Source organism: Arthrobacter sp. fls2-241-R2A-172 (assembly GCF_030208885.1).
Lineage (GTDB): Bacteria > Actinomycetota > Actinomycetes > Actinomycetales > Micrococcaceae > Arthrobacter.
Genome location: NZ_JARVTB010000004.1, coordinates 401156 through 457100, shown reverse-complemented (window position 1 = coordinate 457100; position 55945 = coordinate 401156). Strand labels below are relative to the sequence as shown.

Genomic DNA, 55945 nt, shown 5'->3' with positions numbered 1-55945 from the left:
GAGGCGTAGGGCCGGCGTCCGGAGTGCTCGTAAAGGTCTGCCGAACCGGTCAGGCGGGACGCGAATTCACCCAAGGTGGAGGGCTCACCGCGCCAGAAATCGCGGACGGTATCGCGGTACTTGCCGTTCCATTCGGTCCACTGAGGCGGGAAGTTACCCACCTGGTAGCCGCCGGGGCCGACATCCCACGGCTCGGCAATGAGCTTCACCTGGGAAACAACCGGGTCCTGCTGGATGAGTTCGAAGAACGTGGAGAGCTTGTCCACATCGTAGAACTCACGAGCAAGGGTGGACGCGAGGTCGAAGCGGAAGCCATCAACGTGCATTTCGGTGACCCAGTAGCGGAGTGAGTCCATCAACAACTGGAGGGAGTGCGGGCTGCGAACGTTGAGCGAGTTTCCGGTGCCCGTGTAGTCCATGTAGTACTTTTGGTCGTCCTCCACCAGCCGGTAGTACGCGGAGTTGTCGATGCCCTTGAAGGAGAGGGTGGGTCCCAAGTGGTTACCTTCGGCCGTGTGGTTGTACACGACGTCAAGAATCACTTCGATGCCTGCGCTGTGCAGTGCGCGGACCATGGCTTTGAAGTCCTGGACCTGCTGCCCGGTATCGCCCTTGGAGCTGTAGCTGTTGTGGGGCGCGAAGAACCCGATGGTGTTGTAGCCCCAGTAGTTACTCAGGCCTTTGTCCTGCAGGATGCCGTCATTGACGAACTGGTGCACGGGCATGAGCTCGATCGCTGTGATACCGAGCTTCTGCAGGTGTGAAATCACGGCAGGGTGGGCAACGCCCGCGTACGTGCCGCGCTGCTCTTCGGGCACCTCCGGATGGGTCTGCGTCAGGCCCTTGACGTGTGCCTCATAAATGACCGACTTGTGGTACGGGATCCGCGGGAGCTTGTCGCCGTCCCAGTCGAAGAACGGGTTGATCACCACACCGAGCATCATGTGCGCGGCGGAGTCCTCGTCATTCCGGGACTCCGGGTCACCCATGTTGTAGGAAAACAATGAGGGGTCCCAATCGATCTGCCGGTGGACAGCCTTGGCATAGGGATCCAGGAGCAACTTGTTGGGGTTGAACCGTTGACCGGCGTCGGGGTCGTAGGGCCCGTGCACGCGGTAGCCGTACTTCTGCCCGGGTTGAACCTGCGGCAGGTAACAGTGCCATACATAACCATCAACCTCGGTGACATCTACGCGGACTTCCCCGCCGTCGTCGTCGAAGAGGCACAACTCCACTTTTTCGGCCTTCTCGCTAAACAGCGCGAAGTTGGTGCCGGTGCCGTCAAAGGTGGCACCCAGCGGATAAGCCGATCCGGGCCAGACTTCCATGCGTTCTCCTCTTGATGATGCGAACAACTGTTGCAAGACTACAGAGAACCCCGACAACGACAGTAACCTTAGGGTCTTGTGTGGTCGTATTCCGCGCTGAGCGAACCAATGACGGCTGGAACGGCCTTCATGATTGCTGAGGCTGTAATGGGTCCACCGTCAAAAATGGCAGATGCGTTGGCTCCTGCCCTGCCATGGACGCTCGCCGCAACGGCTGCCACAGCAGCCCAACGGTCCGCTTGCTCCAAGCCCAAGACGGCATAGGCGCCGTCGTCGTCCCTGACCTCTTCGGCGGACTGCGCCACCAGGGCACCCAAAACGCCGGCCAAGACATCACCGCTCCCGGCGGTTGCCATCCACGCCGTGCCCTCCGATTGACTGAAGACAACGCCCGACGGCGAGGCCACCAGTGTGGTGGCACCCTTCAGCAGCACCGTGGCGCCGGTCAGTTCGGCGGCCAGCCGTACGAAATGCAGTGGGCGTGCTTCCACGTCGTCGCGGGTCACTGCGATCTCACCCATGGCCGGAAGTGAATCGAGCAGGGAGGCCAGCTCCCCCGCGTGCGGTGTCAGGATCCAGTGTGGCGGACAACGGTCCGGCAGGACGCCCAGCGCTCCGGCATCAACCACCACGGGCAATCCGGCTTCCATGGCTTTCTTCGCCGCTTCCCCGGCGCGCCGCAGTTGTTCATCCCCATCCACCCCTGGCCCCAGCACCCAGGCCTGGACGCGACCAGGATCGCCGGACTCCCACAAGGCCTCAGGGGTCAGGGCCAGCACAGCCTTCGCTGCGGCTTCTGGGCCCAAATACCGCACCATCCCCACTCCGGCAAGTGCTGCAGCGTGGACACTCAGGACGGCGGCACCGGCGAACCGCGCAGAACCTGCCACCACCCCAAGGACACCCCGTGAGTACTTGTGCGCGCGGCGATCCGGTGTCGGAAGCAGGGGTCCGAGGTCGCCGGCAGTGAGGCGTCGCAGCTCCGGGCTCACGGAACCAAGCCCGGATTCGATACCGATTGGCACCAGTTCAACCCGACCCGCACAGCCCTCCCCCGGGTCAGTCATCAGGCCGGCCTTGATGCCGCCGAAAGTGACCGTCACGTCCGCATCCAGCACGGGCCAGTGGACTTCCCCTGTGCCGGCGTCCAGTCCGCTGGGAAGGTCGCAGGCTACTACCAGGGAGGGGCGCAGTTCCTGCAAGGCGGCAACCAGCTCGGCTGCAGCCCCACGCAAACCTCCACGGGCCCCCGTACCAAGCAGGGCATCGATGATTGCATCGTCGCCGGCGCACATGACGGCGAGTTCTTCGGCGTTCCCGGGCTCCAGGCGCAGGGTCCGACCACCGGCGGCGGTAAATGCAGCCAGTGCCCCGGGATGGACTTCCGGGGCGGCGAGGACCGCCGTCGTGCGCATTCCGCGACGGGCAAGGAAGGCTGCGGCGAAAAGACCGTCTCCACCGTTGTTTCCCTTGCCTGCAAGGACCGTGACGCTGGCGCCGCTCAGCTTGCGTTTCCTTTTGACCTGCCGGACTACCTCTTGCGCCAGCCCGTAGGCTGCCCGCTGCATAAGAACAGCGCCCTCACCGGAGTCCAGGAGCGGTTTTTCCGCATCCCTGATCTGTTGTCCGGTGAAGGCGCTGATCATTGCTTTGTTACGTCCGTTCAGCCTTCGGCGAGGACAGTCGCCGTAGCGATGCCGCCGTCGTGGCTGATGGACAAGTGCCAGCGCTTGACGCCTTTGGCCTCAGCCACGGCAAGTACCGTGCCCTTGACCTGAACGGTAGGCCCGTTTTCGTCCAGCCCGATCCAGCAGTCCTGCCAGTTCATTCCCGCAGGCGCGCCGAGCACTTTGGCCACGGCTTCCTTGGCCGCGAACCGGGCAGCCAAAGAGCGGGTGTTGAGCTCGCGTTCCGCGGGAACAAACAACCGGTCCCGGAGGCCGGGGGTCCGCTCCAGCTGCTTGCCGAACCGTTCGATGTCTACGACGTCTACGCCAATGCCAACAATCATGCCGTTATTCTACGGTCACGCTCTTGGCGAGGTTACGCGGCTGGTCGACGTCGTAACCCTTGGCACCGGCAAGTTCAGCGGCAAAGATCTGCAGCGGAACCGTGGTGAGCAGCGGCATCAAGAGGGTGGGCGTCTCAGGAACGTAGAACACCTGCTCTGCGTAGTCCTTGACCGACTCGTCGCCTTCCTCGGCAATCACCAGGGTGCGGGCGCCACGTGCGCGGACTTCCTGGATGTTGCTGACGACCTTGGAGTGCAGGGAGTCTCGGCCACGCGGGGACGGCACCACGACGAAGACCGGCTGGCCGTCGTCGATCAGGGCGATCGGGCCGTGCTTGAGCTCGCCGGCTGCGAAGCCCTCTGCGTGGATGTACGCAATTTCCTTGAGCTTCAAGGCACCTTCGAGGGCTACCGGGTAGCCGACGTGGCGGCCCAGGAACAAGACGGACTTTTCGTCCTTCATGCTGCGGGCGAGCTCGCGGAGGGGGCCTGCGTTGTCCAGGATGTGCTGGATCTTGGCCGGGATCTTGGACAGGTCCGCGAGGACGTCCTTGATCTGGCCGGAGAAGATGTTGCCGCGCAGCTGGGCCAGGTACAGGCCCAACAGGTAAGCGGCAGTGATCTGCGCCAGGAACGCCTTGGTGGACGCGACGGCGATCTCCGGGCCTGCGTGCGTGTAGAGCACGGCGTCGGATTCACGCGGGATGGTGGAACCGTTGGTGTTGCAGATGGAGATGGTCTTTGCGCCCTGTTCGCGGGCGTAGCGGACGGCCATCAGCGTATCCATGGTTTCGCCGGACTGGCTGATGGAGACCACCAGCGTGTTGGAATCGACGATCGGGTCGCGGTAACGGAACTCGTGTGCGAGCTCCACTTCCGTGGGGATGCGGCACCAGTTCTCGATCGCGTACTTGGCAACCAGGCCGGCGTAGGCCGCGGTGCCGCAAGCGAGGACGATGATCTTGTTGACCTGCTTAAGCAGCTCCGGGTCGATGCGGAGCTCATCCAGGGTCAGCTTGCCGTCAAGGTCCGAACGTCCCAGGAGGGTCTGCGCTACGGCGTCAGGCTGGTCGTGGATTTCCTTCTCCATGAAGGAGTTGAACCCACCCTTTTCTGCCGATGCCGGGTCCCAGTCAACGTGGTATTCCTTGCCTTCGGCCGGCGCGCCGAAGAAGTCGGTAATCTCCACCGAATCAGCCGAGATGGTGACGATCTGGTCCTGGCCCAGTTCCACGGCACGGCGGGTGTAGTCGATGAAGCCGGAAACGTCGGAGCCGAGGAAGTTCTCCCCCTCGCCCAGGCCTACGACCAGCGGGGAGTTGCGGCGGGCGGCCACGACGACGTCGGGCTGGTCCGCGTGGACGGCCAGGAGGGTGAAGGCACCCTCAAGGCGCTGGCAGGCGAGGCGCATGGCCTCGGTGAGGCTGCCGCCGTCGTTGAGTTGGGTACGGAAGATGTCGCCGATGAGCGCAGCCGCTACTTCGGTGTCGGTTTCCGATTCGAAGGTGACGCCCTTGCCGAGGAGCTCCTGCTTGAGCTCGGCGAAGTTTTCAATGATGCCGTTGTGAATCACGGCCAAGCGGCCGCCGTCGGAGAGGTGCGGGTGCGCGTTACGGTCGGTTGGTCCGCCGTGCGTCGCCCAGCGGGTGTGACCGATGCCGGTCAGGGACTCCGGGATGGGGTTTGCTTCGAGCTCGCCAATCAGGTTGCTCAGTTTTCCGGACTTCTTACGGGACGAGATGGTGCCGTCAGCCACCACTGCGACGCCGGCGGAGTCATAGCCGCGGTACTCAAGACGACGCAGCCCCTCCACAACGACGTCCAGGGCGCTGTGACCAGCTGCCTTACGGGACGAATTGCCAACATAGCCTACGATTCCACACATGGGCTCAAGCTTAGCGGCTCATGCAAACAACTGATGTGGGACGTCCCAGCTCTTAGGCTATATGACGAGAGCCAAGTCACTCGCAATTCACCCTACCGTCGTCGCGCATTTCCTGATCCGCCCCGCGGAGGGCAGAATCATGAGCGTGACTTTGCAACGCACCGAAGCTAATGGCGACGGCGCTTCCCCGTTTGTTGAGCTGGACCGCCAGACCTGGTCCAGGCTTGCAGCACAGATGGAGCAGCCCCTCAACGAAGAGGACATATTCCGTCTCCGGGGCCTCGGCGACCCCCTCGACATGAAGGAAGTCCGGGAGGTTTACCTCCCCCTTTCGCGGCTCCTCCACCTGTACGTGCAGGCCTCCCACCAACTCCACGCCGCCACCACCACGTTCCTGGGCGAGCAGACACAGCGCACCCCCTTCGTCATCGGCGTCGCAGGTTCCGTTGCCGTAGGCAAGTCGACCATCGCCCGCGTGCTCCGGGAAATGCTCAGGCGCTGGCCCGGTACGCCCAATGTGGAACTCATCACCACTGACGGCTTCCTCTACCCCCTGGCTGAGCTAAAACGGCGCCACCTGCTCGAACGCAAGGGTTTCCCCGAGTCCTACGACCGCCGCGGGCTCCTCCGCTTCGTTTCGGAGGTCAAGGGAGGTGCGGAGGAAGTCCGCGCGCCCTGGTACTCGCACGTCACGTACGACATCGTGCCCGGTAAGGAAGTCGTGGTCCGGCGTCCCGATGTCCTGATCGTCGAAGGCCTGAACGTCCTTGCACCGGCGCGCCCCCGCATGGACGGCAAACAGGGATTGGCCGTCAGCGATTTCTTCGACTTCTCCATCTATGTGGACGCCAAAACCTCATACATCGAGGAATGGTACGTGGACCGTTTCCGCAAGCTCCGCAGTACGGCTTTCGCGCAGCCCGAATCCTATTTCCACCGTTACGCCACGCTCTCCGACGACGACGCCGAATCGACGGCCCGCGGCATCTGGAAGCGAATCAACGAGCCGAACCTTGAGGAGAACGTGCTGCCTACCCGTGGAAGGGCCCAACTGGTGCTCACCAAGGATGCAGACCACTCAATCCGCCGTATGCTCCTCCGGAAAGTCTAAGCCGTTGGCTACCCCACAACCAAGCCGCAGGGCCTTCACAGGCCTGCTAACGGCCGGCGCCGGGATGCTCGCACTGTCAGCCTGCACGCCGGATAACGCTACACCCCCCACCGCCGTGGCCGATGCCTCCACTGGATCTCCGAGCCCCACCGTGACGGCCACGTCCGCGTCGCCTGCCGTCGCCCCCACCGACGTCGCGGCAACTCCGCTACCCAGCGCCACGCCGTCGAGCGCTGCCGCCCCACGCTTCTCCCTCACCGACCCCACCAGCCCCTGGGTGGTGGTGAACAAGCACCGGCCGCTGAACCCGCAGAACTTCGTTCCCGCGGATCTCGTGCAACCCAACATCCGGCTCGCCGTCAGCGGCGAAGCGTCATTGGTCAACAGCACGACGGCGGCTGCCGCAGAGAAGATGTTCGGCGCCGCAGCCGCGGAGGGCGTCATCATGACGTTGGCATCGGGATACCGCTCCTATACCACCCAGGTAGCCACCTACAACGGCTATGTCGCCAGCACGGGGCAAGCAGCCGCCGACCGCGCATCCGCCCGCCCCGGACACTCCGAACACCAAACAGGCTGGGCCTTCGACATCGGCGACGGTGGGGGCGCCTGCAGCTTCCAGCCGTGTTTCGCTGAACAGCCCGCCGCCGTGTGGGCCAAAGCCAACGCAAGCAAATTCGGCTTCGTGGTCAGGTACCCGTGGATGTTCCACGAAACCACCGGCTACTTCTACGAGTCCTGGCACCTGCGTTACGTCGGCGTGGAAGCGGCAACGGATATGGCGGCACGCGGTATCGCCACCTTGGAGGAGTACTTCGGGCTCGAAGCGGCGCCGGACTACCTCTGAGCGTTTGTGTTTTAAAGAAGAATGGCCCGCTCCCCGATGAATCAGGGAGCGGGCCATTTCGTTTCTTAGACAGCCAATTCGCTGGAAGCGCCCAATCGTTCGCGGACAACAGCTGCAAGACCCGTACAGATCCGCTCAGCAGTTTCCATGTCGGCGGCCTCCACCATAACGCGCACCAGGGCTTCGGTACCGGACGGGCGAAGCAGCACGCGGCCGGTTTCACCCAATGCGAGTTCCGCAGCGGCAACCGCAGCAGCAACGCCTTCATCGGTACCTGCACGGGCCTTGTCCACGCCCTTGACGTTGATCATGAGCTGCGGGAGCTTGGTCATCGCGGTGGCCAGTTCCTTGAGGCTGCGGCCGGTCAGTGCCACCTGCGCTGCAAGCTGGAGGCCGGTCAGGACACCGTCGCCCGTAGTTGCGTAATCGGAGAAGATCACGTGACCGGACTGCTCGCCACCGAGGTTGTAGCCGCCGTCGCGCATTCCTTCAAGCACGTAGCGGTCGCCCACTGCCGTTTCGAGGATGGTGATTCCGGCTTCGCGGAGGGCGATTTTGAGGCCAAGGTTGCTCATGACTGTGGCTACCAGGACGTTGTCCTTGAGCTTCCCTGAGTCCTTGAGGGCAAGGGCCAGGATCGCCATGATCTGGTCACCGTCCACCTCGTTGCCTTCGTGGTCCACTGCCAGGCAGCGGTCGGCGTCGCCGTCGTGCGCAATGCCGAGGTCAGCTCCGTGCTTTACAACAGCTTCCTTCAGCGGGCCCAGGTGAGTGGAACCGACGCCCTCGTTGATGTTCAGGCCGTCCGGCTCAGCACCAATCACCACAACATCAGCACCAGCGTCCTTGAACACCTGCGGTGAGCACCCGCTGGCTGCACCGTGGGCGCAGTCGAGAACGACCTTCAAGCCGTCAAGGCGCTTGGGCAGGGTTCCAAGGAGGTGGACGATGTAACGGTCTTCGGCGTCGGAGAACCGCTGGATGCGTCCGACGTCGGCACCCACCGGGCGCTGCGGCTCTTGGCCCAGCTGTGCCTCGATGGCGTCCTCGACGTCGTCGGGGAGCTTCTGGCCGCCACGGGCGAAGAACTTGATCCCGTTGTCGGGCGCGGGATTGTGGGAGGCCGAGAGCATCACCCCAAAGTCAGCGTCCAGGTCTGCAACCAGGTAAGCGGCGGCGGGGGTCGGCAGGACACCGGCGTCGTAGACGTCGATGCCGGAGCTGGAAAGCCCTGCTTCGACGGCCGCGGCGAGGAACTCACCGCTCGCCCTGGGGTCCCTGGCGACGACGGCGCGGGGCCGCTTGCCGTTGGTTGCGCGGTCATGGCCGAGTACGACGGCGGCGGCCTGGGCAAGCTGCATAGCCAGCTCAGCGGTAAGCAATCCGTTCGCGAGACCGCGCACGCCATCTGTTCCAAATAATCTAGACATCGGCTCAAGTTTAGACGACGACGGGACACCATCAGTTCAGGGACGCATCGGAGAGTCACACTGGAACCCCAATCCAGGCGCCTGCGGGCCGCCTTAAACGGCGAAAGCCCGCCCCGCCACAGTGGCGGAACGGGCTTTCGTGCAGCGAATTAACGCTTGGAGTACTGCTGAGCCTTACGTGCCTTCTTGAGACCAGCCTTCTTGCGCTCGATGACGCGGGCGTCACGGCTCAAGTAACCGGCCTTCTTGAGGGTTGCGCGGTTGTTGTCGACGTCGATCTCGTTCAGCGAGCGAGCAACACCGAGACGCAGCGCACCGGCCTGGCCGGAGATGCCACCACCGTGGATACGGGCGATGACGTCGTAGGCGCCTTCGAGATCAAGGATCTTGAAGGGCTCGTTGACGTCCTGCTGGTGCAGCTTGTTCGGGAAGTAGTTGTCCAGCGTGCGGCCGTTGATGGTCCACTTGCCGGAGCCCGGTACGACGCGAACGCGTGCAACGGCTTCCTTGCGGCGGCCAACAGCTGCGCCGGCAACGGTCAGTGCCGGGCGCTCCTTCTTGGGAGCATCTTCAGCAGCGTTGCTGCTTTCAGAGGTGTAGCTGGTGAGGGTTTCCTCGGCCTCGACGGCTTCGGCGGTCAGTTCTTCGTTCTGAGCCACGGTTCTCCTTGTAATGAAAAGTTGGTTGGTGGCCAGGACTACTGGGCGACCTGGGTGATTTCGAAAGTCTTCGGCTGCTGTGCAGCGTGGGGGTGCTCAGCGCCACGGTAGACCTTGAGCTTGCCCAGCTGCTGAGCTGCGAGGGAGTTCTTGGGGAGCATGCCCTTGATGGCCTTCTCAACAGCGCGAACCGGGTTGGATTCCAACAGTTCGGCGTAGTTGACGGAGGTCAGGCCGCCCGGGTAACCGGAGTGGCGGTATGCGCGCTTCTGCTCCAGCTTGGCGCCGGTGAGGGCGACCTTTTCAGCGTTGATGATGATGACGAAGTCGCCCATGTCCATGTGGGACGCAAAGGTCGGCTTGTGCTTTCCGCGCAGCAGTGTTGCGGTCTGGCTGGCAAGACGACCAAGGACAACGTCGGTGGCGTCAATGACGTGCCACTGGCGGTTGATATCGCCGGGCTTCGGGGTGTACGTACGCACGGTTTTGCCTCGTTCTTGTTCTGGCGTTCATGTTTTAGGCGACACGCAATAAGGCGTGTACCTACTATGTATGCGCTACCGGAGCAGAGGTGAGGGCTCTATGTACCAGTCATCCCAGGATCTCGAAATGCCTCAGGAGTTAGCGACCCTGCAACTGGATCCCCCATAAGGCATGTGTCATCGAGATAGGACACGCACAACGACTCTAAACAATACCTTCAACGGGGCGCCCGGGTCAAAATGGGGTTACCGCACATGGGGGTACCTGTGTTAATGAGGGGGAAACACGTGACCGATGGACTTGCCTTGCCGCTCCTGCTGGCCCTGCCCGGCCTGCTGTTGAGCCCGCTGGCCGAGTCCCTCATCCACGCCTGGCTGCCGCGGCTTGGCGGACTCCCCTCCCCCAGGGTCCGGATCACGACGGCGGCCGTCACCGCCTTGCTGTTTGGCTTGCTCGCGTGGCGGTTCGGCTTTTCTGCCGAATTGCCGGCTTTCCTTTTTCTGGCGCTTTGTGGGGTGCAACTTTCCCGCATTGATTTCACGCTGCATTTGCTGCCGAATCCGCTGGTTCTGCTCCTGCTTGGTGGTGGCGTGGGTCTTCTCGCGACCGCCGCAACGCTGGCTCCTGCGTGGAGCGAGCTGCTCCGTGCCCTGGCCGGTGGGGCCATCTTGTTCGCCGGCTACCTGATTCTGGGACTTTTTTCGCCCGGGAGCATCGGAATGGGCGACGTAAAGCTCGCAGCTCCCCTTGGCCTGTACTTGGGTTACTTGGGTTGGGCGCAGGTACTCTACGGCGGACTGCTGGGATTCGTGGTGGGCGGGTTGCTCACGGTGCTGATGTTACGCCTGCGACGCGGGGAAAAACCGAGGGAGACAGCTCACGGGCCAGCCATGGTCATCGCCGCCCTGGCCGTTGCCGTGGTCATGGTTTAGCCCTGCCTGAGTACGCACTAACCAAGGCTGACTACTCCTTCGCAATTAATAAGGCCACTGTCAAAACCAAGTAATTTGGGCCCCTCGCACCCCCAAAACTGAGTACTTCCCAGCTCGGGCGCGCCCAGCCAAGTAGAGCCCCTACCAGGAAATCGAGTACGGCTACGCATTGTCGCGACGGCCACCCAGGGTGAATTCTTATGTCATCGAATTCCGAACCGCTAAAGGAAACATGGGGGTAGTTCGGAACTCGAAGCAAATTCCGATAATTTGCTGGACCTATAACCCATTTTGCGTTCAATTTTTCTGGGAAGGATTTTCCAATGTCTACTTTTATGTTCACCATCACTTCGTACATCGCCGGCGTCAAGGACCGCTTCACCAAGGAGGAGAAGGGAGCCACGATGGTTGAATACGGCATCATGGTCGCCGCCATCGCCGTCGTGGTCGGCGCCGCAGCGTTCGCGCTGGGTGGCCGGGTTTCGGCCCTGTTCGCCGGCCTCATCCCGTAGCGAGTCAGGCGGCGGTCGGTCGTGAGACTGCAAAGTCATCACGACCGGCCGACGCCATTTAAGGCATCGTTCTTTCTGGCTCTGGGAGAAAACAATGAAAGCGAGAACCACGGAAAAAGGAGCAGTTGCCGTTGAAATGGCAATTGTCCTGCCCCTACTGCTGCTGATCCTTCTTGGCATCATGGAGTTTGGCCGCGCTTACAACGTCCAGGTGTCCCTCACCGAAGCGGCTCGTGAGGGTGCCCGGTATGCGGCGGTTCATTACAAAGAGGGCAGCCTCAATGTCACCGGCACGGCGCTGGCTGCGGCCCCGGGGCTCAACGGCCTGGGTGTGACTGTCACCAACAACGCCGCAAGCTGCGCACCCGGTTCAAACGTCACGGTGACCACCCGTGTTTCGCTTCGTTCGATGTCCGGTTTCCTGGACTCGGGCTTCTTTGGAGCTCCGGGCATCTTCCCGATCACTATGACAGGAGTGGGGGTCATGCGATGCGGCGGATAACGTGTTCGCCGGCAGATGCCCTTACAGCCGGCAAAGCCCAATGCGAGGACAAGGCGCGGGGTGCCGTCTCTGTGCTGGTTGCACTGATGATGGTGGTCCTTCTCGGTTTTGCTGCCCTTGCAGTGGATGTTGGTGCCGTCTATGCCGAGAAGGCCCAGCTCCAAAATGGGGCCGACGCAGCTGCCTTGGCTATCGCTACTGACTGTGCGGAAGGCACATGCGGAAGCAGCGCCGCCACCGGGAGCCAGTTCGCCAACAGCAACGCGAACGACAACTCCAGCGGTGCCGTGGTCACATTCCCGGCCGCTACCAGAGTCCGCGTGGTAACCAATGCCAGGGATGCGCGAACCGGTGCCAACAGTTTCTCGCTAATGTTTGCACGGGTGCTGGGCTTCCAAACTGCCCAGGTAGGTGCCACGGCCGAAGCCACATGGGGTTCGCCAACAAGCGCCACAACGCTCCCCTGGACCGCCAGCGAGTGCGTCTTCAAAAAGTACCTCTCACCCGCACAACTGGCATCCCTGAATTCGACTGGAAACTTCTCGGGTGACCCTATCCCGACACATGTGACCCTTCGGTACGACACGAATGCACCGGCCGTAGGGGGCTGCGTTGCACAGAACGGCTATCAGCCAGGAGGCTTTGGCTGGTTGGAGACCAACTCCGGGTGTTCGACTGACATCAGCATCAGCGCCGTCGTGATCGGTCAACCGGGAAACCACTTCCCGAATGGAAGTACCTGCAATTCCGTCCTGGCGCACATCATGGACGCGCCCGCGCTGATACCGCTCTTCAAAACGGCTGCTCAAAACGGCAGCAAGACCAAATACACGTTAGTTGGTTTCGCCGCATTCCAGGTCACAGGCTACAAATTCGACGGCGGCCAAAAGCTGGACCCGGCGGCGCCCAGCTGCACCAACAATTGTCGAGCCATCCAAGGCTACTTCTCCCGTTTCGTATCTCTCGACGAGGGTTCTCAAGCAACGGGTGGCATTCCGAACTACGGAGCATCTGTTGTGACACTCACCAAGTAGGCGCCCAAGAGTGCCTGCTAATAACCACGCAAGAACCCGAAAGGAGCTACAAAGTGAAAACACGCCTACTGGGAGGCATAGCTGCACTGCTTCTGGCAGTCATTGGCACAGTCCTACTGGTCACCTACGTTCAGGGAGCCGACAAACGTGCACAAGAGGGGCTCGATCCCGTAAGTGTCCTGGTGGTGAAGGAACGCATTCCTGCCGGCACCAAAGCGGAAGAGCTTCAGTCCAAGGTAAAAACCGAAACTTTGCCTCAATCAGCAGTCGCGCCCGGGTCAATAAGCGCTCTCGCCGATCAAACAGGCAAGGTCACCGCCGCTGACATGCAGCCCGGCGAACAACTCCTGGGAATGAAGCTGGTGAGTCCAAAGGATCTGGCACCTGGCACCGTGCCGGTCCCGGAAGGGCTGCAGGAGTCCACTTTCGTCCTTTCGCCCGAGCGCATCCTCGGGGGCCGTATCGAGGCCGGCGACACCGTCACGGTGTACGCATCTTTCAAAGTGGATGACGCCGTAGCGGCTGGGGCCAATCTTCCGGCCAATGTGACGGGCTGGAAGAACTTCACCAAGCTGCTTTACCACGATGTCCTGGTTACTGCAGTTCAACAAGCCGCCCCGGACGCTGAGAAGTCAGCGGGCACCGAAAAGGCGGTGGCACTGCCAAACGGATCCGCTTATGTAACTGTCGCCCTCAGCGACGCCAACGCTTCAAAGATGGTCTTTGGTGCGGAGTTCGGAACCTTATGGCTCTCGAAGCAAACTGAGAAGACCGCCAAGAGCGATCCCCCAACCACCACCTTTGGAGGGCTGCTCCAATGAGCCGATTCGTAGCCATCACCGCCGTCAGGGACTTTGAAGCCCGCGTCCGCCAGGCCGTCACAGGGGCCCTTCACGGCGACCTGCAAACCCTGTCCCCTTCTATTCTCCAGGCTGGTACGGACGAACTCTTCAAGCAAATGACTGGTGCTCCCCCCGAGGTGATGATCCTTGGCCCGGGCGTAAATCCGGACGATGCATTCAAGCTGGCCACAGTCGTCGACCTACAGTACCCGGAAATCAGCCTGCTGATGGTGGCAGAGCCGAGTGCGGACATCGTCTTGAAAGCCATGCATGCTGGCGTCAGGGATGTCGTAGCCCCGGACGCCGAAGTCAACGAGCTTCGCATCCTCCTGGAGCGTGCATGCCTGGCGTCCGCCAGTCGGCGGCGAGGAATGCAGCCCGCTGCGGACCCGGCTCAAGAAAAGGGGCGGGTGATAGCCGTCATGTCGCCCAAGGGCGGCGTGGGAAAAACAACCGTCGCCACCAATCTGGCCATAGGACTGGGGGCTCTGGCCCCAATGAGCGTGGTGATTGTGGACCTGGACCTGCAGTTCGGGGATGTCGCCTCCGGCCTGCTCTTGGAACCGGAGCACTCCATCACGGAGGCAGTTCACGGTGCAGCCGCTCAGGACTCCATGGTCCTCAAGGCGTTCCTGACCGTCCATCCGGCTGGCATCTACGCACTCTGCGCACCACAGAAGCCTTCCGAGTCGGACTACATCACAGCCGATCATGTGACCCGCCTCCTCAATCAGTTGGCCACGGAGTTCAAGTACGTCGTTGTGGATACGGCACCGGGCTTGGGCGAACACTGCCTCGCCACGCTGGAACTGGCCACTGACGGTGTCTGGGTCTGTGGGATGGATGTGCCAAGCATTCGGGGACTCCGAAAATGCTTCAGCGTATTGAAGGAACTCCAACTCCTGCCGCAAGGCCGACACACTGTACTGAATTTTGCGGACAGAAAGAGTGGTCTTTCAGTCCAGGATGTTGAGGCCACCATCGGTGTCCCGATTGACACGGTGATTCCGCGGTCCCGGACCCTTCCGTACTCGACGAATCGGGGCGTACCGGTCCTTCAGGGAACGGCAAGGGACACGGCGATCAAGGGGCTGCGAAAGTTGGTTCAGCGTTTCGATCCGCGATTGGAATCCACACCGCAGAACAAGCTCCACCGCAGGGTGGTGGTGTCATGAAACTGTCCGAGAGGTTGACAAGGAATAATCCGCTTGCTGCGGCCAGCATCACCGATTCGCACTCGCCCGAAAGCACCTTGGCTGGTGAGGGGACGGCAGCAACGCTGGCTTCGGGTCCTATCTTGGGTGGAACTCCGGCACTCCCCGCCGTTGATGCCTTGGCAGGCCTCAAGCAACGTGCGGCCTCGGCCCTTTTTGAAAGGATGGGCAACAGGACCGGTGACACCTCGTCCTCAGAAGAGGAACTGCGTTCTTTCGCTGTAGACGAGCTTTCAGCGGTCATCGACGACGAGCAGGTCCCTTTGTCACCCGAGGAACGGCGTCGCCTCATACGCGAAATAGCTGATGAAGTTATGGGCTTTGGGCCGCTTCAACGTCTGCTGGAGGACCCATCGGTTACTGAAGTGATGGTGAATGGATTCGACCAAATCTACGTGGAGCGGCATGGACATCTGGCCCTAACCGATCTGCAGTTCAGCTCCGATGCCCACCTTCGGAAAGTCATTGAGCGGATCGTCTCCAAGGTGGGGCGTCGAATTGACGAGTCTTCGCCACTTGTCGATGCCCGGCTAGAAGACGGATCCCGTGTCAACGCCATCATCCCTCCACTGGCAGTCAACGGTCCATCGCTGACAATCCGAAAGTTCAGCCATATCCCCATTACAGTACGGAACCTCATCGAGTGGGGCTCCGTAAGCCAGGAGATGGCGGAGCTTTTAAGCGCTTGCGTGCAGGCACGGCTCAACATCATTGTTTCGGGAGGCACTGGTACAGGTAAAACGACGTTGCTGAATGTCCTGTCGTCGTTCATCCCTGAGTCGGACCGCATTGTCACTATCGAGGATGCTGTAGAACTCCAACTGCAGCAACAACATGTGGTCCGATTGGAGAGCCGTCCACCGAACATTGAGGGAAAGGGTGCTATCAGCATCCGCGATCTCGTCCGAAACTCCCTCCGCATGCGTCCCGACCGCATCATCGTTGGCGAAGTGCGCGGCGGCGAATCTCTGGACATGCTACAGGCAATGAATACGGGCCACGACGGATCGTTGTCCACAGTCCATGCCAACTCTCCCCGTGACGCCATAGCCCGTTTGGAGACCCTCGTACTGATGGCCGGCATGGACCTTCCCCTGCGTGCCGTCCGAGAACAAGTTTCCTCAGCAGTCGACCTTATTGTTCAGGTCACTCGACTGCGGGATGGCAGCCGCAGGGTAACTCACGTGACCGAGGTCCAGGGCATGGAGGGAGACGTTGTGACCTTGCAGGATGCTTTCCTCTTCGACTACTCGGCAGGCCTTGACGCCCAGGGGCGCTTTCTGGGCAAAGCACTTCCCACTGGCATCCGGCCCAGGTTCCTTGACCGGTTTGTTGAGTTGGGAATTTCGGTTTCACCATCCACCTTCGGCGTAACGACATTGCCCCTAGGGAGGAGGTAGCCGTGGAGACTTGGGTGTTCTTTACAGCAATCGGCCTGTGCGTAGGCTCACTGATGCTGTTTGTGGTTGTGGTCCTGAAGCCGAAGAATGCGGCTATTCCGATTGAACGCCGGCGTATCGAAACAACGTTGGACCCTTCAGCCGTGGGACGTGTTTCCGAGTCGGCCGTCCGCTGGGTTGATGGCGCGATTGGCAAGTCCGGTGGGCCCTTTAATAGGGCGGTTCTGTACAACGCGGGGGTCAAACAGACCCCGGCTGACGTCACGGTGGTGGTTGGCATCGCCCTCCTGATCCTGGGAGGTTTCGGATGGCTGTTCATCAGCCCGATCATCGGCGTCCTTCTGGCGATTGCCGTCCCCTTCGGCGCCAGGTTCATACTGATCGCCAAAACGGCGAAGCGACGGGCCGCGTTTGAGGACCAACTAACGGACACCATTCAGATGTTGATCGGCGGACTCCGTGTGGGCCACAGCATCATGCGTTCGTTGGAAGCGGCAGCACGTGAAGCACAAGTGCCCACATCCGAAGAGCTGGCGCGGGTAGTCAACGAGGTCAGAATAGGCAAAGACCCCCGGCAGGCCCTCGAAGATGTTGCGACACGAATGCAAAGTGAAGACTTTCGATGGATTGGCCAGGCCGTCCAGATAAACCGCGAAGTGGGTGGCGACTTGGCAGAAGTCCTTGAACAGGTGTCAGGAACAATTCGCGAACGCAGCGAGATCAAGGGACACGTGCGGTCGCTCAGCGCAGAAGGCAAGATGTCTGCCCTGATCCTCATGGCACTGCCTGTTGTAGTGGCGCTTGCCGTAGCCGTCATGAATCCGACATATATGCGTCTCTTTGTAGACCACCCATTGGGAATAGCCATGACTGTCCTCAGCTGTCTGCTGTTCGTCGTCGGTGGTTTCTGGATGAGCCGCACCATAAAGATCAAATTCTAGGAGGCCCATCATGACTCCGCTTGCATGGCTTTTTATCGCACTCATTGTCACGCCGTTGGCGTACTTCGCCTGGTCCCTGGCATCGGTAGACCGGAAAGGGCTCGTGTCCATCCAGTCCAACCTTGGCTCCGGGTTCGGCCGCGGCGACGGGGCCAAGAACCAACGCTCCCCGTTCATGCTTGGAGCGGCCAAAAAGCTGATGCCCGGGAGCTACGAAGCCAAACTGGACCATTGGTTGGCCTTGGCTGGACGGCCCAGTTCCATGCCGCTCAGCAAGGTCATTGCTTTGAAACCATCGCTTGCCCTCATTGGCGCACTCTCGGGCGTCATGTTGGTTCTAGCCAGTGAGAACGGTGCAGCGTCGGTCTTCGGTATGTTCCTGGCTGTGCTCCTGTACTTCCTCCCGGATCTTCTGATCGTCAACATCGGGATCAAACGACAGGACGCCATCAAGCTGGAATTTCCCAACACCCTCGATCAAATGCTCATTTCAGTTGAGGCGGGGCTGGGTTTCGAGTCCGCCATGGAGAGGGCGTCGATTCACGGCGAAGGACCGCTCGCTATGGAATTGGTCCGGACGCTCCAGGATATGCAGGTCGGACGACCACGGGGTGAGGCCTACGAGGCGTTGGCTGATCGCTGTGCTGTACCAGACGTTCGCAGCTTCGTCCTCGCCGTCATCCAAGCCGACAAGTACGGTATCGGCATCGCGAATGTCCTCCGCGCACAAGCCAAGCAAGCCCGCGTCAAGCGGCGGCAGAATGCGGAAGAGAAGGCCATGAAGCTCCCAGTGAAGGTGCTCTTCCCCTTGCTGTTCTGCATTTTTCCAGTGCTGTTCATAGTCCTTCTGGGCCCTGCCGTCATCAAAATCATGCAAACCTTCAGCTGATCTTTCCCGCAGGGACATAGACCGGCACTTCGCGGATCCCAGACCACGGAGTGCCACAACGGCCCCCTTCCGGTACCCAGAGCCGGGAGGGGGTCCTCCAACGTCCGGGCCCCAACCAGCGAGCTACTCCCGGCGCGCCCGCGTCAGTTCAGCCCGGGCCAACAACTGGCTGTCCAAGGGGTAAGCGACCTCTTCCAGCACCAACGGGTGCGGGGCGGCAAGGACGGACTTGGCGTCGCGTTTTCGTTCCAGAAGCCTGGCATGCAGCCACTCGGGAGACTCCAGTCCCTCGCCCACCCTCAGGGCAGAACCAACCAGTGAGCGCACCATGTTGTGGCAGAAGGCATCCGCCTGGACGGTCGCGACAATGACCCCGTCGCTCCCCCGTTCAAAGGAGAACTTCTGCAGCTCACGGACTGTCGTGGCACCTTCGCGGGGTTTGCAGTAGGACCTAAAATCCTGGAGTCCCAGCAGTGCCTGCACCCCGTGGTTCATCACGGAGACATCCACCGCAGACTTGTGCCACAGGGTAATGCTTCGAAGGACCGGGTCCCACCGCTCCGGACCGTCGGCAATCCGGTAACTGTACCTCCGCCACAACGCAGAAAAGCGGGCGTCGAAACCTTCAGGCGCCAGGCCGGCGTCGTGCACCTCCACAGCGCCGGTCAGGTCGCCAAGAATCCGGCTCAACGCACCACGGAGACGACGCAAAAGCGCGACGGCGGGATCGAGTTCGTGCCCTCGCGGCAGTGCCAGCCACTCGGCTTCGGTCAGGTCCAGGTGAACTACCTGCCCACGGGCATGGACCCCGGCGTCAGTCCTGCCGGCAACCGTCACGCGGACGGGCCGCTGCAGCAGGAGCGTCAGTGCTTCCTCAAGCGACCCCTGCACCGTGCGAAGACCAGGCTGCAGTGCCCACCCGCTGAAAGGGCCGCCGTCGTACGAGAGATCCAGCCGGACACGCAAAAACCCGCCGCCCCCCATAACGGGGGCAGCGGGTTTTCGTTCGTTCATAGACTTAAGTCTACTGTGAAGAATTCAGTGAATTACTTCTTGTCCTCAGCGGCCGGAGCCTCTTCGGTTTCAGCAGCTTCAGCTTCAGTAGCCTCGGCCTCAGCAGCCGGAGCTTCTTCGGTTTCAGCAGCTTCGGTCTCTACGACCTCTTCCTCGGCAGCCGGAGCTTCAGCAGCCGGAGCAGCCTTGGCAGCAGCGTTGGTTGCTTCAGCAACAACGGCCTGCTTCGGGGAAACCGGCTCGAGAACGAGCTCGATGACAGCCATGGGAGCGTTGTCGCCCTTGCGGTTGCCGATCTTGGTGATGCGGGTGTAGCCACCATCGCGGTTGGCAACGGCGCCGGCGATGTCGGTGAACAGCTCGTGGACAACGCCCTTGTCGCTGATCAGGCCGAGAACGCGGCGGCGGGAAGCGAGGTCGCCACGCTTGGCGAAGGTGACCAGACGCTCTGCGTACGGCTTGAGGCGCTTGGCCTTGGTAACCGTGGTGGTGATGCGCTTGTGCTCAAACAGAGCAGCTGCCAGGTTCGCGAGCATCAGGCGCTCGTGAGCCGGGCCGCCTCCGAGGCGCGGACCCTTAGTGGGGGTAGGCATAGTTATTTCTCCTGTTGTGTAAGCCGGTTAGGTCCATTGCTGGACCCGGCGGCCAAGATCTGCTGTTTAGAGCTCGTCGTCGCTGAACGCGGCGTCGTCCTCTTCGATGGCTGCGGCGCGGGCTGCGAGATCGAAACCGGGAGGGGAGTCCTTGAGGGACAGACCCAGTTCGACGAGCTTTGCCTTGACCTCGTCAATGGACTTCGCACCGAAGTTACGGATGTCCATCAGGTCAGCCTCGGAGCGGGCAACGAGTTCACCCACGGTGTGGATGCCCTCACGCTTGAGGCAGTTGTAGGAACGGACCGTGAGGTCCAGATCCTCGATCGGCAGAGCCATGTCGGCTGCCAGGGCAGCGTCCGTCGGCGACGGGCCAATCTCGATACCTTCAGCTGCGGTGTTCAGCTCACGGGCCAGACCGAACAGTTCCACCAGGGTGGTACCTGCGGAAGCAACAGCATCGCGGGGAGCGATTGCCTGCTTGGTCTCGACGTCGACAATGAGCTTGTCGAAGTCGGTGCGCTGCTCAACACGGGTAGCTTCCACGCGGAAAGTTACCTTCATGACCGGCGAGTAGATCGAGTCAACCGGAATACGGCCGATCTCGGAGTCGCCGGACTTGTTCTGAGCTGCCGAAACGTAGCCACGGCCGCGCTCGATGGTCAGTTCGAGTTCGAACTTGCCCTTCGAGTTCAGAGTGGCAATGTGCAGATCCGGGTTGTGGAATTCGACGCCGGCCGGCGGAGCGATGTCCGCGGCGGTGACGACTCCGGGGCCCTGCTTGCGCAGGTAAGCAACAACCGGCTCATCGTGCTCGGAGGAAACCGAAAGGTTCTTGATGTTCAGGATGATCTCGGTGACATCTTCCTTGACACCCGGAACCGTGGTGAACTCGTGCAGCACGCCATCGATCCGGATGCTGGTTACAGCGGCACCGGGGATGGAGGAGAGCAGGGTACGGCGGAGGGAGTTTCCGAGGGTGTAGCCGAAGCCCGGCTCCAGCGGTTCAATGATGAAACGGGAGCGGTTCTCGGATACAACTTCTTCGGACAGGGTGGGGCGCTGTGCAATGAGCACTTAGGTTTCCTTTCGGCGAGCATCCGCTATATGACGCAACACAGGTGGTGGAAATCGGCTTCGGTTTCCAGCCTGACCAGCCGGGCCATGCTTATGGACGGAAAACCATCCACAGCAGGCCCGGCCGGTCAGGCAGGGAAGACCTAATTAGACGCGGCGACGCTTCGGGGGGCGGCAACCGTTGTGGGCGCTGGGGGTGACGTCCTGGATGGAGCCAACCTCGAGGCCAGCGGCCTGAAGCGAACGGATTGCGGTTTCGCGTCCGGATCCCGGGCCCTTGACGAATACGTCAACCTTGCGCAGACCGTGCTCCTGAGCGCGCTTTGCAGCAGCTTCGGCAGCCATCTGGGCAGCGAACGGGGTGGACTTACGGGAGCCCTTGAAGCCAACCTCACCGGCGGAAGCCCATGAGATGACAGCACCGTTCGGGTCCGTGATGGACACGATGGTGTTGTTAAAGGTGCTCTTGATGTGCGCCTGGCCAAGCGCAATATTCTTCTTATCCTTGCGACGCGGCTTACGAACCGCTCCACGAGTCTTCGGGGGCATTGTTTCTCCTACAGAAAGTTATCGGGGGAAAACCAGGTCAATCCCGAGGGATTAACGTCCGGCCTTCTTCTTGCCGGCGACGGTGCGCTTCGGACCCTTGCGGGTACGTGCGTTGGTCTTCGTACGCTGTCCGCGTACGGGCAGGCCCTTGCGGTGGCGCAGGCCTTCGTAGCTGCCGATCTCAACCTTGCGGCGGATGTCAGCGGCTACCTCGCGGCGAAGGTCACCCTCAACCTTGTAGTTGCCTTCAATGTAGTCACGCAGCTGGACCAGCTCGGCGTCAGTCAGGTCCTTGACGCGAACGTCAGCGCTGATGCCGGTGGCAGCCAGGGTTTCGTGTGCACGGGTCTTGCCCACGCCGTAGATGTAAGTAAGCGCAATTTCCAACCGCTTTTCGCGGGGAATGTCTACGCCAGCGAGACGAGCCATAGTGGCGGTACTCCTTGAATAAACCGGAGGTCGTAGGCAGTACACCCACACGTTCCGTGTGGCCCCAGCCTCCGACCGGGGGTTCGCTGACCAGGCTCTGTAATGCAGTCCTGGCACAGCTTGTGCTGCCTTTATTTACTTGCGTGGGCTAGCAACCCAGGTTTGCCCTTGCGGGCGCTGATTCCCGGAAGGGGAATTAGCCCTGGCGCTGCTTGTGGCGCGGGTTCTCGCAGATCACCATGACCCGGCCGTTACGGCGGATCACTTTGCACTTGTCGCAGATCTGCTTGACGCTCGGCTTGACCTTCATGGCGTTCCTTTGCGTGTTTTGCAGTTGATCTGCTGGAGCGGCTTGGCACTATTGCCTGCCGCCCAGCAATTTACTTGTAGCGGTAGACGATACGACCACGTGTGAGGTCGTATGGGCTCAGCTCAACCACTACCCGGTCCTCGGGGAGGATTCGAATGTAGTGCTGTCGCATCTTCCCAGAGATGTGTGCGAGAACGACGTGCTTGTTGGTGAGCTCAACGCGAAACATCGCATTGGGCAGCGCCTCAGTCACAACGCCCTCGATCTCAATGACCCCGTCCTTCTTGGCCATATCCTCCGCTAACTGTTGTTTGCCGCCGTCCTTCAGTTAGGCACCGAAGATCCAGCGGACGTTTTTTGTTTGCTTGGCCCCCTTGGAACCACGACCCTAAAAAGGGCGTGGCTGCACAGACAACCAACAAATAACTCTACGCCAATCGGGCCGGAAAGTTAAATCCGTCCATGGTAGCGCAAGCATCCGCCGCCGTCACTCCCCCGCAGTCCCGAACGCCGGGAAATCACCTGCCGGCGTCGAGACGCTTTCGGCGGCCAGGACACCATCCAGGATAGCCAGCCGCACGGCTTCCGCCGCAGCACTCTGGAGCGTGATGAGCGAGACCTGCCGCGCTTGTTCATTACTGCGGTCAAGCCCGACGGCGCCAGTCGCCAAAGCGAACACGGTGTCACCGTCGGCAAGGGTGTGGGACGGATCCAGGGCCCGGGCCAGCCCGGCATGCCCGGCAGATGCCGTCCGCTTGCACTCGGCCACATCCAAAATTGCATTCGTAGCGATCACGACCAGGGTCGTATTGAGCCCCTGCGGCTGGGCAGGAACCCGGCCGCGCGCGTCTAAGGGAGGAACGACCGAGCGCGCAGAGGGTTTCGGCCCCGCCGCAGGAAATACAGGAGAACCCAGCGCGTTCACCACAGCGATGGCCCCCACAATCACGCCGCCGTCGAGTTCGATCGATGACGTACCCACCCCACCTTTGTACTGTCCGCGGGCTATGACCGCACCGGTACCGGCACCAACGTTTCCACGCCCGACGGCGGCATGCTCACCGGAGGCGAACGCCGCGGCAGCTGCCTGGTAGCCCATGTCGGCGTCGGGCCGTGCGCGCACGTCGCCGCCACGCCCGAGGTCGAAAATGGCCGCGGCCGGAACAATTGGCACCACGGTTCCCGGGACGGCAAAGCCGCGCCCCTGTTCCTCGCACCATGCCTGCGCCCCATGCGCGGAGGCCAGCCCGAAGGCGCTGCCACCTGTCAACACCACGGCATCAACGGTGGACACCAACGTGGTGGGATCCAAAGCGTCGGTCTCGTGCGTCCCGGGACCTCCGCCCCGAACATCCACCGACCCCACAGTTCCGGGCGGAGGCAGCACCACGGTCACCCCGGACAGCCACCCATCCCCCACCCTCTGCACATGACCAACCCGTACGCCCGCAACATCGGTGATCGCATTCATGGCTCCATTCTCCACCGGCCTGGGCAACGCCTCACCCTGGACTGGAACTGGGAGTTGAGCCTCAAATACGAACATGCGGGGAACACCACGTAAACGGGTTGGGAAGTGTCAGACAACTATCACTCAGGGATGCCTTTTTGGTCCCGACAGGCCACTTCGGTGTGGTGAGCTAGGCCTGTCTTCGCCGCCCCGGTCCGGGCGCTGGCGAACCCCTCAATCACCCGAGAACGTTAGTGACCCATGACTGCCCCTTTGCTTCACAAGAGCAGCACCGCGCCCGCGGACGGCCCCGACTCAGCGGCCTCCGCCCCGCCGGTTGCCACGCCCGGGAGAAACCGGCAGAGACGGCGCTGGTCCGGCCGCAGCCGCAAGGACTTTGTCGTCTTCCTGGCCATGGCCCTTCCCAACCTGGTGCTGATTGGCACCTTCACGTACTGGCCGCTGATTAACAACATCTACTACTCCACGTTGGATTGGACGCTGGGATCCGCTTCAGCCACGGTTGTTGGGCTGCAGAACTACGTCACGTTCTTCACCGGCGAGGACGCCTCGAAAGTCCTCGCCACCACGGCGGTCTTCACGCTTGTTACAGTGGGTGGCTCCATGGTCCTGGGCTTGCTTGTTGCCTTGGCGTTGAATGCGAAGGTTCGCGGCACCACGTTGGCCCGGTCCGCGGTGTTTGCGCCGTACGTGCTCTCCGGGGTGGGTGTCGGTTTGGTGTGGTTGTTCATCTTCGATCCCGGCTACGGTGTCCTGGCTTGGATCCTTCGTGGGCTCGGTCAGCAGAGCCCACAGTGGATCAACGACCCCCAGCTTTCGTTGGTGATGGTCATCATTGTCTACGTCTGGAAAAACCTGGGCTATTGCGCCGTGGTCTATCTGGCCGGGCTGCAGTCACTTCCGCGGGACGTGATGGAAGCCGCGGCCCTCGACGGGGCGAACGGTGTACGACGGTTCCTCAGCATCTCGCTGCCCTTGCTCTCCCCCACCACGTTCTTCCTGCTGATCACCACCATGCTGAGTTCGTTGCAGGCATTCGACCTGATCCGCATCATGACACCGCTGGGCAATGGCACCAGCACGTTGATCTACGAGGCCTACCTCCAGGCTTTCGGCGCCTACAACAGGGCGGGCTACTCCGCGGCGATCTCAGTGATCCTCTTCGCCATCCTGCTGATCATCACGGTCCTCCAACTGCGGTTCGTTGAACGAAAGGTCCACTACTCATGAGCGCACCGTCACCAGCCGCCGTCGTCGTTTCCCAGCAGGACGCTGAGCCGGACCGTCGGCACAGGCCCTTGTCGCCTGCGAACCTTCTCCAGACAGTCGCCGCGGGCTACGTTCCGCTGATCGTCGCCACGCTGGTGGTGGCCCTGCCATTGCTGTGGATGCTGCTCAGCTCGTTCAAGCAACCGGGCGAAATCGTCACCATGGACCTGAAAATCCTGCCGGAGTCCTTGAACCTGGAGAACTATGCCACAGCCATGACGACGGTTCCGTTCGCCCAATTTTTCGCGAACAGCCTGATCGTTACCGTGGTTGGTTCCACCGTCAAGGTCATCCTGGCGATCCTGACCGCCTACGCCTTGGTGTTCGTGCGTTTTCCGTTCAAGAACGTCATCTTCGTGCTCATCCTGGTTGCCCTGATGGTCCCGGCGCAGGTGTCCATCCTGCCCAACTACATCCTGATAGCGGGCATGGGAGGCAAGAACACCCTGTGGGGCATCATCCTTCCCGGCCTCGGCACCGCGTTCGGCACTTTCCTCCTTCGGCAACACTTCCTGACCCTGCCACCCTCAATCCTCGAAGCGGCCGAGATCGATGGCGCCGGCCATTGGCGACGCTTGTGGCAAATCATCGTGCCCGTGTCGGTACCGTCCATCGCGACTGTGGCGTTAGTGACAGTGGTCAGCGAATGGAATGACTACATTTGGCCGCTCATCATCACCGATCGTCCGGAGACGATGACCCTGCCAGTAGGCCTCACCTTGTTGCAGAACTCCGAAAGCAACGGAGCAGGCTGGGGAATCCTCATGGCCGGGGCCGTCCTGGTGATCGTTCCGATCCTGCTGGTCTTCGCCGCACTCCAGCGCTACATCGTTGCCGGCCTGACGCAGGGAAGCGTCACCGGTTGATTCTCCCGCCGCACCAATCGCATCGAAGTACGTTATTGAAAGGAAGCACCATGCGCACCAACCTTGACCGCCGACATTTCCTGGGACTTGCAGGCCTCGGAGCCGGAGCAGCGGCCCTCGCCGCATGTGGTGGACCCTCGACGGCGGGCACGGCAGACGCCGTCGACACCGCAACGATCGACTTCAGCGGCGTGAAGCCTGCCGCCTCCATCGATTTCTGGACCAACCACCCGGGCAAGTCGCAGGACGTGGAAAAGGCCATCATCGACAAGTTCCACGCCAAGTTCCCTGACATCAAGGTCAACCTGGTCACGGCTGGGGCGAACTACGAAGAGATTGCCCAGAAGTTCCAGACGTCGCAGGCGGCCAAGACCGGGCTCCCCGGCTTGGTGGTCCTTTCCGACGTGTGGTGGTTCCGCTACTTCTCCAACGGCAGCATCATTCCCCTTGACGGACTGGTGAAGCAGCTCGACATCAAGATCGACGATTTCCAGAAGTCCCTCGTTGACGACTACAAGTACGACAACAAGCAGTGGGCCCTCCCCTACGGCCGGTCCACCCCGCTGTTCTACTACAACAAGGACCACTTCAAAGCCGCAGGACTTCCGGACCGCGCTCCTGCAACCTGGCAGGAATTCGCTGAATGGGCACCCAAACTGAAGGCAAGCTCCGGCGCCCAGTACGCCTACATCTACCCGGCGTTGGCTGGCTACGCCGGCTGGACCCTGCAGAACAACCTGTGGGGCTGGGGCGGAAGCTGGTCCAAGGACTGGGACATCACCTGCGACTCCAAGGAATCCGTGGCTGCCCTGCAGTGGGCGCAAGACTCCATTTACAAAGACGGATGGGCTGGCGTCTCGTCCAAGGAAGCTGCTGACGACTTCGCCGCTGGCCTTACCTCGTCGACCATCTCCTCCACCGGCTCCCTGTTGGGTGTCCTGAAGGCTGCCAAGTTCAACGTCGGCGTCGGGTTCCTCCCCGGCGGTCCCCAGGTTACCAGTGGCGTTTGCCCGACAGGCGGCGCGGGGCTGGGCATTCCAAGCGGGATCAGCAAGGAAGAGCAGTTGGCCGCCGCAACCTTCCTCAAGTTCATGACCGAACCCGAGAACACGGCTGCGTTCTCCGCTGCCACCGGCTACATGCCTACGCGGCTATCCGCGGACATGTCTACCGTCCTGGCCACCACGCCGCAGATCAAGATCGCCATGGACCAGCTCGCAGCCACCAAGGTCCAGGACAACGCGAGGGTCTTCCTTCCGGGTGCGGACCAGGAGATGGCCAAGTCTGCTGCGAAGATCCTCACGCAGCAGGGCGATGTGCAGGCCACCATGACGGAGCTGAAGAAGACGCTCGAGGGCATCTACACCAAGGACGTCAAGCCCAAACTGAAGGCATAAACTCCGCCGAGCATGAAGAGAGCCGGGCTGCTTCAGCAGCCCGGCTCTCTTCATATGTCAGCTACGGGATGGGGACTGGCACGACGCCGAGCGGCGCCAGCTGCGCTGCTCCGCCGTCCGGGGCAGACAGGACCCAAATGCCCTTTTCATGTACGGCTACCGAATGCTCCCATTGGCAGGAGCGCTTGCCGTCGGTGGTGACCACTGTCCAGTCGTCGTCGAGGGTTGCGGTTTCAATGTCCCCGCGAACCAGCATCGGCTCAATGGCAAGGCACAGGCCGGGACGGATCTTCGGGCCGCGGTGGTTGGTCCTGTAGTTCAGCACATCGGGCGCCATATGCATTTCAGACCCGATACCGTGGCCTACATAGTCTTCGAGGATGCCGAGGGGCTTGCCTTCGACGGACGATACGTAGTCGTCGATGGCGTTGCCAATGTCCCCCACGAACTTTCCGGTGGCCAAGGCAGCGATTCCACGCCACATGGCGGCCTCCGTGACATCGGAGAGGCGCTGGTCTTCGGGATCCGCGGTTCCAACAATCACTGTCCGTGCGGAATCAGAATGCCAGCCGTCCACAATGCAGCCGCCGTCGATGGAGATAATGTCGCCGTCCTGCAGGACACGGCCCCCCGGGATACCGTGAACAACTTCTTCGTTCACCGAGGTACAGATGGTGGCCGGAAAGCCGTGGTACCCGAGGAAATTCGACTTCGCGCCGGCCTCGTTGAGGACTGCGGCGAATACATCATCCAGGTCCTTGGTGGTGACTCCGGCCTTAGCCGCCGCAACGGCAGCGTCCAGGGCACGGCTCAGTACAAGGCCTGCCTGGTGCATGGTGCGCATTTGCTCGTTGGACTTGTATTCAATACGGGGCTGACCGAACGCCATGTTCTCCTTTGGAAGGTTGCTGGTGGGACCCGCCTGGCCCCGTGCTTCAATTATTTTCCTGTATCCGTGGGCAGGACCGAAATTGGCTGGCACCCACCCCATGACAGGGAACGAAAAAGGTGGGCCCCACACCAAACGGTACGGGACCCACCCATCACTCCCATGCCGGTAATCCGGCTATGTGGAGAACGTACTGCTAGACAGCCTTGGCCGACTCGATCGCCGTGAGCACACGGTCGGTAACTTCGTCGATACCGCCGATGCCATCAACCTGTGTCAGGATGCCACGCTCGGAGTACTTGGCTACGACGGCTTCGGTCTGCTCGTGGTACAGGTCAAGACGGTGTCGGATCACAGTCTCGTTGTCATCGGAGCGGCCGGTTTCCTTGGCACGGCCCAAAAGGCGGGCAACCAGTTCTTCGTCGTCGGCAGTCAGCTGGAGCACGACGTCGAGCTCCTGCTGGCCCTCGGCGAGGATCTGGTCCAAGTAGTCAACCTGCGCCGTTGTGCGCGGGTAGCCGTCCAACAGGAAGCCGTTCTCGACGTCGTCCTGGCCGAGGCGGTCGCGAACCATGTTGTTCGTGACGCTGTCCGGAACGAAATCGCCGGCGTCCATGTACTTCTTGGCCTCAATGCCCAAGGGGGTTTCGCCCTTGACGTTGGCACGGAAGATGTCGCCGGTGGAGATGGCGACTACGCCGAGGCGCTCGGAAATGCGCTCGGCCTGCGTACCCTTACCCGAACCGGGAGGTCCAATGATCAGCATTCTCGTCATCGCAAAAGCCCTTCGTAGTGACGTTGTTGTAGCTGCGCATCAATCTGCTTGACGGTCTCCAGGCCAACACCCACCATGATCAGGATTGATGTGCCACCGAACGGGAAGTTCTGGTTGGCATTGATCAGGACGAGTGCGACCAGCGGAATCAACGCCACGAAGCCAAGGTAGAAGGCTCCGGGAAGCGTGATCCTGGAAAGCACGTACTGCAGGTAGTCCGCGGTCGGTTTACCCGCCCGGATGCCCGGAATGAACCCGCCGTACTTCTTCATGTTGTCCGACACTTCTTCAGGGTTGAAGGTGATGGCTACATAGAAGTACGTGAAGAACACGATCATGGCGAAGTAGAGCGCCATGTAGATGGGGTGGTCGCCACGGGTGAGGTTGTTGTTGATCCACTCGACCCATGGAGCAATCTGCTCCCCCGGCTTGGGCTGGTTGAACTGCGAGATCAGGCCCGGCAGGTACAGCATGGAGGAAGCAAAGATGACAGGCACGACGCCGGCCATGTTCACCTTGATGGGGATATAGGTGCTGGTCCCACCCACGGTGCGTCGACCGATCATACGCTTGGCGTACTGGACCGGGACACGGCGCTGGGACTGCTCCACGAAGACCACCAGAGCCACAGTCAGCAGTCCAATGGCAAGAACGATGAAGAACGTTCCGGGGCCCTTGGTCTCCCAGATGGAACCCAGTGAACGGGGGAAGCCGGCAGCGATGGAGGTGAAGATCAGGAGGGACATGCCGTTGCCGACGCCGCGCTCGGTGACGAGCTCGCCCATCCACATGATGAGGCCGGTGCCTGCAGTCAGCGTGATGATCAGCAGGAGGGTGGTAATGATGCTCTCATCAGGAATGATGGGCAGGTTACAGCCCGGCAGCAACTGTCCGGATCGGGCCAGCGACACCAAAGTGGTGGCGTTCAACAGGCCGAGAGCGATGGTGAGGTACCGGGTGTATTGCGTCAGTTTTGACTGCCCGGAGGAACCTTCCTCGTAGAGCTGCTGGAACCGGGGAATAACCACCCGAAGCAACTGCACGATGATGCTCGCCGTGATGTAGGGCATGATGCCCAGGGCAAAGATCGATACCTGCAGCAACGCGCCGCCGCTGAACAAGTTCACCAGCTGGTAGATGCCCTGCGAGGTGTCACCGTTGTTCAAGCATTGCTGGACATTCTGGTAGTTCACACCAGGCGAGGGGATGAAAGCTCCCAAGCGGAAGATTGTGATGATTCCCAGCGTGAACAACAACTTGCGTCGCAAATCAGGCGTCCGAAACGCCCGGCCGAATGCGCTTAGCAAGCGTCCTCCTGAGTAGAAAGTACAAGGATGTGATGGGGCTCAATGAAACCCAACAACCGAGTCTAACCGCTGGTGACGCCGTCTTAATAATCGAGAGTCCACAATCACGCAAAAAAATCCCGGTATACGGGGCCGAGGCCCCGCACACCGGGATTTTTTTACAACGGGCTTTCGCCCCACTGGCCCTTAGAGAGCAGTGGTGCTTCCGCCTGCTGCAGCAATCTTTTCCGTCGCACTGGCGGAGAATGCGTGGGCGGTGACGTCAACCTTGACGGTGATGTCGCCGGTGCCCAGCACCTTTACGGGCTGGTTCTTGCGAACGGCACCCTTCTCAACCAGGGACTCAACGGTGACAGCGCCACCTTCCGGGAACAGCTCGTTGAGCTTCTCCAGGTTTACAACCTGGAACTCAACCCGGAACGGGTTCTTGAAGCCGCGCAGCTTCGGCAGGCGCATGTGCAGCGGCAGCTGGCCGCCGGCAAAGCCAGCCTTTACCTGGTAGCGGGCCTTCGTACCCTTGGTACCGCGACCAGCGGTCTTACCCTTGGAGCCTTCACCACGACCAACACGGGTCTTGGCGGTCTTGGCACCCGGGGCGGGACGCAGGTGGTGGACCTTCAGAGCGTTCTGCTTCTCAGCAGCCTCTGCGGCGGTCTTGTTCTCTGCCATTACTTCGCCTCCTCTACATTCACGAGGTGCGGAACCGTGTTGAGCATGCCAACGGTCACGGCGTCAGCGGTACGGACAACGGTGTGTCCGATGCGCTTGAGACCGAGGGACCGGAGGGTCGCAATCTGGTTCTGCTTGGCGCCGATGACGCCCTTGATCTGGGTGATCTCCAACTTGGCGTCGGAGGGAGTCACGTTCTTAGCCATGACTAAACACCTGCCTTCTGGTTCTGGAGCGCGCGCACCAGAGCAGCAGGAGCAACCTCGTCCAGCGGCAAGCCACGGCGGGCAGCCACGGAAGCGGGCTCTTCGAGCTGCTTCAGAGCGGCAACGGTCGCGTGAACGATGTTGATCGCGTTGGAAGAACCGAGCGACTTGGAGAGGATGTCGTGGATACCCACGCACTCCAATACCGCGCGGACCGGACCACCGGCGATAACACCGGTACCGGCGGAAGCCGGACGCAGCAGGACGACGCCTGCAGCAGCTTCACCCTGCACGCGGTGCGGGATGGTGCTGCCAACGCGGGGAACGCGGAAGAAGGACTTCTTGGCCTCTTCAACGCCCTTCGCGATTGCTGCGGGAACTTCCTTGGCCTTGCCGTAGCCGACGCCGACCATACCGTTGCCGTCACCGACGACGACGAGTGCGGTGAAGCTGAAGCGACGACCACCCTTGACGACCTTGGCAACGCGGTTGATGGTGACAACGCGCTCTACGAACTGACTCTTCTCGGCTTCACGACCGCCGTCGCGGCCACCACGGCCACCACGGTCGCCGCGGCCCTGGCCACGGTCGCCACGCTCGCCGCGACGAGCGCCACGGCGGTCATCGGCAGCGGGTGCGGTCTCAGTTGCTTCAGCAGCTACAGCTTCAGTCACCTGAATGTCCTTTTCGTTGTTTTCAGCGGTCACAGTGCCAGCCCACCTTCGCGAGCACCGTCAGCGACGGCGGCGATGCGGCCGTGGTACTTGTTACCGCCACGGTCGAAGACAACAGCCTCGACGCCTGCAGCCTTGGCACGCTCGGCAACGAGCTCGCCGACGCGCTTGGCCTTTGCAGTCTTGTCTCCGTCGAATGCGCGAAGGTCAGCTTCCAGGGTGGAAGCGTAAGCCACGGTTACACCCTTGCTGTCATCGACAACCTGGACGAATACGTGACGTGCGGAGCGGTTGACGACCAGACGAGGACGTACAGCCGTGCCGCTAATGCGCTTGCGGATACGAAGCTGGCGACGGCTGCGTGCAGCAGACTTGCTCTTGTTCGAACGCTTCTTGTTAATTGCGATGGCCATGGTTTACTTACCAGCCTTTCCGACCTTGCGGCGGATGACTTCGCCGGCGTAACGGACACCCTTGCCCTTGTAGGGGTCGGGCTTGCGCAGCTTGCGAATGTTGGCAGCAACCTCGCCGACCTGCTGCTTGTTGATACCCGCAACAGAGAGCTTGGTCGGACCCTCCACTACGAAGGTGATGCCTTCGGGTGCAGAGACGTTAACCGGGTGGCTGTAGCCCAGAGCGAACTCCAGGTCAGAACCCTTGGCCTGAACGCGGTAACCGGTACCAACGATTTCAAGCTTCTTCTCATAGCCCTCGGTAACGCCCTGGATCATGTTGGCGATCAGGGTGCGGGTCAGGCCGTGCAGCGAACGCGAGTTGCGCTCGTCGTTCGGGCGGGTGACCGTGAGAGTGTTCTCTTCGAGGGAGACCTCGATCGGGCTGGCCACAGTGTGGCTCAGCTCGCCTTTGGATCCCTTGACGCTGATGACGGAGCCATCGAGCTTGACCTCAACTCCGGCAGGAACGGTGATGGGGAGACGTCCAATACGTGACATTATTCTCTTCCTTTCCCGTTACCAGACGTACGCGAGGACTTCGCCGCCCACGCCCTTCTTACCGGCCTGCTTGTCAGTCAGGAGGCCGGAAGAGGTGGACAGGATTGCGATACCCAGGCCACCCAGCACGTGCGGCAGGTTGGTGGACTTCGCGTAAACGCGGAGACCCGGCTTGGAGATGCGGCGGACACCAGCGATCGAACGCTCGCGGTTGGGACCGAACTTGAGGTCGATGGTCAGCTTCTTGCCAACCTCAGCTTCCTCTTCCTTCCAGCCGGCGATGTAGCCCTCGGCCTTCAGGATGTCGGCAACGCGTGCCTTCAGTTTGCTGTACGGCATGGACACGGTGTCGTGGTATGCCGAGTTTGCATTGCGCAGACGCGTAAGCATGTCTGCGACAGGATCTGTCATAGTCATTTGGGCTATAGCCCTTCCTCGTACCGGTTTCCGCTGCGCTTGGTCTCAAGAACAAACGCGGACGGACCTGTCACGTAGTTAGTTTTCGGTTTTGAACGGGAACCCAAGCGCCTTGAGCAGCGCGCGGCCTTCGTCGTCGGTCTTGGCGGTGGTGACGACCGTGATGTCCATACCGCGAACGCGGTCGATGGAATCCTGGTCGATTTCGTGGAACATAACCTGCTCGGTCAGACCGAAGGTGTAGTTGCCGTTGCCATCGAACTGCTTGCCGTTGAGGCCGCGGAAGTCACGGATACGCGGCAGTGCCAGCGAAACCAGACGGTCCACGAATTCCCACATACGGTCGCCACGCAGGGTAGCGTGTGCACCGATGGGCATGCCTTCGCGCAGCTTGAACTGTGCGATCGACTTACGGGCCTTGGTTACCTGCGGCTTCTGGCCGGTGATCAGGGTGAGGTCGCGGACAGCGCCGTCGATCAGCTTGGAGTCCTTGGCGGCATCTCCAACACCCATGTTCACAACAACCTTCACCAGGCGGGGAACCTGGTTCACGTTCGCGTAGTTGAACTCGTCCTGCAGGGACTTCTTGATGGTCTCTGCATACTTGGTCTTCAGACGCGGAACGATCTTGTTTGCAGCGGAGGTCTCAGACAGTGTCTCGCTCATTAGATGTCCTTCCCGGTGGCCTTGGACACGCGGATACGGACAGTCTTGGAACGACCATCCTTCTCAACGGTGTCGAGACGGAAACCAACACGGGTCGGCTTCTTGGTCGACGGGTCAACCAAAGCAACGTTGGAGACGTGGATCGGGGCCTCAACGACCTCGATGCCACCGGTCTTGGTGCCGCGCTGCGACTGACCGACCTTGGTGTGCTTGGTGACGCGGTTGATGCCCTCTACCAACACGCGGTTGGTGTCCGGGAATACGCGCAGGACTTTGCCCTGCTTGCCGCGGTCTCCGCCACGTTCCTGCTTGGCGCCGGTGATGACCTGAACGAGGTCACCCTTCTTGATCTTAGCCATGGACTAAAGCACCTCCGGGGCCAGCGAAACGATCTTCATGAACTTCTTGTCGCGAAGTTCACGACCAACCGGGCCGAAGATACGGGTACCGCGGGGGTCACCGTCGTTCTTCAGGATCACAGCTGCGTTTTCGTCAAACTTGATGTAGGAACCATCCGCACGGCGGCGTTCCTTCTTGGTACGAACGATGACAGCCTTGACGACGTCACCCTTCTTTACGTTGCCGCCAGGGATAGCGTCCTTGACGGTTGCGACGATAACGTCGCCAATGCCTGCGTAGCGACGGCCAGATCCACCGAGAACGCGAATGGTAAGGATTTCCTTAGCACCCGTGTTGTCGGCGACCTTCAGTCGCGACTCCTGCTGAATCAATTTCTACTCCTTGCGTCGCGCCGGTTCTCAGACCGATATCATGCATACGGAATGAGCCTTGCGGAACGGTTGATCGGGGTGTCTCTTGACCTGCCTGGATTTTGCCAGAACAGGCCTAAACGCCCGTGCCACAAGCATCAGCTTCCCTTGCAGAAAACTCTGCGCGGGGCAGTATGCAGCGGCACGATTGTTTACGAGGTAGTGGACGACGCACAAGTGGCGCCATACAAACTCAATATCCTAGCACGTTTAGGGATCGAATCCGAACCGAGGGCAAACGCGGGAAGGCCCGCATTCCCAAGGGAATACGGGCCTTCCGTTGAATCCTGCCAGGCGATGCCCGGCGTCGGATTTACTTTGCCTTTTCGAGGATCTCCACCAGGCGCCACCGCTTGGTAGCGGAGAGCGGGCGGGTCTCAGAGATGAGAACGAGGTCGCCGATGCCGGCGGTGTTCTCTTCGTCGTGAGCCTTGACCTTCGAGGTGCGGCGAATAACCTTGCCGTACAGAGCGTGCTTCACGCGGTCTTCAACCTGAACAACGATGGTCTTTTCCATCTTGTCAGAGACAACGTAGCCGCGACGCGTCTTACGGTAACCGCGCTGTTCAGCGCTGGCTGCTGCTTCCGTCACAGTTTCCTTCTCGCTCACTTGGCGTCCTCTCCAGCTTCAACCTCGGCCTTTTCAGCCTTGGCAGCCTTCTTGGACTTCTTTTCTTCCTTGGCTTCCACAACCGGTGCGGCAACCTCGGCACGAATGCCCAGCTCGCGCTCACGGAGAACGGTGTAGATGCGTGCGATGTCCTTCTTTACCGCGCGCAGGCGACCGTGGTTCTCCAGCTGTCCGGTGGCGGACTGGAAACGCAGGTTGAACAGCTCTTCCTTGGACTTGCGGAGTTCTTCAACGAGACGCTCGTTGTCGAAACCGTCCAGCTGTGCGGGTGCGAGATCCTTCGACCCTACTGCCATTTCTATTCACCACCTTCGCGACGCACAATGCGTGCCTTCAACGGCAGCTTGTGGATTGCCAGGCGCAGGGCCTCGCGAGCTACCTCTTCATTGACACCGGAGAGTTCGAACAGAACCCGGCCCGGCTTGACGTTTGCGACCCACCATTCCGGAGAACCCTTACCGGAACCCATGCGGGTTTCAGCAGGCTTCTTCGTCAGCGGACGGTCCGGGTAGATGTTGATCCAGACCTTACCGCCACGCTTGATGTGGCGGGTCATCGCGATACGGGCGGACTCGATCTGACGGTTGGTTACGTATGCCGGGCTGAGAGCCTGGATACCGTACTCACCGAAGCTGACCTTGGTGCCACCCGTAGCAGCTCCGGAACGACCCGGGTGGTGCTGCTTACGGTGCTTGACTCGACGTGGGATAAGCATTTAAGCCTGTCCTCCTTCTGCTGCGGGTGCAGCAGCTTCAGCGGCCGGTGCTTCAACGGCAGCAGGTGCTGCCTCAGCTGCCGGACGGTCGTTACGACGACGGCGGTCGCCACCCGGGCGGCCCGGACGGTCTCCTGCACGGCCACGGGACGGAGCAGCAGCTGCCTGCTGAGCCAGTTCCTTGGCAGTGACGTCACCCTTGTAGATCCAAACCTTTACGCCGATACGGCCGAAGGTGGTCTTGGCTTCGTAGAAGCCGTAGTCGATGTTCGCGCGGAGGGTGTGCAGGGGCACACGGCCTTCGCGGTAGAACTCCGAGCGGGACATTTCTGCGCCACCCAGACGGCCCGAGCAAGCAACACGGATGCCCTTGGCACCTGCGCGCTGCGCGGACTGCATTGCCTTCTTCATCGCACGGCGGAAAGCCACGCGGGAAGTCAGCTGCTCAGCGATGCCCTGGGCAACAAGCTGTGCTTCCATCTCGGGGTTCTTGACCTCGAGGATGTTCAGCTGAACCTGCTTGCCGGTGAGCTTTTCGAGCTCGCCGCGGATGCGGTCTGCTTCTGCGCCGCGGCGACCGATGACGATGCCCGGGCGTGCCGTGTGGATATCCACGCGGACACGGTCACGGGTGCGCTCGATCTCGACCTTGGCGATGCCGGCGCGCTCCATGCCGGTGGACATGAGCTGACGGATCTTGATGTCCTCGCGGACGAAGTCCTTGTAGCGCTGTCCGGGCTTGGTGCTGTCAGCGAACCAGTGCGAAACGTGGTCGGTGGTGATGCCGAGTCGGAACCCGTGCGGGTTTACTTTCTGTCCCACTTAGCGAGCCTCCTCTTTCTCGGGGGTTGCCACGACCAACGTGATGTGGCTGGTCCGCTTCCTGATGCGGTAGGCGCGGCCTTGGGCACGCGGCTGGAACCGCTTCATGGTCGGGCCTTCATCAACGAATGCTTCGCTGATGAACAGGTCGCTGTCGTCGAATGCAACGCCGTCACGGTCCGCGAGGACGCGTGCGTTGGCCATTGCCGACTGAAGTACCTTGAATACCGGCTCCGAAGCTGCCTGGGGGGCAAACTTCAGAATTGCCAGAGCCTCATTCGCTTGCTTACCACGAACAAGGTTGACGACGCGCCGGGCCTTCATAGGCGTTACGCGGATGTGACGCGCAATAGCCTTGGCTTCCATTGCTTTCCTTCTCTCGTCTAAGACGTAAAGTCAGGCGCCTTAGCGGCGCTTGCCCTTACGGTCGTCCTTAACATGGCCGCGGAATGTCCGCGTGGGAGCGAATTCGCCGAGCTTGTGCCCGACCATCGACTCAGTGACAAACACCGGGATGTGCTTGCGTCCGTCGTGTACGGCGATCGTGTGCCCGAGCATGTCGGGGATGATCATCGAACGGCGGGACCAGGTCTTGATGACGTTCTTGGTGCCCTTATCGTTTTCCCGTGCGACCTTCACAAAGAGGTGCTGGTCAACGAAAGGACCTTTTTTCAGGCTGCGTGGCATGTGTCCAGGCTCCTATCGCTTGTTCTTGCCAGTACGGCGGCGACGAACAATAAGCTTGTCGCTCTCTTTGTTCGGACGGCGGGTACGGCCCTCGGGCTTGCCGTTCGGGTTGACCGGGTGACGTCCACCGGAAGTCTTACCTTCACCACCACCGTGCGGGTGGTCAACCGGGTTCATGGCTACACCACGGACGGTCGGGCGAACGCCCTTCCAGCGCATACGGCCGGCCTTACCCCAGTTGATGTTCGACTGCTCGGCGTTGCCGACCTCGCCGACGGTTGCGCGGCAGCGCACGTCAACGTTGCGGATTTCGCCGGAGGGCAGACGCAGCTGGGCGAAACGGCCTTCCTTTGCAACGAGCTGTACCGAAGCACCTGCGGAACGTGCCATCTTGGCGCCGCCACCCGGACGCAGTTCAACTGCGTGGATTACGGTACCAACCGGGATGTTGCGCAGCGGCAGGTTGTTGCCCGGCTTGATGTCAGCGTCGGGACCAGCCTCGACGAAGTCACCCTGGGACAGCTTGTTCGGAGCGATGATGTAACGCTTGGTGCCATCAACGTAGTGCAGGAGTGCGATGCGAGCCGTACGGTTCGGGTCGTACTCGATTTCGGCAACGCGGGCGTTGATGCCGTCCTTGTCGTGACGACGGAAGTCGATCAGACGGTACTGGCGCTTGTGCCCACCACCCTTGTGGCGGGTGGTGATCTTACCGGAGTTGTTACGGCCGCCAGTCTTGTGCAGCGGACGCAGCAACGACTTTTCCGGAGTCGATCGCGTGATTTCAGCGAAGTCGGCTACGCTCGAGCCACGACGGCCCGGGGTAGTCGGCTTGTATTTACGGATTCCCATAATTTATTTCCTCGTTAAAGTGGTCTCCGCTACGCGAGCGGACCGCCGAAGATGTCGATTGTGCCTTCTTTGAGGGTGACAATTGCACGCTTGGTGCTCTTGCGCTGTCCCCAGCCGAATTTGGTGCGCTTGCGCTTACCGGCACGGTTGATGGTGTTGATCGAGTCAACCTTGACCGAGAAGATCTTCTCGACGGCCAGCTTGATCTCGGTCTTGTTCGAGCGAGGGTCCACCAGGAAGGTGTACTTGCCTTCGTCGATCAGACCGTAGCTCTTTTCCGATACGACGGGTGCAAGCACGACGTCGCGCGGGTCCTTGATGGTGGTTACGCTCACTTGGAGGCCTCCTCGTTCTTTGCCTTGTCAGCGACGAACGCCTCGAAAGCAGCCTTGGTGAAGACCACGTCGTCGGAGATGAGCACGTCGTAGGTGTTCAGCTGGTCTGCGTACAGAACGTGAACATCCTGGAGGTTGCGCACGGACAGTGCAGCAACATCGTTGGCGCGCTCGATTACGACGAGCAGGTTCTTGCGCTCGGTGACGGAGCGCAGCGAAGCCAGTGCTTCCTTGGCGGACGGCTTGGTGCCGGCTACCAGTTCAGCGATGACGTGGATGCGGCCGTTGCGGGCGCGGTCAGACAGGGCGCCGCGGAGTGCAGCAGCCTTCATCTTCTTGGGGGTGCGCTGGCTGTAGTCACGAGGGGTCGGACCGTGGACAACGCCACCGCCGGTCATGTGAGGAGCACGGATGGAACCCTGACGGGCGCGGCCGGTACCCTTCTGCTTGAACGGCTTGCGACCTGCACCGGAAACCTCGGCGCGGGTCTTCGTCTTGTGGGTACCCTGGCGTGCGGCAGCGAGCTGTGCGACGACGACCTGGTGCAGCAGCGGCACGTTGGTCTGAACGTCGAAGATCTCTGCAGGCAGGTCTACCTTGACAGTGCTAGTCATTTAACTAGGCTCCCTTCACGGCGGTGCGTACGAGTACGACCTGGCCGCGGGCACCGGGGACGGCACCCTTGATAAGGAGCAGCGACTTCTCAGCGTCAACAGCGTGAACCGTGAGGTTCAGCGTGGTGTGACGCTCGGCGCCCATGCGGCCGGCCATTTTCAGGCCCTTGAAGACGCGGCTCGGGGTGGATGCGCCACCGATGGAGCCAGGCTTACGGTGGTTCTTGTGGGCACCGTGGGAAGCGCCAACGCCGTGGAAGCCGTGACGCTTCATAACACCGGCGAAGCCCTTACCCTTTGAGGTGCCGACGACGTCGATCTTCTGGCCGGCTTCGAAGATCTCAACAGAGAGCTCCTGGCCCAGCTCGTAGGATGCAGCGTCTGCGGTACGCAGTTCGACGACGTGGCGACGAGGGGTGACGCCAGCCTTTTCGAAGTGGCCAGCCAGCGGCTTGGTGACCTTGCGGGGATCGATCTGGCCGTAGCCGATCTGGACGGCGACGTAGCCATCTACCTCTGCGTTGCGCAGCTGGGTGATGACGTTGGAGTCAGCCTGGACGACAGTTACCGGGATGAGCTTGTTGTTCTCGTCCCAGACCTGGGTCATGCCGAGCTTCGTGCCCAACAGGCCCTTTACGTTACGGGTTGCGGTCATAGTCTCTCAGCACCTCCCTAGAGCTTGATTTCGATGTTCACGTCGGCAGGCAGGTCGAGACGCATAAGCGAGTCAACGGCCTTCGGCGTGGGGTCGATGATGTCGATCAGACGCTTGTGAGTACGCATTTCAAAGTGCTCACGGCTGTCCTTGTACTTGTGAGGAGAGCGAATAACGCAGTAAACGTTCTTCTCCGTGGGCAGCGGCACCGGGCCGACTACCGTTGCGCCTGCGCGCGTGACCGTCTCAACGATCTTCCGCGCTGAAACATCAATGACCTCGTGGTCATATGACTTCAGCCGGATGCGGATTTTTTGTCCCGCCATGTCGCCTGACTCTCTTTCAGCTAGTGCTGCTCTAGTTAGGGCTGCTCTGTTTACTTACCTGTTGATGTGGCCGCCGAGGCGTTTGAGGATTTACCACCACACGCCGCACAAGCTGAATCCGGATATTCCGGGTTCCTCAACCTGCCGGCGCACCGACCCCCGCGGTCGGGCGTGTCGCGATTTCCACGCAGACTCGACCGCATTCCATGGGGTTCAGGGTTATGTTTGGGCTTCGACCTGGACCCTGACACCCGGCATTATCCGGATCGGGACACGAAGAAGCGCTTGAACAACTCATCCAGTATGGCGGAAAGTTGGGGCAAAGGCCAATCGGCCCTGCAAAGGCCATTGCCCCGCCACCCACGTCTGAGGAAGATTGGGACATGACGGTCCAGGATCAAGGTTCGGTGGAAGATCTCGCAGCCCGCCTCCGTCCGGGTTTCGTGCTCGGCGTCGCGGCAGCCGCATTCCAGATCGAGGGCTCGCTGACCGCGGACGGTCGAGGACCGTCAGGATGGGATGCCTTCGCGGAGAAGCCAGGAGCGATCGTCGAAGGCGGCTCCCCCACCATAGCCTGCGACCACTACAACCGCGCGGATGAGGATATCAGCCTGATGCAGGAGCTCGGGGTGGATTCCTATCGGTTCTCGCTGTCATGGCCACGCATCCAGCCCGGTGGTAAAGGCGCCGTCAACCCGAGGGGCCTGGACTTTTACGACCGCCTGATCGATAAGCTGCTGGCCGCCGGGGTCTCCCCCATGGCCACGCTGTACCACTGGGATACCCCGCTTGAACTTGAGCACGCTGGTGGCTGGATGAATCGGGAAACGGCCGAACGCTTCGCCGTCTACTGCGCGGCCGTGGCAGAACGCTTTGGCGACCGGGTTGATCGTTGGGTAACGATCAACGAACCCGTGTCTGTGACAGTGCAGGGGTATGCGTTGGGCGTCCACTCCCCGGGCATGCAGCTTTTGTTCGATTCCCTGCCTGCGGCCCACCATCAGCTCTTGGGTCATGGCCTTGCGGTACAAGCACTCCGAAGCGCAGGGGTCAAAGGACAGATCGGGGTGTCGAATATGCACTCCCCTGTGCAGCCGGCTTCGAACAGCCTTCCCGACCGTTTGATGAGCGAAGCCTTGGACCACATCCTCAACCGCATTTATGCTGACGCCCTCCTGCTGGGCAGCTACCCGAAACCGCCGTGGCCCATGAGGCCGTGGTTCCGTTCGCTGGGCACCGTGGAGGACGGAGACATGGAGATCATCAGCCAACCCTTGGATTTCTATGGGCTCAACTACTACTACCCCGTCAAGGTTGCCGCTGGCCCGGGTCCAGCTGAAATCCCCACGGGAACGTCTCCCGAGATGGCCAAGGTGCCCTTCCATTTGGCCGCATACCAGGAGTATGAGACCACTGGTTTCGGATGGCCGGTGGCCCCGGAATACCTTGCCTTGCTTCTGCGTGAAATGAAGGACCGCTACGGCGACGCGCTGCCTCCCCTGTTCATCACTGAAGGCGGAGCAAGCTTCCCCGAACCTGCCCATGTGGACGGCCCCCTCGAGGACACCAACCGCATCGCCTACCTCGCCGAGCACCTGGGTCATGCCTTGACTGCAACAGGCCCAGGCGGCATTGCGGAGGGCGTAGACCTTCGCGGCTACTACGTGTGGACGTTGCTGGACAACTTTGAATGGGCGGCCGGCTACTCCCAGCGCTTCGGACTGGTGCACGTGGATTTTGACACTTTGGAGCGGACTCCCAAGAGCTCGTTCTATTGGTACCGCGCCCTGGGTCGTGCCCGAGCCCACGGGATATAGCCCGCGGCGGTTAAATAGCAGTAGTAGGGCGTTACCGGTTGTTCTTGTTGGCGCGCCGGATGCGCTTGGCCCGGTCGATTTCGTTGCGGAAGTTCTTGCGTCCCCAGACCACACCGCCACCAATTGCTGCAACGACTGCGAGGAATATCAGGAATTCCATGCGTGGCTCCTCTCCGTAGACTGCAACATTATCGGATTCCGTCCTTGGCCTGCGACGGGACATCATCCGGGTTGTTGTTCGAGCCTTTGTCCGCCACACCAGCTTGGGGTCGCTTGTTCAGCCGCCAGACCGCCAGCACAATCAGTCCCAGCGCAACCAGGGCCAGCATGGCGAAGGCGTAAGAACGCAGCGCCCACATGATACTGAGCGCAACGCCGGCTGCGCCCCACCACACGATGACCCGTTCGGCCAGCAGCAGGCCAACTGCAAGAAGGACAACGTGCGCTACCAGCACATAGAGTTGCTGGGCCGGAGTGCCGCCGAAGATCGTGCCCAAGGATGTCAGCGACAACACACCTGCTGCCACGCAGAGCCGGAGCAGTCCATCGCTCCGTTGCCCCTTGAAGTAGCGCAGTCCTGCCAGAACCGCCAAGGCAATGGCGTACCACTGGATCGCCCAGAACCAGTCGGGCCGGGAATTGTCCACAAACAGCAGCGCGCGCTGGAAAGCAGCCACCGAGAGCACCCCCGCCACCTCAGCGGCCAGCCATTTGTTGTACGGAATTTCAACAACCACCAGCACACCCGCCGCGATGACCAGTGCCGCTCCAGCCAAGGCCGTCCCGTCCCGTAGCAGGCCCACCGCTGCAGCGGAAACCAATCCGACGACGGCGGTCCCCGTCAACGCGTTACGGCGCCAGAGCACGCCGGCAATCTCCCGGCCTCCGAAAAGTTTCGCGGAGTACAAGAGGACTGACGAGCCAACCCCGCCCAAAAGCCAAGGCATGAATGCGGCCCAGACACCCACGGGGAGTCCATCGAGCAAACCGTCGACGGTGACTATCGAGCCCACCAGAACAGCCGGCGCCGCCGCAACGTAGAGGGCCGGGACTCTCTCGATGTGTGAGGCTGCAAAGAGCGCCAAGGCCAGGACCAGCATCGACAGTCCAGTGAGGGACAGCGAGACGCCGATCGAGAACAGGCCGCCGGCAACGACGAAACCCAGTGCCGCAGATAGCCAGAACCATCGGCCCCTCCCCTGCTCAGAGGCAGGGGCGCCGGACCCCCGGGCGACGAAGATGCACCGGACCACGGTGCTCAGGGTGGACAACGCAAGCAGCACCATGGGCACCTGGTACTTGTCCAGGAGGGGCTGATGCAACCAAGTCGCGGCGGGAAAACGGGCGGCAGGGCCAGCGAGGACCACGCCGAGTCCCGCGGCAGCGATGACGAAGTACTCTGAGCCAGGCACTTTGAGGTAACGCCGGGCAATCGCGGCACAGGCCAAGACCAGCGCCAACTCGACGAGCACTACCCACCGGCCACCGCCGTCGAAATTCCGTACCAGCAGGTAACCCACCGGGAGGGCTATCTGAGTACCCAGGGTGGCCCATACCGTTCCCTGCTGGAAGGCGACATCGGTACCCCGGCTGCGCACGGTCAGCCCAGCCACATGCTGGAGCACCAGGGTAGAGGCGATCACCAAGGACACGGTCGTAGCAGAGTCCGTGATATCAGCCGCGAGAACGCCCGCGAACGCGGTCGCAAGGACACGGATACCCAACAGGTATCCCCCACGGGCCCTGCGCTCACGGACAACGGACACCATGTATCCGCAGTAGGCCGCGAAGATGCCCAAGAGTATTTCGACGTCACGGATATTCGCCATCCGAAGGGCCAAAAGCAGTGCCAGGGACACCGGGGCGAAGATCCACGCGGCGGAGTTGCGGCGAAGCACCATTCCGCAGGCCACAGCGGCCAAGGCCGTGGCCGTCGCTGTAAACCCTGGCTGCCACCCATGCTTTGGAAGGAGTCCCACGCTGCCTGCGATGGTCAGGATCGAGGTGGCGGCAGCCATGACTGTCAGGACGACCCCTGCATCAGCCATGGAAGCTTGCGGGTACCGTCGGCGCATGCCCGGCAGGAGCGGGAGGGCAAGCTGAAGTGCGCACATGGCGACGACGACAACCGCAACCGACGGCATCTCCCCTGCTATCCGCAAGCCTCCCTTGTCGCGAGTGGCGTCGTAGGTTGCTGATGCCGCCAGCAAGGTAGCCGACGCCCGGGCCAGCCACCAGTAGCACTGACGATGCAAGGACGGGGCGAGCCTCAAAGCAGTCAGGCAGAAATACCCGATCCCGACCAGGAGGACCACGTTGCCAAGGGCGAGGGACACCGACACCGCGCCCACCAGCCCGGCGACGAGGACCGCACCCGGGGCAAGGAACTCCCACAAAGCCGGTCGCCACGAACCGTCACCTTCAGCGTTTCGACGGAAGAGCAAAAATCCAGAGGCGACGCCTGCCAGCAGGACCAAGTAGACGGCCGTGACGAGGGCGGGCCTGCCTGCCACGTGATCGACTACCGGAAGGATCAGTAGCCCCGCCATCCCGGAACCGCCGAAGGCTGCGGTCGACGCCCACGGCGCCAAGAGCCGGACTCCCCCTCCCATCAGGAGGGCGTTGGCTACTTGCTGAAGGACGGCGGCACCGACGAACGCCAGCACAGAGGCAGCAACCCGGTTGTCACTCTCTTCGAAGATTCCGGCCGCCACTGCGGGCGCACCCAGCGTCAGGGCGATACGTCCCGCAAGAACCAAGTGCTCGCGGAATGCGCGGGGTTGAATGGCACCCCGGAGGAACCAGTACAACCCGGCAGAAATCAGGAGCCCTGAGAGGGCCCATGAGCCCAGCACCCCCATGAAGGGCAGGGCCACAGCCACGACGACCCCCGGCGCAAACTCCACACGGCCGCCTGCTTTCCACCCCACCACCATGGCGGTCAGCATCGCGGCGAACAGTGGCAGGTAAGGGACAAGATCGAACTCACCGATTCCCAGGACCATCGTCAGGGCTGCTGCCGTCACCAATTGCAAGCCCAAGCACGACACGGCATCGTTCCACCAGAACCGCGGGGCAAGTCTCTCCCCCGCGAACGCGATACCCAGCGACTGGACGCCGAGGCAAACAACGGCAGCGAACATCACCAGACTTACGTCCTCAGACAGGTCCCACACAACTCCCAGCAGCGCCAAAGTGAAGGCGAGCCGGGCAGCATAGGCGTTTTGGAGCCGGAAAAGTCCACCGGGGACAAAGGCCATCACCGTGAAGTAGGTGCCACATACGGCCATGACCAATGCGTACTCGCCTCTGGACAGAAGCGCCGGTGTCACTGTCACAGCTACGGCGACCGCTGGCACAACGAACGGATGCAGCATCATCAGCGGACGGATATAGAGGGGCGGTATCCAACGCGGACGCAACAACGCACCCAAAGTCAGCAGGACGGCCACCCCGATCATCGCGATGAAGTACCACACCAGGGCACCCCCAAGGACGGAAACACCTGACCAGGCCGTAGAGACGACAAAGCTGAGGGAAAGAAATGCCAGGACCTTGTTGTCCAGCCGAACGGCGGTATAGGAGTAGATCGCCATACCCAACAAAGACGTCACCAACCAGGCAGCAGGACCATCGTGAAGGGCGAAGTTGTACATCGCCAGCCCCGTCACCGGGATAAGTGCCAGCCCCGTTCCGACGAAAGCTACAGCGGCCGGACGAAGCCGGGGAACCTTCGCATGGATGATGAGTCCGGCGATGTAGAACAACGCCGTAATGAACCAAATGCCCATGAAGCGGAAAACTCCAGGCAAGCTCGTACCCACGAACAAGGCGCCGGCAGCTACCAGCAGGAGACTCGCAACGTAGAGCGTGATGTTGATGTTTTGCTGGTCCCGCTTCTCCTTGCGGGCTGCCGCAGCTTCCGGCGTCTCCCGAGGCACAGGGGGCTGTTGGACGCTGGCCACCATGGGCTGCCGGGGCGCTGGCGGGTGGGGCGCTGCCTGCCGAGGAGCAGGCTGGTAGGGCGCCTGCTGCCGGGGCGTGGGCGGAACCACGGAATAGGGACCTGTGACGGAGGTCTGCGGTGGCAGAGGCATCGTCGGCGCTGGGTTGACTCTTGGAAACGGCGCCCCAATGTGGGGGTCCGGTACCTGCTTGTTCGCCTCCGCCGCAGGATTCCGCCGGGCTTCGGCGTCGCGCCAGCCGGCCACGTGCCCGGCCAGGTAGCCCGCCCGGTAGGCGTCCGGTCCGGCTGCCGGGTCCGGTCCGACTGAGGCATTACTGCTTGGATAAGGCGGCCGGCTTTTGCTTCCGTTCCTAAGCCCCAGGGCATAAGCGATCGCCCCGGTCATAGCCAGGAGCACCAAAACGAGCAGTCCATTCATGGAAGGTCCTTAGATCTGTCGGCCTCGATCCCGCCGCGTTTATCCAATCGTTAGAGAAATTATAGCAAAGAAGAGCCCCACCGCCGAAGCGGTGGGGCTCTTCCTGTGCGTAACTACCGGCTGGGCCGGAAGGTCACTGATCTACAAGCAGAAACTACTTGATGATGCTGGTGACACGTCCCGAACCAACGGTGCGGCCGCCTTCGCGGATAGCGAAGCCGAGGCCCTCTTCCATAGCGATCGGCTGGATGAGCGCAACGGTCATCTCAGTGTTGTCGCCAGGCATAACCATTTCCGTGCCTTCCGGCAGGGTGATAACGCCGGTTACGTCCGTGGTGCGGAAGTAGAACTGCGGGCGGTAGTTGGAGTAGAACGGGTTGTGACGTCCGCCTTCGTCCTTGGAGAGGATGTAGACGTTAGCCTCGAAGTCGGTGTGCGGGGTGATGGAACCCGGCTTGACGACAACCTGGCCACGCTCGACATCGTCGCGCTTGAGACCGCGGAGCAGGAGGCCACAGTTCTCGCCGGCCCATGCTTCGTCGAGCTGCTTGTGGAACATCTCGATACCGGTAACCGTGGTCTTCTGGACCGGGCGGATGCCGACGATCTCGACCTCGGAGTTGATGGCGAGGGTTCCACGCTCGGCGCGGCCCGTTACAACGGTGCCACGGCCGGTGATCGTGAAGACGTCTTCGATCGGCATCAGGAACGGCTTGTCGCGGTCACGTACGGGGTCCGGAACGGACTCGTCGACAGCTGCCATCAGGTCCTGGACGGACTTGACCCAAACCGGGTCGCCTTCCAGAGCCTTGAGGCCGGAAACGCGAACAACCGGAGCCTCATCGCCATCGAAGCCCTGCGAGCTCAGGAGCTCACGAACTTCCATTTCGACGAGGTCGAGGAGTTCTTCGTCATCAACCATGTCGGACTTGTTCAGTGCGACCAGCAGGTAGGGAACACCAACCTGGCGGGCGAGCAGAACGTGCTCACGGGTCTGAGCCATCGGACCATCGGTTGCGGCAACCACGAGGATTGCGCCGTCCATCTGGGCAGCACCGGTGATCATGTTCTTGATGTAGTCAGCGTGACCGGGGGCGTCTACGTGTGCGTAGTGGCGCTTCTCGGTCTGGTACTCCACGTGGGAGATGTTGATGGTAATACCGCGCTGGCGCTCTTCCGGAGCGGAGTCGATCGACGCGAAGTCGCGCTGCTCGTTGAGATCCGGGTACTGGTCGTACAGCACCTTGGAAATGGCGGCAGTCAGCGTCGTCTTACCGTGGTCAACGTGACCAATGGTGCCGATGTTGACGTGCGGCTTAGTCCGCTCGAACTTTGCCTTTGCCACAGGTTCCTCCTAGAACGATTTCAAGTGAAGTGCTCCTCGGCCGCGCTTTTCGCGGCAGAAACTTTAGCAAGTCTACTTGGGGGCTTGGTTTTGGTGAAATTGCAGATTCAGGAACCAATCTTAGTTCCTAGAGCCTGTTTGCGCAGGGGCCGGGCTGCAGCTTCCGCTGCAGCCCCACCTCATACGCTTAGATGCCTTCCCGGGACCGGAATTGCATCCGTTACCGGGAGATTACTCGCCGCGGGTTTTCTGGATGATCTCGTCGGCTACTGCCTTCGGGACCTCCGCGTAGCTGTTGAACGTCATGGAGTACACAGCGCGACCCTGGGTCTTGGACCGCAGGTCACCGATGTAGCCGAACATGCCGGACAGCGGAACGTGTGCACGGATAACCTTCACACCTGCTGCGTCCTCCATGGACTGCATCTGGCCACGGCGGGCGTTCAGGTCACCAATAACATCACCCATGTATTCCTCAGGTGTGCGGACCTCAACATCCATCAGCGGTTCGAGCAGAACAGGGTTCGCCTTGCGTGCAGCTTCCTTGAAAGCCATACGTCCAGCGATCTTGAACGCCATTTCCGAGGAGTCAACATCGTGGGACGCGCCGTCAATCAGCGTGGCCTTGATGCCGACAACCGGGTAACCGGCCAGGACGCCGTCGTTCAGTGCATCCTGGATACCGGCGTCAACGGACGGGATGTACTCGCGGGGAACGCGGCCACCAGTGACCTTGTTCTCGAACGCGTACAGCTCGCCTGAAGCGGTGTCCATGGGCTCGATCGCGATCTGGATCTTTGCGAACTGACCCGAACCACCGGTCTGCTTCTTGTGCGTGTAGTCAAGGCGCTCGACGGCGCGCTTGATGGTTTCGCGGTAAGCAACCTGCGGCTTGCCCACGTTTGCCTCGACCTTGAATTCGCGGCGCATGCGGTCCACCAGGATGTCCAGGTGGAGCTCGCCCATGCCGGCGATGATGGTCTGGCCCGTGTCTTCGTTGAGGGAGACCTGGAAGGTCGGGTCCTCAGCGGAGAGCTTCTGGATGGCCGTGGAGAGCTTCTCCTGGTCACCCTTGGTGTTGGGCTCGATGGCAACCGAGATCACGGGCTCCGGGAAGCTCATGGACTCGAGGACGATCTGGTTGTTGGCATCGCACAGGGTGTCACCCGTGGTGGTGTCCTTCAGACCGATAGCTGCGTAGATGTGGCCGGCGGTAGCGCCCTCAACGGGCATTTCCTTGTTGGCGTGCATCTGGAACAGCTTGCCGATACGTTCCTTCTTGCCCTTGGTGGAGTTGACCACCTGGGCGCCGGCTTCGACGTGACCGGAGTACACGCGGACGAAGGTCAGCTGGCCGAAGAACGGGTGCGCAGCAATCTTGAAGGCGAGGGCCGAGAACGGCTCGTCTGCAGAAGGCTTACGGGTCAGTTCCTTCTCTTCGTCGCGGGGATCGTGACCGATCATCGGCGGGACGTCGAGCGGGTTCGGCAGGAAGTCGACAACAGCATCCAGCATCGGCTGAACGCCGCGGTTCTTGAAGGCAGAACCACAGAAGACCGGGTAGAGCTCAGAGTTGATGGTCATCTTGCGGATGCCGGCTTTGATCTCTTCGAGGGTGAGTTCTTCACCTTCGAGGTACTTCTCCATAAGTTCTTCGGAAGACTCGGCCACAGTCTCAACGAGCTGTGCACGGTACTCCTCGGCCTTGGCCTGGAGGTCCGCCGGGATTTCCTGTACTTCGTAGGAAGCACCCATGGTGACGTCACCCTTAGCGTCGCCAGGCCAAACCAGGGCACGCATTTCGAGGAGGTCGACGACACCAATGAAGTCGTTCTCGGCACCGATGGGCAGCTGCATGACCAGCGGCTTGGCACCAAGGCGGGAGATGATGGTGTCTACGGTGAAGTAGAAGTCAGCACCCAGCTTGTCCATCTTGTTGACGAAGCAGATACGCGGAACGTTGTACTTGTCAGCCTGGCGCCAAACAGTCTCGGACTGCGGCTCCACGCCTTCCTTGCCGTCGAACACTGCGACTGCACCGTCGAGGACGCGCAGGGAGCGCTCAACCTCAACCGTGAAGTCCACGTGGCCCGGGGTGTCGATGATGTTGATCTGGTTCTGGTTCCAGAAGCAGGTCACGGCGGCAGACGTGATGGTGATGCCGCGTTCCTTTTCCTGTTCCATCCAGTCAGTCGTCGAAGCGCCGTCGTGCGTTTCGCCGATCTTGTGGTTCACACCCGTGTAGAACAGGATGCGCTCGGTAGTGGTGGTCTTGCCGGCATCGATGTGAGCCATGATGCCGATGTTGCGGACCTTATTAAGGTCGGTAAGCACGTCCTGTGCCACGGGGTCTCCCTTTCGGATGGACTACACGTTCGCCGCCGACTCTGTTGAGCCGGCGGCGTCCGGGAAGTTTTACCAGCGGTAGTGTGCGAAGGCCTTGTTGGACTCGGCCATCTTGTGGGTGTCTTCGCGACGCTTCACAGCGGCACCAAGACCATTGGACGCATCCAGGATTTCGTTCTGGAGACGCTCGGTCATGGTCTTCTCCCGGCGGGCCTTGGAGTAGCCCACGAGCCAACGCAGAGCGAGGGCGGTGGAGCGGCCCGGCTTGACCTCAACCGGAACCTGGTAGGTGGCGCCACCAACACGGCGTGAACGCACCTCAAGGGAAGGCTTGACGTTGTCCATGGCCTTCTTGAGGGCGGCAACGGGGTCGCCGCCGGACTTGGCACGTGCACCTTCGAGTGCGCCGTAAACGATGCGCTCTGCGGTGGACTTCTTGCCGTCAACCAGAACCTTGTTGATCAGCTGCGTGACCAACGGGGAGCCGTAAACGGGATCGGAAACTAGCGGCCGCTTCGGGGCCGGACCCTTGCGAGGCATATTACTTCTTCTCCATCTTTGCGCCGTAACGGCTGCGGGCCTGCTTGCGGTTCTTGACACCCTGGGTGTCGAGTGCGCCACGGACGATCTTGTAGCGGACACCCGGAAGGTCCTTCACACGACCACCACGGACGAGCACGATGGAGTGCTCCTGGAGGTTGTGGCCAACACCGGGGATGTAGGCGGTAACTTCAACGCCACCGTTGAGGCGCACACGTGCCACCTTACGAAGAGCCGAGTTCGGCTTCTTGGGGGTGGTGGTGTAAACGCGGGTGCAAACACCGCGGCGCATCGGGCTGCCCTTCAGCGCGGGAGCCTTGGTCTTGGAGACCTTCGGCGTGCGGCCCTTGCGGACCAGCTGGTTAATCGTAGGCACTTTCGTGTTCTCCGTTGTTTGATCTCTGCCCCCACACAACGGCGCCAGCCGGTGTAAACGTGGGAACTTTGGCGTTGCTCGTGCAGCCGGCCGAAACTCCGGTAGGCGTGCAAAAGTGCGGCATTCGTTGCGCATGTTGCCCGCAACCCGGAAACAGGCTCCACCCAGCACCATGAGAACAAAACCAAAATGATGCTGCGGCGGCCTTCATCCACTGCCACACAGAACAATTACCAAAAGTCTAGCACGGCTTGATCTGGCGCCTTAATCGGGTGTATGGAGGACGACGGCGGAAGCCGGCACCCGCCGTCGTCCTCCACTCCCCCGGGTTGCCACGAAAAAGGCGCATTAACGGGTCGGGCCCCGCACTCGAAAGTGCGGGGCCCAACCTTATGGCGTCAACTCACGCGTCAGCGGAAGTCGTTGCCGAGATCGTAGTCATCCAGCGGGATGGCGTGGAACTCGGGAGCACCGTCGCCGCCCAGGGCGTCATAGGAGAAGTCGGTGAAAGCGCTGGGGCCCGTGAACAGGCTTGCCTTCGCTTCTTCCGTCGGCTCCACAGTGACCTCTGTGTAGCGGGGCAGACCCGTACCAGCCGGGATGAGCTTACCGATGATGACGTTTTCCTTGAGGCCGAGCAGAGGATCGCTCTTGCCTTCCATGGCCGCCTGCGTCAGGACGCGGGTGGTTTCCTGGAAGGAAGCAGCCGACAGCCAGGACTCGGTAGCCAAGGAAGCCTTGGTGATACCCATGAGTTCCGGACGGCCGGAAGCCGGTGCCTTGCCCTCGGACACGACGCGGCGGTTCTCGTCCTCGAAGCGGGCGCGCTCTGCAAGCTCACCGGGGAGCAAGTCGGAGTCGCCGGACTCGATGACAGTCACGCGGCGCAGCATCTGGCGGACGATAACCTCGACGTGCTTGTCGTGGATACCAATGCCCTGGCTGCGGTAAACGCCCTGTACTTCGTCCACGAGGAACTTCTGTGCAGCACGCGGACCCATGATGCGCAGAACCTGCTTCGGGTCCACCGGACCGTTGATCAGCTTCTGGCCGACGCTGACGTGCTCGCCATCCTCGATGAGGAGGCGGGAACGGCGCAGCACCGGGTAGGCAATCTCTTCGGAACCATCGTCCGGAGTGATGACCAGTCGCATCTGGCGCTCGGACTCTTCGATGGTGATGCGGCCGGCTGCTTCAGCAATCGGTGCGACACCCTTCGGAGTACGGGCTTCGAAGAGCTCCTGGATACGGGGCAGACCTTGGGTGATGTCGTCGCCACCACCGGCGGAGACAGCACCACCGGTGTGGAACGTACGCATGGTCAGCTGGGTACCCGGCTCACCGATGGACTGTGCGGCGATGATGCCCACGGCCTCGCCGATGTCCACGGTCTTACCCGTAGCCAACGAACGGCCGTAGCAAAGTGCACAGGTACCGACCTTGGACTCACAGGTGAGTACGGAGCGGACCTTGACCTCGGTGATGCCTGCAGCAAGCAGCTGGTCGATGACAACGTCACCGCAGTCGGTGCCGCCAGCAGCCAGGACATTGCCCTGGGCATCGACGACGTCGACAGCCAGCGTACGTGCGTAGGCGCTGTTCTCGACGTTCTCGTCCATGACGAGTTCACCATTGGCGTCCGGCACGGCGATCGGGGTGACCAGACCGCGCTCGGTACCGCAGTCCTCTTCGCGGACAATGACGTCCTGCGAAACGTCCACCAGACGACGGGTCAGGTAGCCCGAGTTGGCGGTACGGAGAGCGGTATCGGCCAGACCCTTACGGGCACCGTGCGTGGCGATGAAGTATTCCAGAACCGACAGGCCCTCCCGGTAGGAGGACTTGATCGGGCGAGGAATAATCTCACCCTTAGGGTTGGCCACAAGACCACGGATACCCGCGATCTGGCGGACCTGCATCCAGTTACCACGTGCACCGGAGGACACCATGCGGTTGATGGTGTTCATCGGGGACAGGCTGTCGCGCATCGCCTGGGCGATCTCGTTGGTTGCCTTGTTCCAGATCTCGATCAGTTCCTGGCGACGCTCGTCGTCGTCGATCAGGCCCTTGTCGTACTGGCCCTGGATCTTGGCAGCCATGGCCTCGTAACCGGCCAGGATGGCAGGCTTCGAAGTCGGTACCTCGATGTCGGAGATGGCAACCGTGACACCCGAACGGGTGGCCCAGTAGAAGCCGGCGTCCTTCAGGTTGTCCAGCGTTGCCGCCGTAACAACCTTCGGGTAGCGCTCAGCGAGGTCGTTGACGATCCGGGACAGTTCGCCCTTGTCGGCAACAGCCTCAACCCACGGGTAATCCTCGGGCAGCGTCTGGTTGAAGATGACCTGGCCCAGGGAGGTTTCGACGAGAGCCGGCTGACCGGGCTCCCAACCTTCCGGAGCTTCCCAGCCTGCGTACGGCACGAAGTCGTCAAGACGGATCTTGACCTGGGAGTTCAGGTGCAGGTCACGGGCGTCGTACGCCATGATCGCTTCAGAAACCGAGGAGAAGATGCGGCCCTCGCCGGCGGAACCGACGCGCTTGGTGGTCAGGTGGTAAAGGCCGATGATCATATCCTGCGAAGGCAGGGTCACCGGACGACCGTCAGACGGCTTCAGGATGTTGTTCGAGGACAGCATCAGGATGCGTGCTTCGGCCTGGGCTTCGGGGCTCAGCGGCAGGTGTACTGCCATCTGGTCGCCGTCGAAGTCTGCGTTGAAGGCGCCACAAACCAGCGGGTGAAGCTGGATTGCCTTGCCTTCCACAAGCTGCGGTTCGAAGGCCTGGATGCCGAGGCGGTGCAGGGTAGGTGCACGGTTGAGCAGCACCGGGTGTTCGGTGATGATCTCTTCCAGCACGTCCCAAACCTGCGGACGGTAACGCTCGACCATGCGCTTTGCCGACTTGATGTTCTGGGCGTGGTTGAGGTCAACCAGGCGCTTCATCACGAACGGCTTGAAGAGCTCCAGGGCCATCTGCTTGGGCAGACCACACTGGTGCAGCTTCAGCTGCGGGCCGACGACGATGACCGAACGGCCGGAGTAGTCAACACGCTTGCCGAGGAGGTTCTGGCGGAAACGACCCTGCTTGCCCTTGAGCATGTCGCTCAGGGACTTCAGCGGACGGTTGCCCGGACCCGTGACCGGACGGCCACGACGGCCGTTGTCGAAGAGGCTGTCAACAGCTTCTTGAAGCATGCGCTTCTCGTTGTTGACGATGATCTCCGGAGCACCCAGGTCAAGCAAGCGCTTGAGTCGGTTGTTGCGGTTGATCACACGACGGTAGAGGTCGTTGAGGTCGGAGGTCGCGAAGCGGCCACCGTCCAACTGGACCATGGGGCGCAGTTCCGGCGGGATCACCGGGACGGCGTCGAGAACCATGCCGAGCGGGCTGTTGTTGGTGGTCAGGAACGCGTTGACAACCTTCAGGCGCTTCAGGGCACGCGTCTTGCGCTGGCCCTTGCCGTTCTGGATGGTGTCGCGCAGTGACTCAGCTTCAGCCTGCATGTCGAAGGTCTCAAGGCGCTTCTTGATAGCCTCGGCGCCCATGGAGCCCTCGAAGTACAGACCGTAACGGTCGCGGAGTTCGCGGTACAGGCCCTCGTCACCTTCGAGGTCAGCGACCTTCAGGTTCTTGAAGCGGTCCCAGACCTGCTCAAGGCGCTCGATGTCGGCGTCGGCACGCTTGCGGACGTTCGCCATCTGGCGGTCGGCAGAGTCGCGGGCCTTCTTCTTGTCGGCAGCCTTGGCGCCTTCGCCTTCAAGACGGGCAAGCTCGTCCTCAAGGTCGCGGGCGATCGTGGCGATGTCGCTGTCGCGGTTGTCGATCATCTGCTTCTTCTCGAGGTCGTGCTCGACCTGGAGGTTCGGCAGTTCGGCGTGACGGCTTTCAGTGTCAACGCTGGTGATCATGTAGGCAGCGAAGTAGATGACCTTCTCAAGGTCCTTCGGTGCCAGGTCCAAAAGGTAGCCCAAGCGCGAGGGAACGCCCTTGAAGTACCAGATGTGGGTTACAGGCGCGGCCAGTTCGATGTGGCCCATGCGCTCACGGCGTACCTTGGCGCGGGTAACTTCCACACCACAACGCTCGCAGATGATGCCCTTGAAGCGCACGCGCTTGTACTTACCGCAGTAGCACTCCCAGTCGCGGGACGGTCCGAAGATCTTCTCGCAGAAAAGGCCGTCCTTCTCAGGCTTGAGCGTGCGGTAGTTGATGGTTTCCGGCTTCTTGACCTCACCGTAAGACCATCCGCGGATGTCTTCCGCGGTGGCGAGGCCGATCTGCATGAGGCCGAAGGAGGATTCGCTGGACATATGGTCCCTGTTCTCTCTTGTTCTCTAAATTCTGAAGTCTTGGTTACGGGAAGAGGGAGCTGTTCCGGCGGACAGCGGTTGATCACCGCCCGCCGGAACCGCTGCTAAACCTCTTCTACGGAACTGGGCTCTGCACGAGACAGATCGATGCCCAGTTCTTCCGCAGCCGTGAAGACTGCGTCATCAGAGTCACGCATTTCGATCGTGGTTCCGTCCGTGGAAAGAACTTCCACGTTCAGGCACAACGACTGCATTTCCTTGATCAAGACCTTGAAGGACTCGGGAACGCCAGGCTCAGGGATGTTCTCGCCCTTGACGATGGCTTCGTAGACCTTCACACGACCATGGATGTCATCCGACTTGATCGTGAGGAGTTCCTGAAGCGTGTAGGCGGCACCGTAAGCTTCGAGCGCCCACACTTCCATTTCACCGAAGCGCTGGCCACCGAACTGTGCCTTGCCACCCAGCGGCTGCTGCGTGATCATGGAGTACGGGCCGGTGGAGCGCGCGTGGATCTTGTCGTCCACCAGGTGGTGGAGCTTCAGGATGTACATGTAACCGACGGAGATCGGGTCCGGGAACGGCTCGCCGGAGCGGCCGTCGAACAGACGGGTCTTGCCGGAGGAATCGATCAGGCGGTCGCCGTCGCGGGTCACGTTGGTGGAGTCAAGCAGGCCAGTGATTTCTTCTTCACGGGCGCCATCGAACACCGGGGTGGCAACGGTGGTCTGGCCGGTTTCACGGGGCAGGTTGGGCAGGTTCTTGACCCACTCCGGCTCGCCTTCGATCTTCCAACCGGTCTTGGCAACCCAACCGAGGTGGGTTTCCAGGACCTGGCCAACGTTCATACGACCCGGAACACCAAGCG

At 61.4% G+C, this 55945-nt stretch carries 61 protein-coding genes (2 of these 61 cut by a window edge); 15 read left to right on the top strand and 46 right to left on the bottom strand.

Features of this window, described 5'->3' with window-relative positions:
* The 4 genes from glgX to glmS all read right to left on the bottom strand — a co-directional run.
* Positions 1-1328, bottom strand: the 5' portion of a protein-coding gene (gene glgX / locus QRM57_RS10315) for a glycogen debranching protein GlgX (RefSeq protein ID WP_284986494.1). Its footprint begins 979 nt before the window's first position; the window shows 1328 of its 2307 coding nt (coding positions 1-1328); its start codon is at positions 1326-1328; its stop codon lies off the left edge, out of view.
* A 68-nt stretch (positions 1329-1396) separates the two neighbouring features.
* On the bottom strand, positions 1397-2974 hold the full coding sequence (locus QRM57_RS10310) for an NAD(P)H-hydrate epimerase (protein ID WP_284986493.1): 1578 nt from the start codon (positions 2972-2974) through the stop codon (positions 1397-1399).
* Between the two features lie 17 nt (positions 2975-2991).
* On the bottom strand, positions 2992-3339 hold the full coding sequence (locus QRM57_RS10305) for a holo-ACP synthase (protein ID WP_284986492.1): 348 nt from the start codon (positions 3337-3339) through the stop codon (positions 2992-2994).
* Between the two features lie 4 nt (positions 3340-3343).
* Positions 3344-5224 (bottom strand): glutamine--fructose-6-phosphate transaminase (isomerizing), encoded by a 1881-nt coding sequence (gene glmS, locus QRM57_RS10300; protein ID WP_235517101.1) that lies wholly within the window; start codon positions 5222-5224, stop codon positions 3344-3346.
* Between the two features lie 139 nt (positions 5225-5363).
* Between glmS and coaA the strand changes: the two genes are divergently transcribed.
* Both coaA and QRM57_RS10290 read left to right on the top strand, forming a co-directional pair.
* Positions 5364-6335, top strand: a complete 972-nt coding sequence (gene coaA, locus QRM57_RS10295; protein ID WP_211711187.1) for a type I pantothenate kinase — start codon at positions 5364-5366, stop codon at positions 6333-6335.
* Between the two features lie 64 nt (positions 6336-6399).
* Positions 6400-7182, top strand: coding sequence for a M15 family metallopeptidase (locus QRM57_RS10290; protein ID WP_284986609.1), 783 nt, complete (start codon positions 6400-6402; stop codon positions 7180-7182).
* A gap of 65 nt (positions 7183-7247) precedes the next feature.
* On the opposite strand, the gene glmM is transcribed toward QRM57_RS10290, so the two are convergent.
* The 3 genes from glmM to rplM all read right to left on the bottom strand — a co-directional run bounded on the left by glmM (position 7248) and on the right by rplM (position 9753).
* Positions 7248-8612, bottom strand: a complete 1365-nt coding sequence (gene glmM / locus QRM57_RS10285; RefSeq protein WP_257371251.1) for a phosphoglucosamine mutase — start codon at positions 8610-8612, stop codon at positions 7248-7250.
* A 149-nt stretch (positions 8613-8761) separates the two neighbouring features.
* On the bottom strand, positions 8762-9271 hold the full coding sequence (rpsI, locus tag QRM57_RS10280) for a 30S ribosomal protein S9 (RefSeq protein WP_024817562.1): 510 nt from the start codon (positions 9269-9271) through the stop codon (positions 8762-8764).
* Positions 9272-9309: 38 nt separating this feature from the next.
* Positions 9310-9753, bottom strand: a complete 444-nt coding sequence (rplM, locus tag QRM57_RS10275; protein WP_024817563.1) for a 50S ribosomal protein L13 — start codon at positions 9751-9753, stop codon at positions 9310-9312.
* A 273-nt stretch (positions 9754-10026) separates the two neighbouring features.
* Between rplM and QRM57_RS10270 the strand changes: the two genes are divergently transcribed.
* The 9 genes from QRM57_RS10270 (at position 10027) to QRM57_RS10230 (ending at position 18020) form a co-directional block, all read left to right on the top strand.
* The gene (locus tag QRM57_RS10270; protein ID WP_416404953.1) at positions 10027-10686 is read left to right on the top strand and encodes a prepilin peptidase; all 660 of its coding nucleotides are present in this window, start codon (positions 10027-10029) and stop codon (positions 10684-10686) included.
* A 323-nt stretch (positions 10687-11009) separates the two neighbouring features.
* Entirely contained in the window at positions 11010-11198 is a 189-nt protein-coding gene (locus tag QRM57_RS10265; RefSeq protein ID WP_257371255.1) for a Flp family type IVb pilin, read from the top strand.
* 94 nt (positions 11199-11292) lie between these two features.
* A complete protein-coding gene (locus tag QRM57_RS10260; RefSeq protein ID WP_257371257.1) occupies positions 11293-11700 on the top strand; it encodes a TadE/TadG family type IV pilus assembly protein in 408 nt (135 codons plus the stop codon).
* Positions 11688-12734, top strand: coding sequence for a pilus assembly protein TadG-related protein (locus tag QRM57_RS10255; protein WP_284986490.1), 1047 nt, complete (start codon positions 11688-11690; stop codon positions 12732-12734). The genes QRM57_RS10260 and QRM57_RS10255 overlap by 13 nt, the downstream gene beginning before the upstream one ends.
* Before the next feature lie 53 nt (positions 12735-12787).
* Positions 12788-13555 carry a Flp pilus assembly protein CpaB gene (gene cpaB / locus QRM57_RS10250; protein WP_257371260.1) on the top strand — a complete coding sequence of 256 codons (768 nt, stop codon included), beginning with the start codon at positions 12788-12790 and terminating at the stop codon, positions 13553-13555.
* The gene (locus QRM57_RS10245) at positions 13552-14751 is read left to right on the top strand and encodes a CpaE/TadZ family protein (RefSeq protein ID WP_257371262.1); all 1200 of its coding nucleotides are present in this window, start codon (positions 13552-13554) and stop codon (positions 14749-14751) included. Before cpaB ends, QRM57_RS10245 begins: the two co-directional genes overlap by 4 nt.
* Complete coding sequence (locus QRM57_RS10240; RefSeq protein ID WP_284986489.1) at positions 14748-16190, top strand: TadA family conjugal transfer-associated ATPase; 1443 nt, start codon at positions 14748-14750, stop codon at positions 16188-16190. Before QRM57_RS10245 ends, QRM57_RS10240 begins: the two co-directional genes overlap by 4 nt.
* 2 nt (positions 16191-16192) lie before the next feature.
* Positions 16193-17131: a type II secretion system F family protein gene (locus QRM57_RS10235; protein WP_257371265.1), complete on the top strand. Its 939-nt coding sequence runs from the start codon at positions 16193-16195 to the stop codon at positions 17129-17131.
* Positions 17132-17141: 10 nt separating this feature from the next.
* Positions 17142-18020 (top strand): type II secretion system F family protein, encoded by an 879-nt coding sequence (locus tag QRM57_RS10230; protein WP_284986488.1) that lies wholly within the window; start codon positions 17142-17144, stop codon positions 18018-18020.
* A gap of 123 nt (positions 18021-18143) precedes the next feature.
* Here QRM57_RS10230 and truA read toward each other — a convergent pair whose 3' ends face one another.
* From truA to QRM57_RS10190, 8 genes are all read right to left on the bottom strand, one after another.
* Complete coding sequence (gene truA, locus QRM57_RS10225; RefSeq protein WP_284986487.1) at positions 18144-19034, bottom strand: tRNA pseudouridine(38-40) synthase TruA; 891 nt, start codon at positions 19032-19034, stop codon at positions 18144-18146.
* A gap of 32 nt (positions 19035-19066) precedes the next feature.
* Positions 19067-19627 (bottom strand): 50S ribosomal protein L17, encoded by a 561-nt coding sequence (gene rplQ / locus QRM57_RS10220; protein WP_235517116.1) that lies wholly within the window; start codon positions 19625-19627, stop codon positions 19067-19069.
* Positions 19628-19693: 66 nt separating this feature from the next.
* Positions 19694-20704, bottom strand: coding sequence for a DNA-directed RNA polymerase subunit alpha (locus tag QRM57_RS10215; RefSeq protein WP_011775567.1), 1011 nt, complete (start codon positions 20702-20704; stop codon positions 19694-19696).
* A 147-nt stretch (positions 20705-20851) separates the two neighbouring features.
* Positions 20852-21253 carry a 30S ribosomal protein S11 gene (gene rpsK / locus QRM57_RS10210; RefSeq protein ID WP_014922380.1) on the bottom strand — a complete coding sequence of 134 codons (402 nt, stop codon included), beginning with the start codon at positions 21251-21253 and terminating at the stop codon, positions 20852-20854.
* A 51-nt stretch (positions 21254-21304) separates the two neighbouring features.
* Positions 21305-21682 (bottom strand): 30S ribosomal protein S13, encoded by a 378-nt coding sequence (rpsM, locus tag QRM57_RS10205; protein ID WP_011775569.1) that lies wholly within the window; start codon positions 21680-21682, stop codon positions 21305-21307.
* Between the two features lie 196 nt (positions 21683-21878).
* Positions 21879-21992 (bottom strand): 50S ribosomal protein L36, encoded by a 114-nt coding sequence (rpmJ, locus tag QRM57_RS10200; protein ID WP_011775570.1) that lies wholly within the window; start codon positions 21990-21992, stop codon positions 21879-21881.
* Between the two features lie 70 nt (positions 21993-22062).
* Complete coding sequence (gene infA / locus QRM57_RS10195; protein WP_011775571.1) at positions 22063-22284, bottom strand: translation initiation factor IF-1; 222 nt, start codon at positions 22282-22284, stop codon at positions 22063-22065.
* 195 nt (positions 22285-22479) lie between these two features.
* Positions 22480-23463: a P1 family peptidase gene (locus QRM57_RS10190; RefSeq protein ID WP_284986486.1), complete on the bottom strand. Its 984-nt coding sequence runs from the start codon at positions 23461-23463 to the stop codon at positions 22480-22482.
* A 240-nt stretch (positions 23464-23703) separates the two neighbouring features.
* On the opposite strand from QRM57_RS10190, the gene QRM57_RS10185 reads away from it, so the two are divergent.
* From QRM57_RS10185 to QRM57_RS10175, 3 genes are read left to right on the top strand one after another with little or no spacing between them, the layout of a single operon-like run.
* Positions 23704-24693 (top strand): carbohydrate ABC transporter permease, encoded by a 990-nt coding sequence (locus tag QRM57_RS10185; RefSeq protein ID WP_284986485.1) that lies wholly within the window; start codon positions 23704-23706, stop codon positions 24691-24693.
* A complete protein-coding gene (locus tag QRM57_RS10180; RefSeq protein WP_284986484.1) occupies positions 24690-25598 on the top strand; it encodes a carbohydrate ABC transporter permease in 909 nt (302 codons plus the stop codon). Before QRM57_RS10185 ends, QRM57_RS10180 begins: the two co-directional genes overlap by 4 nt.
* A 50-nt stretch (positions 25599-25648) precedes the next feature.
* Positions 25649-26995 carry an ABC transporter substrate-binding protein gene (locus QRM57_RS10175; RefSeq protein WP_257370552.1) on the top strand — a complete coding sequence of 449 codons (1347 nt, stop codon included), beginning with the start codon at positions 25649-25651 and terminating at the stop codon, positions 26993-26995.
* Positions 26996-27056: 61 nt separating this feature from the next.
* Here the strand turns inward: QRM57_RS10175 and map are convergent, their stop codons facing one another.
* From map to rpsJ, 23 genes are all read right to left on the bottom strand, one after another.
* Positions 27057-27884 (bottom strand): type I methionyl aminopeptidase, encoded by an 828-nt coding sequence (map, locus tag QRM57_RS10170; protein ID WP_235517121.1) that lies wholly within the window; start codon positions 27882-27884, stop codon positions 27057-27059.
* A 196-nt stretch (positions 27885-28080) separates the two neighbouring features.
* Positions 28081-28650: an adenylate kinase gene (locus QRM57_RS10165; RefSeq protein ID WP_235518597.1), complete on the bottom strand. Its 570-nt coding sequence runs from the start codon at positions 28648-28650 to the stop codon at positions 28081-28083.
* 5 nt (positions 28651-28655) lie between these two features.
* Positions 28656-29966, bottom strand: a complete 1311-nt coding sequence (gene secY / locus QRM57_RS10160; protein ID WP_257370553.1) for a preprotein translocase subunit SecY — start codon at positions 29964-29966, stop codon at positions 28656-28658.
* A gap of 186 nt (positions 29967-30152) precedes the next feature.
* A complete protein-coding gene (gene rplO, locus QRM57_RS10155) occupies positions 30153-30635 on the bottom strand; it encodes a 50S ribosomal protein L15 (RefSeq protein ID WP_211712130.1) in 483 nt (160 codons plus the stop codon).
* The gene (rpmD, locus tag QRM57_RS10150) at positions 30635-30841 is read right to left on the bottom strand and encodes a 50S ribosomal protein L30 (protein ID WP_257370554.1); all 207 of its coding nucleotides are present in this window, start codon (positions 30839-30841) and stop codon (positions 30635-30637) included. The genes rplO and rpmD overlap by 1 nt, the downstream gene beginning before the upstream one ends.
* Positions 30842-30843: 2 nt before the next feature.
* Positions 30844-31515 carry a 30S ribosomal protein S5 gene (gene rpsE, locus QRM57_RS10145; protein WP_204814929.1) on the bottom strand — a complete coding sequence of 224 codons (672 nt, stop codon included), beginning with the start codon at positions 31513-31515 and terminating at the stop codon, positions 30844-30846.
* Between the two features lie 29 nt (positions 31516-31544).
* Positions 31545-31928, bottom strand: a complete 384-nt coding sequence (rplR, locus tag QRM57_RS10140; RefSeq protein ID WP_167263521.1) for a 50S ribosomal protein L18 — start codon at positions 31926-31928, stop codon at positions 31545-31547.
* A gap of 3 nt (positions 31929-31931) precedes the next feature.
* A complete protein-coding gene (gene rplF, locus QRM57_RS10135) occupies positions 31932-32468 on the bottom strand; it encodes a 50S ribosomal protein L6 (protein WP_018776680.1) in 537 nt (178 codons plus the stop codon).
* An 18-nt stretch (positions 32469-32486) separates the two neighbouring features.
* Positions 32487-32885, bottom strand: coding sequence for a 30S ribosomal protein S8 (rpsH, locus tag QRM57_RS10130; RefSeq protein ID WP_142938374.1), 399 nt, complete (start codon positions 32883-32885; stop codon positions 32487-32489).
* Between the two features lie 78 nt (positions 32886-32963).
* Positions 32964-33551: a 50S ribosomal protein L5 gene (gene rplE / locus QRM57_RS10125; protein WP_257370555.1), complete on the bottom strand. Its 588-nt coding sequence runs from the start codon at positions 33549-33551 to the stop codon at positions 32964-32966.
* Entirely contained in the window at positions 33551-33910 is a 360-nt protein-coding gene (rplX, locus tag QRM57_RS10120) for a 50S ribosomal protein L24 (RefSeq protein ID WP_141281625.1), read from the bottom strand. Before rplX ends, rplE begins: the two co-directional genes overlap by 1 nt.
* 3 nt (positions 33911-33913) lie before the next feature.
* Entirely contained in the window at positions 33914-34282 is a 369-nt protein-coding gene (gene rplN / locus QRM57_RS10115) for a 50S ribosomal protein L14 (RefSeq protein ID WP_003803789.1), read from the bottom strand.
* Between the two features lie 352 nt (positions 34283-34634).
* The gene (gene rpsQ / locus QRM57_RS10110; protein ID WP_142938371.1) at positions 34635-34931 is read right to left on the bottom strand and encodes a 30S ribosomal protein S17; all 297 of its coding nucleotides are present in this window, start codon (positions 34929-34931) and stop codon (positions 34635-34637) included.
* Positions 34928-35248, bottom strand: a complete 321-nt coding sequence (gene rpmC, locus QRM57_RS10105; RefSeq protein WP_014922387.1) for a 50S ribosomal protein L29 — start codon at positions 35246-35248, stop codon at positions 34928-34930. Before rpmC ends, rpsQ begins: the two co-directional genes overlap by 4 nt.
* Before the next feature lie 2 nt (positions 35249-35250).
* Complete coding sequence (rplP, locus tag QRM57_RS10100) at positions 35251-35667, bottom strand: 50S ribosomal protein L16 (RefSeq protein ID WP_003803795.1); 417 nt, start codon at positions 35665-35667, stop codon at positions 35251-35253.
* Entirely contained in the window at positions 35668-36489 is an 822-nt protein-coding gene (rpsC, locus tag QRM57_RS10095; RefSeq protein WP_011775589.1) for a 30S ribosomal protein S3, read from the bottom strand.
* Positions 36490-36855 (bottom strand): 50S ribosomal protein L22, encoded by a 366-nt coding sequence (gene rplV, locus QRM57_RS10090; protein ID WP_018776683.1) that lies wholly within the window; start codon positions 36853-36855, stop codon positions 36490-36492.
* Positions 36856-36894: 39 nt separating this feature from the next.
* Entirely contained in the window at positions 36895-37176 is a 282-nt protein-coding gene (gene rpsS, locus QRM57_RS10085; RefSeq protein ID WP_011775591.1) for a 30S ribosomal protein S19, read from the bottom strand.
* Positions 37177-37188: 12 nt separating this feature from the next.
* Complete coding sequence (gene rplB / locus QRM57_RS10080; RefSeq protein WP_011775592.1) at positions 37189-38028, bottom strand: 50S ribosomal protein L2; 840 nt, start codon at positions 38026-38028, stop codon at positions 37189-37191.
* A gap of 29 nt (positions 38029-38057) precedes the next feature.
* Positions 38058-38363, bottom strand: coding sequence for a 50S ribosomal protein L23 (gene rplW, locus QRM57_RS10075; protein ID WP_011775593.1), 306 nt, complete (start codon positions 38361-38363; stop codon positions 38058-38060).
* Positions 38360-38977, bottom strand: coding sequence for a 50S ribosomal protein L4 (gene rplD, locus QRM57_RS10070; protein WP_235517124.1), 618 nt, complete (start codon positions 38975-38977; stop codon positions 38360-38362). Before rplD ends, rplW begins: the two co-directional genes overlap by 4 nt.
* Before the next feature lie 4 nt (positions 38978-38981).
* Positions 38982-39632: a 50S ribosomal protein L3 gene (gene rplC / locus QRM57_RS10065; RefSeq protein ID WP_211712127.1), complete on the bottom strand. Its 651-nt coding sequence runs from the start codon at positions 39630-39632 to the stop codon at positions 38982-38984.
* Positions 39633-39649: 17 nt separating this feature from the next.
* The gene (gene rpsJ / locus QRM57_RS10060; RefSeq protein ID WP_003803825.1) at positions 39650-39958 is read right to left on the bottom strand and encodes a 30S ribosomal protein S10; all 309 of its coding nucleotides are present in this window, start codon (positions 39956-39958) and stop codon (positions 39650-39652) included.
* A gap of 383 nt (positions 39959-40341) precedes the next feature.
* On the opposite strand from rpsJ, the gene QRM57_RS10055 reads away from it, so the two are divergent.
* Entirely contained in the window at positions 40342-41775 is a 1434-nt protein-coding gene (locus tag QRM57_RS10055) for a GH1 family beta-glucosidase (protein WP_284986483.1), read from the top strand.
* Between the two features lie 31 nt (positions 41776-41806).
* Here QRM57_RS10055 and QRM57_RS10050 read toward each other — a convergent pair whose 3' ends face one another.
* From QRM57_RS10050 to rpoB, 8 genes are all read right to left on the bottom strand, one after another.
* Positions 41807-41935 carry a hypothetical protein gene (locus tag QRM57_RS10050; RefSeq protein ID WP_255773628.1) on the bottom strand — a complete coding sequence of 43 codons (129 nt, stop codon included), beginning with the start codon at positions 41933-41935 and terminating at the stop codon, positions 41807-41809.
* A gap of 28 nt (positions 41936-41963) precedes the next feature.
* A complete protein-coding gene (locus tag QRM57_RS10045) occupies positions 41964-46160 on the bottom strand; it encodes a hypothetical protein (protein WP_284986482.1) in 4197 nt (1398 codons plus the stop codon).
* 154 nt (positions 46161-46314) lie between these two features.
* A complete protein-coding gene (gene tuf, locus QRM57_RS10040) occupies positions 46315-47505 on the bottom strand; it encodes an elongation factor Tu (protein WP_167263535.1) in 1191 nt (396 codons plus the stop codon).
* 231 nt (positions 47506-47736) lie between these two features.
* A complete protein-coding gene (gene fusA, locus QRM57_RS10035) occupies positions 47737-49851 on the bottom strand; it encodes an elongation factor G (RefSeq protein ID WP_235517127.1) in 2115 nt (704 codons plus the stop codon).
* Positions 49852-49920: 69 nt separating this feature from the next.
* On the bottom strand, positions 49921-50391 hold the full coding sequence (gene rpsG / locus QRM57_RS10030; RefSeq protein WP_003803829.1) for a 30S ribosomal protein S7: 471 nt from the start codon (positions 50389-50391) through the stop codon (positions 49921-49923).
* Position 50392: 1 nt separating this feature from the next.
* Complete coding sequence (gene rpsL, locus QRM57_RS10025) at positions 50393-50767, bottom strand: 30S ribosomal protein S12 (protein ID WP_009358312.1); 375 nt, start codon at positions 50765-50767, stop codon at positions 50393-50395.
* 410 nt (positions 50768-51177) lie between these two features.
* Positions 51178-55077 carry a DNA-directed RNA polymerase subunit beta' gene (locus QRM57_RS10020; protein ID WP_284986478.1) on the bottom strand — a complete coding sequence of 1300 codons (3900 nt, stop codon included), beginning with the start codon at positions 55075-55077 and terminating at the stop codon, positions 51178-51180.
* 104 nt (positions 55078-55181) lie between these two features.
* Positions 55182-55945, bottom strand: the 3' end of a protein-coding gene (rpoB, locus tag QRM57_RS10015; protein ID WP_235517129.1) for a DNA-directed RNA polymerase subunit beta. Its footprint extends 2743 nt past the window's final position; only the last 764 of its 3507 coding nucleotides appear in the window; its start codon lies beyond the right edge, outside the window; it ends in the stop codon at positions 55182-55184.

Bases quoted from the DNA above. Each gene is read 5' to 3' on its own strand.
- QRM57_RS10310 (WP_284986493.1), bottom strand. From the start codon at position 2,974: ATGATCAGCGCCTTCACCGGACAACAGATCAGGGATGCGGAAAAACCG.
- QRM57_RS10305 (WP_284986492.1), bottom strand. From the start codon at position 3,339: ATGATTGTTGGCATTGGCGTAGACGTCGTAGACATCGAACGGTTCGGC.
- glmS (WP_235517101.1), bottom strand. From the start codon at position 5,224: ATGTGTGGAATCGTAGGCTATGTTGGCAATTCGTCCCGTAAGGCAGCT.
- coaA (WP_211711187.1), top strand. From the start codon at position 5,364: ATGAGCGTGACTTTGCAACGCACCGAAGCTAATGGCGACGGCGCTTCC.
- QRM57_RS10290 (WP_284986609.1), top strand. From the start codon at position 6,400: ATGCTCGCACTGTCAGCCTGCACGCCGGATAACGCTACACCCCCCACC.
- glmM (WP_257371251.1), bottom strand. From the start codon at position 8,612: ATGTCTAGATTATTTGGAACAGATGGCGTGCGCGGTCTCGCGAACGGA.
- QRM57_RS10270 (WP_416404953.1), top strand. From the start codon at position 10,027: ATGAGGGGGAAACACGTGACCGATGGACTTGCCTTGCCGCTCCTGCTG.
- QRM57_RS10265 (WP_257371255.1), top strand. From the start codon at position 11,010: ATGTCTACTTTTATGTTCACCATCACTTCGTACATCGCCGGCGTCAAG.
- QRM57_RS10260 (WP_257371257.1), top strand. From the start codon at position 11,293: ATGAAAGCGAGAACCACGGAAAAAGGAGCAGTTGCCGTTGAAATGGCA.
- QRM57_RS10255 (WP_284986490.1), top strand. From the start codon at position 11,688: ATGCGGCGGATAACGTGTTCGCCGGCAGATGCCCTTACAGCCGGCAAA.
- QRM57_RS10245 (WP_257371262.1), top strand. From the start codon at position 13,552: ATGAGCCGATTCGTAGCCATCACCGCCGTCAGGGACTTTGAAGCCCGC.
- QRM57_RS10240 (WP_284986489.1), top strand. From the start codon at position 14,748: ATGAAACTGTCCGAGAGGTTGACAAGGAATAATCCGCTTGCTGCGGCC.
- QRM57_RS10230 (WP_284986488.1), top strand. From the start codon at position 17,142: ATGACTCCGCTTGCATGGCTTTTTATCGCACTCATTGTCACGCCGTTG.
- truA (WP_284986487.1), bottom strand. From the start codon at position 19,034: ATGAACGAACGAAAACCCGCTGCCCCCGTTATGGGGGGCGGCGGGTTT.
- rplQ (WP_235517116.1), bottom strand. From the start codon at position 19,627: ATGCCTACCCCCACTAAGGGTCCGCGCCTCGGAGGCGGCCCGGCTCAC.
- rpsK (WP_014922380.1), bottom strand. From the start codon at position 21,253: ATGCCCCCGAAGACTCGTGGAGCGGTTCGTAAGCCGCGTCGCAAGGAT.
- rpsM (WP_011775569.1), bottom strand. From the start codon at position 21,682: ATGGCTCGTCTCGCTGGCGTAGACATTCCCCGCGAAAAGCGGTTGGAA.
- rpmJ (WP_011775570.1), bottom strand. From the start codon at position 21,992: ATGAAGGTCAAGCCGAGCGTCAAGCAGATCTGCGACAAGTGCAAAGTG.
- infA (WP_011775571.1), bottom strand. From the start codon at position 22,284: ATGGCCAAGAAGGACGGGGTCATTGAGATCGAGGGCGTTGTGACTGAG.
- QRM57_RS10190 (WP_284986486.1), bottom strand. From the start codon at position 23,463: ATGAATGCGATCACCGATGTTGCGGGCGTACGGGTTGGTCATGTGCAG.
- QRM57_RS10185 (WP_284986485.1), top strand. From the start codon at position 23,704: ATGACTGCCCCTTTGCTTCACAAGAGCAGCACCGCGCCCGCGGACGGC.
- QRM57_RS10180 (WP_284986484.1), top strand. From the start codon at position 24,690: ATGAGCGCACCGTCACCAGCCGCCGTCGTCGTTTCCCAGCAGGACGCT.
- QRM57_RS10175 (WP_257370552.1), top strand. From the start codon at position 25,649: ATGCGCACCAACCTTGACCGCCGACATTTCCTGGGACTTGCAGGCCTC.
- map (WP_235517121.1), bottom strand. From the start codon at position 27,884: ATGGCGTTCGGTCAGCCCCGTATTGAATACAAGTCCAACGAGCAAATG.
- QRM57_RS10165 (WP_235518597.1), bottom strand. From the start codon at position 28,650: ATGCTGATCATTGGACCTCCCGGTTCGGGTAAGGGTACGCAGGCCGAG.
- rplO (WP_211712130.1), bottom strand. From the start codon at position 30,635: ATGGCAGAGAACAAGACCGCCGCAGAGGCTGCTGAGAAGCAGAACGCT.
- rpmD (WP_257370554.1), bottom strand. From the start codon at position 30,841: ATGGCTAAGAACGTGACTCCCTCCGACGCCAAGTTGGAGATCACCCAG.
- rplR (WP_167263521.1), bottom strand. From the start codon at position 31,928: ATGGCCATCGCAATTAACAAGAAGCGTTCGAACAAGAGCAAGTCTGCT.
- rplF (WP_018776680.1), bottom strand. From the start codon at position 32,468: ATGTCACGTATTGGACGTCTCCCCATCACCGTTCCTGCCGGAGTTGAG.
- rpsH (WP_142938374.1), bottom strand. From the start codon at position 32,885: ATGACTATGACAGATCCTGTCGCAGACATGCTTACGCGTCTGCGCAAT.
- rplE (WP_257370555.1), bottom strand. From the start codon at position 33,551: ATGAGCGAGACACTGTCTGAGACCTCCGCTGCAAACAAGATCGTTCCG.
- rplX (WP_141281625.1), bottom strand. From the start codon at position 33,910: ATGGCTAAGATCAAGAAGGGTGACCTCGTTCAGGTCATCACCGGCGCC.
- rpmC (WP_014922387.1), bottom strand. From the start codon at position 35,248: ATGGCAGTAGGGTCGAAGGATCTCGCACCCGCACAGCTGGACGGTTTC.
- rplP (WP_003803795.1), bottom strand. From the start codon at position 35,667: ATGCTTATCCCACGTCGAGTCAAGCACCGTAAGCAGCACCACCCGGGT.
- rplV (WP_018776683.1), bottom strand. From the start codon at position 36,855: ATGGAAGCCAAGGCTATTGCGCGTCACATCCGCGTAACGCCTATGAAG.
- rpsS (WP_011775591.1), bottom strand. From the start codon at position 37,176: ATGCCACGCAGCCTGAAAAAAGGTCCTTTCGTTGACCAGCACCTCTTT.
- rplB (WP_011775592.1), bottom strand. From the start codon at position 38,028: ATGGGAATCCGTAAATACAAGCCGACTACCCCGGGCCGTCGTGGCTCG.
- rplD (WP_235517124.1), bottom strand. From the start codon at position 38,977: ATGACTAGCACTGTCAAGGTAGACCTGCCTGCAGAGATCTTCGACGTT.
- rplC (WP_211712127.1), bottom strand. From the start codon at position 39,632: ATGACCGCAACCCGTAACGTAAAGGGCCTGTTGGGCACGAAGCTCGGC.
- rpsJ (WP_003803825.1), bottom strand. From the start codon at position 39,958: ATGGCGGGACAAAAAATCCGCATCCGGCTGAAGTCATATGACCACGAG.
- QRM57_RS10055 (WP_284986483.1), top strand. From the start codon at position 40,342: ATGACGGTCCAGGATCAAGGTTCGGTGGAAGATCTCGCAGCCCGCCTC.
- QRM57_RS10050 (WP_255773628.1), bottom strand. From the start codon at position 41,935: ATGGAATTCCTGATATTCCTCGCAGTCGTTGCAGCAATTGGTGGCGGT.
- QRM57_RS10045 (WP_284986482.1), bottom strand. From the start codon at position 46,160: ATGAATGGACTGCTCGTTTTGGTGCTCCTGGCTATGACCGGGGCGATC.
- rpsG (WP_003803829.1), bottom strand. From the start codon at position 50,391: ATGCCTCGCAAGGGTCCGGCCCCGAAGCGGCCGCTAGTTTCCGATCCC.
- QRM57_RS10020 (WP_284986478.1), bottom strand. From the start codon at position 55,077: ATGTCCAGCGAATCCTCCTTCGGCCTCATGCAGATCGGCCTCGCCACC.